The sequence below is a fragment of the Sulfurimonas sp. genome (assembly GCF_041563035.1).
In the GTDB taxonomy this organism is placed as follows: Bacteria; Campylobacterota; Campylobacteria; order Campylobacterales; family Sulfurimonadaceae; genus Sulfurimonas.
This window is the reverse complement of record NZ_JBFFNS010000002.1, coordinates 1-57,671: the sequence shown is the minus strand read 5'-3', so window position 1 is coordinate 57,671 and position 57,671 is coordinate 1. Positions and strand designations below refer to the sequence as shown.

The window sequence follows — 57,671 nt, the reverse complement described above, 5'->3', positions numbered from 1 at the left end:
TTACAGCTTCTGTAAATGCTTTAATTGCAGCTTCTGCTTCAACTTTAGTTTTGTACTCACCACTTGCTTGTACTAATTCAACGAATTGAGCTTTGTTCATATATTTACCCTTAGATTCATAAAGATTTCCGAAATTATTAAGCATAAGCACCAGAAAGCCTTGATGCAAAAATAATTCAGCTGCAGATACTTTATAGTTTATTTGCTTAAATTTTTCTTCTTTTTGCTGAAAAGTGTGATAAATTGCGATAATTTTGACTCTTTGAGTCCTATTTTAGCCATTTTCAAGAACTTTGATGTGTTTAAGCTAATGTTTTTAGACAAGATTAAAGGTGAAAATTCCTTTAATTTTGAGTACTTACTACTATTGTTTCCAATAGACAAAAATATCTCTTCTAAACCATCTCTCTCTTGTTTAGTCAATGCGCTCATTTACTATACCTCTTCAAGTTTATTGATTTTTCTAACAGCTCTAATAATCTCATCATCATCCAATTTACCTAACATTTTCATTACCACTGAAGCAGCTTGAGGTTTGGCCCTGCCTAACTTCCAGTCCTGATATGTACGCATAGAAATCCCAAGTGAATTAGCCATATCTTTTAGAGATACTTTTTTCCCATTGTTTTGAGACTCTAACGAGTTATGAAGAATATTAAACAGATCATCAATTTGCATAAAGAGAAGTATACGGATAATATACTTAAATATACATTTATTTTAGTTGTATATAGTATATAAATACATTAATATGTAATTAAAGATATGAAATACACAATTAATTATTCATTGTAATATTTAAAACTAATAGTATACACGGAAAACCGTATATTATATTTACTAAAATATCCTCTTGAATGAGGATATTTAAAAAAAATTATTTAATTTTGATTTTTATTATGAAAGAAAGATTGATTTTTTTACTGGTTGTAGGGTGATTTTTTCTTCAGATACTTCTAAATAAAAAGGTTCGTAGCTTTGAGCATCAGTTTTGTAAACCAACTCTTCATCATTATCAAGTGTGAAAATGATGCTGTTTAAACCTTTTAATGGTTTTTCTATACTGATAGTTGCTCTAGAAGCAGAATTTTTTATGCTGTCAATTTCACTTTTGAATTTTTTTATCTGTTCTTGAATCCTTTCTACTTCAGATTTGTTATGTCTATGCGCCTCTTCAAGTGAAAATCTCAACTCTTCTATATCTTCTTTTATCAGATCTACTTTAGAATTTAAAATAGGAATATCTTTATAGTTAATTTTAAAAATATTATCTTCTCCGCTTACGAGTCTTATAGTGATAGATTCAGAGGCATAAACTTTTAAGTTGCTTTTTACATGTCCGATTTTCACATTTTGAGCATATATTACTCCACCAAGACAAGATTCTATTTCAACATTAGTAGCGTGAACTGTGCCGCCCTCAAGCAAAGCTATCTTTGCATCATGGCATCTAAGTGTGCCTTTGTGTCTATTTATCTTTGCTACTCTTGCAAACTGCATGGAATCTTTGTGTGTTGCTCCATCTATTTGCATGTTAATCGCTTCTAGTATGCTGTTCGCTCCAATATGACCATTTACATGTATAGTCTCACTTGTTAACTCAACTCCTTCACCTATACTGTCTTTAGTAGTGTCATTTTGGGAGATGTGTACTTCTATATTGTTATCTTCTTCCTTGGCTAAAGAGCTCTCTACACGAGATATTTTTGCCATTTTCACTTTGTTGTCAACACTAAGTTTAGTTTCGCTGAAGTGAACAAAACCTTTAGCTTTGCTCTTATATAATTTTTTGTCATCACTCTCTTCAATATAGATGCTCTTCTCGTCTATAGGCGTTTGGAGGTCATCGGAATTATGAAGATAGTCTTTATCTAGCTGCTTGCCATGAGAGTTAAAACCGCTTTTTCCATATATTGGTTTCTTGTATTCAACTAGAACTTCATCTTTTTCAACCTCTGTAATTTGATGTTTTTGTTGGGATTCTTTATGTTTAAACCATAATATAAGTTTTCCGGCTTTAGTTATCTCTGGTTCTATCCCTTCAAAAAGTGGAATTCTGACTCTTTTTATGAATTTACCTTCATAGAGATATTTTGTAAAAGCTTTTAAATTCCTAATCATTTTTTCATCAAACAGATTTATTAAAATTCCATTTTTAGCTTTTATTTTATTTACCTCTTGAAGTAAAAGTCTGAAAGTCTCTTTAGGTTTATGTGTTTTATATAGTATATGTGAGTCAGGGTGCAAAACCAGTTTTGGATTACATTCAAATTCACCCATCTCTAGAGAATAGTTTAGTTTCATTTCCATTTCTATAGGTTGTATAGCCATGATTGTGTGTATCTGTTTGAATTCAACATGTTGGTTGATAATAGCTTGTTCTTCTTTGTAATGCTCATTTATATTTTCATTAAAGAGCCTAAATTCATCATCAAAACTTGTCTTAATATAGGTGGCTGTTTTTTGAATCTCAAAGTCACATTCATTAAGAGGTATGAAGTTATCAGATGCAAAGGTTGCCATTGATTTTTTAATATCTTTAGTTTTAATAATTGTATTTTTTATATCACTCATCTAGTTGCCCTATCTTATTAATACGAAAGTAAATCACTATAATCGTACTTTGAAAAGTCTAAATATAGTTTACCGTCTTTGTGAACTACTCTAACATCGTTGTCATATACAGATAAAAATCTTCGCTTAATTACTTTTCTCTGATAAGACTTTAGGTTTAATGTTTTAAGATGATCTTTTAACTCAACTATTCCAGGTTCAGTTACTGGTGTTATATCTAAGGTGTCAGCTTCTTCTAGGGTCTCAACTTCGTGAATAGTTTGTCCTTGATGCTCAAGCATCATCTTTGTGTTTACAAGTTCTAATATATTTTTTAATTGTTCATCTTTTTTACTATATAATTGTTCAATCTTATCACGTTCATCACGAAGCATCTGCTCTTTATCGTCTATGAGTTTGTCTATTTTACTCTCAAGCTGCATGATTTTTTCTTTTAGCTGAGTGTTTTCTCTTTGGTATAGTGCTATTACAGTTGCAACAGTTGTTTTAGGTTTCGCTATCGCTTTTTTCACTTGAAGAGTTTCAACTTTTTTCTCTTCTACTTCGGTAGGGATATCATCAACAAGTATATATGTCACTGAGTCGTCTATAATATAGTTTAATTTTTTTGCTCTTAGTTTTGAGCTTATCATCTCTTTTGACATTTTAAACTGTTTTGAATATTCGTCTATTGTTAGTTTCATTTTTTATCCCTTTTATCTTCTAAGCATTGAGTTAAAATTTGCATTTGGCGGATTTATTATACCAGCCTTTCGTAGCCATACCAGGCGGCCCTCTTTTTTATTCCCGTGTTTATCTTCAAATATGTATGGAGATGAATATTTAAATTCTCTCTCCATTAACAGAGCGTTGAAGTTTTTATATCTGTCTAAAAAAGCCTTTAAGCTTTCATAGGCGGTGTCTGAAACCATTATCGTAGATATTTTATAATCTTTTATTTCTAAATATCTGGAACAGTCATTTAACCCATCACCAATATAGTTTTTATTTCCAAGTATATCTATGAATTCATATATTTTACCTGTATGTACGGCAATTCTAAGGCCTTCAAAGTATGAATATTTTTTTGCAATATGCTCAGAAAAATAGTTAAAACTAAGTCCTAAAATAGTTCCATAGCCTTTTAGCTTAGGGTTTAATATGCAGTAAAAGCCATCACCTGTAGATATGTATCCAAGGATTAAGTTGTTTAGTGACATATTTGAAGTTTCTAGCATCTTCTCAATCATCATAGTATAACTTTTAGTCAAAAAGTTTATGATTTCTAACTGATGCTTTGCTTCTAACTTAGAAAAGTTTATGATATCAATCAGGACAATATCAGTAGTCCATTCGTTATTATTTTTTCCAAGCATACAAACTCTATATTTTTTTAACCATTTTAACATAAAAACTTTACAAAAAAGTTATTTCAAATAAAGCTTATAATATAATCACAAAATAATAAAATATTAGGAAGAATAATGAGCAAAGGCATATTAGATATTGTAAAACCAGGTGTCCTTTTTGGAGATGATGTACAAAAAGTTTACAACATGGCAAAGGAGATAGGATTCGCTATCCCTGCTGTGAATGTTGTGTCAACTGACTCTATCAATGCAGTATTAGAAGCAGCAGCAAAAGTAAAATCTCCTGTAATTATTCAGTTTAGTAATGGTGGAGCTTCGTACTATGCTGGTAAAGGGCTAAGTAATGAGAATGAAAAAGCTGCAATAATAGGTGCTATTGCAGGCGCTAAGCATGTTCACATGATGGCTGAAGCTTATGGCGTTCCTGTAATCCTTCATACTGATCACGCAGCTAAAAAATTACTTCCTTGGATAGACGCACTTCTAGATGCTGGTGAGAAACACTTTAAACACACTGGTAAAGCACTATATTCTTCACATATGTTAGATTTATCAGAAGAGTCTTTAGAAGAAAATATCTCTACTTGTAAATCATACCTAGAACGTATGTGTAAGATAGGCATGAGTATAGAGATAGAGCTTGGTGTAACTGGTGGAGAAGAAGATGGTGTTGATAACACGAACATAGATAATGCTCTTTTGTATACTCAACCAGAAGAAGTGGCATATGCATATGAAGAGTTAAGTCAAGTGTCACCTGATTTTACAATTGCTGCTTCATTTGGAAACGTTCATGGTGTATATAAACCAGGTAACGTAATGCTAACTCCAAAGATTCTAGATAACTCACAAAAATATATTCAAGAGAAGTTTGGCACATCTGAGAAACCTGTAAACTTCGTTTTTCACGGTGGTTCTGGCTCAGCTCCTGAGGAGATTACAGAAGCTATTGGTTATGGTGTTATTAAAATGAATATTGATACTGATACTCAGTGGGCTACTTGGATTGGTACAAAAGCATATATTGAAAAATATAGTGATTATCTACAAAGCCAAATCGGTAACCCGGAGGGTGAAGATAAGCCAAATAAAAAATATTACGATCCTAGAAAATGGTTAAGAGCAGGTCAAGTTACTTTAGTTGATCGTGTTGAAGAAGCATTCGCGGATTTAAATGCACTGGATAGAAACTAAATAAACTAAAATTTAAAGGCTTTTAAGCCTTTAAATCATGATAGATGTCTTTAATACAACTAGTATGACTATTTTCTAAATGATAGTAGTTTAATAGTTGGTTTAATCTATTTTGATTAAATCTCCAAAATCTTTTTTCATCGAAGTTTTCATCATCTTGTACTTTCATAAAAAGCTCACTGTGACTTAATTCTCCGTCACTTTCTTTTATTACCTTAAGAATTACCTTTAAAAGATCTTCTTGTGACTCTTTTGTAGTATCATCATCTGCTAATGGTTTGTTCGGTAAAAAAGCATATATCTTCCAGATGCTAACTACTAATAAAATGATAAAGAATATTAGCATCCATGTTGAAGTGTTCATTTTCATATTTTTCTCTCATTACTTATTTTTTGAATTGATAACATTTTAGCTAAAATACGATTATGAATGATAAAGTATTTACAAAACCAATAGAAAAACAATTTGAGTTTGATGAAGAAGTTGCAGCAGTATTTGACGATATGCTCGAACGTAGTGTGCCTTTTTATAAAGAGTCACAGAAGATTACAGAGTTCTTTGCGCTTAAGCACTTAAAAGAAAACTCAACTCTCTATGATTTAGGCTCATCAACAGCTTCTTTGCTTATAAGTATTAGCCGAAAATTAAAACACAACGCAACGCTTGTAGGACTAGATAACTCTGAAGCGATGCTTGAACAAGCTAGAAAAAAATCTGTTGCACTTGGCGCTAAGATAGAACTTCAAAATGCTGATATATTAGAATACTATTATAAAGAAGCAGATGTTTTTGTAAGTAACTATACGCTGCAGTTCATCAGACCTTTAGTTCGTGAAGAGCTCGTAAAGAAGATAGCTTCTTCTCTTAAAAAAGATGGCATTTTTATTTTTAGTGAAAAAGTAATAAGTCATCACTCAAAACTAAACAAGGATCTTATTGAGTGTTATTATGATTTTAAAAAAGAGCAGGGTTACTCAGAGTATGAGATCATGCAAAAAAGAGAAGCTTTAGAGAATGTTTTAGTTCCATATAGTGAAGAAGAGAATATTAAAATGGCGAAAAACTGTGGTTTTTCACACTGCGAAGTGGTTTTCCGCTGGGCTAACTTTGCTACATTTATCGCTGTTAAGTAGACCGATTTTCCTTAGTACGAGAGTACCTTTATCTATTTTTCAACTTCAGTGAACATTTTCTACGAAAATATTCCTTGCGTTGGAGATAAAGGCATTACCAAACATTACCCTTTGGTTGCTCTTTCTTTCCAGTCCAAACATCTATAACTTTTCCACCGGCTTCGCTAATCTCTTTATAAGTGACTATATCGTCTTCGCCACACTCTTTGTGGTAGTAACCTTGAAGGTCATAGTATTCTTTACAGTCGCTATAGTATTTTGCAGAAATACCGTGTTTATTTACACATCCGCTAAGTAAAAATATTGATAATATTAGTAAAGTTGTTTTAATCATAATTTAGATGCAAGCATTTGTTATACCAAAGTTACTTAAACTTTGAATGTCTCTTTTGTCTTGCAAAACTCAGTTAAAAAGCATTCATCACATTTTGGATTTTTGGCAGTACAAACATAACGACCAAAAAGAACCATTCCCTGATGAAGAGCATGAAGGTTGTTTTTAAACTTTTTAACAAGTGTAACTTCTGTTTTTAAAGCAGTCTTATCATCACTGAGACCTAGTCTGTGCGATACTCTAAACACATGCGTATCTACTGCCATAAGGTTGGCGCCTGTGTACTCTATCATTACAACATTCGCAGTTTTTTGTCCAACTCCGCCAAGAGTCATTAGCTCTTTTTCATCCATAGGAATCTCGCCATCATAGACTTCAACAACTCTTTGCGCCATCGCTATTATATTTTTAGCTTTATTGTTAAAAAATGAGCAACTATTGATGAGTGCTTTTACATCATCAACATTGGCTACCGCCAACTCTTTTGGACTGGGATATAGCTCAAACAATTTTGGAGTTAGTATGTTTACTCTTTTATCTGTACATTGTGCAGATAGTGCAACTGCTACAACAAGCTCATAAGCGTTTTTATACTCTAGCTCAGTTACAGCATCACTATATCTCTCTATAAATAGGGCGTGTATTTCTAAAATCTCTTTTTTTGTGGCTTTTTTCATAATGGCATTTTATCAAAGTTATATGATATAATCAAAATAATAATTTTCAGAGGCATGTTATATGGGTATATTTTCATTTTTTAAAAAATCGCAAAAAGATTCTCAAGAGCAGTATCATTATAGTGACTATTTTACAAAAGAGCTGATTTGGGATATTGTGGATTCAAACAGCTCGATGATGTTGTTTTTTACAAGAAAAGATGGCTGGATAGGGGCTAATAAGCTTTTTTTTAAAACTTTTGGTTTTAAAAATATAGAAGAATTCCGTCATAAATATGAGAGCGTAAGAGAACTTTTTTTAAATGAGAGTGAAGAAATATTTACAGAAGATGATAAAAGCTGGCTCGACTACATTAAAAAGTACAAGCATGACGGTTATCACATAACTGTCTCAGCGTATAATGATGAGATGCTGACAATAAATGCTAAGTGTCATTCAGTAGCTAGAATGAAGGGTTTTTACATCTTAGAGTTGGAAGATATTACTAAACTTCATAAAGCAGAATTAAAAATAAAAGAAGTTGAAAAACTAAAGTCAAAGTTTTTATCAAATATTGGACATGAATTTAGAACACCAATGAATGGAATACTGGGATTTGTCGAGCTTCTTCAACAAACAAACTTAGATAAAAATCAGAGTGAATACCTTCATATGATCAATCGTTCATCAAAAAATTTAATGTCAAATATAGAAACACTTCTAGACCTGTCACAGATGCAAGGTGGAAGACTCAAGCTTAGCCCATCTGTTTTTTCATTATCTCAGGAAATGGAAAAAATAGCTTATAACTACAGTATTGTTGGAAGAGATAAGGGTGTAAATATTTTTTCATTTATTGACCCTAAACTTCCAAGTGAGATAAACGCCGATTTTAGAAAAATTAAACAGGTTATGAACTCTCTTATTCAAAATGCTATAAAATTTACTCCAAGAGGTGGAAGAATAGTTGTTGAAGTTAAACTACTTAAAAAACAGCTAAATGGAGATTGCAGTATAAGCTTTAGTGTTAAAGATAACGGTAAAGGTATAGCAAACGAGCAAATTACTATGATTACCGAGCCGTTTATTGCAGGTAGTCAAGCAGATGAAAGGCTTGGTGTAGGACTTAGCCTTTCTCATGGACTCGTAAGTCTACTGGGCTCTCAACTAAAGATTCAGAGTGAAGAAGGTTATGGTAGTTACTTTAACTTTACTTTGAATTTTAAAGCCTCTAAAGGACAGTCATTTAAAATGATGCCTAAAAAGAGAGTAAAAGTTTTACTTCTTGATCCATCAAGAGTTGATGAAGCAAACTTCTTAACAATATATCTGCGCTCTTTTGCAATAGATGTTGTGAAATCAAATACTTTAGATGAAAATGTTTATAATGGAGTTGAGACTCTGTTTATTATAGCAAATCAAAAAGACTCATCTTGGATGCTGAAACTTGGTACCTATTCTAAAAAAGCACCTGTAATTCTTCTTCTTGGGGAGAGCGAAAAGCTTCAAACAAAACTTACCCATATAGTTGATGGTATATTTAGAAAACCTCTACTTCCTAGTTTGGTTGCTAAACAGTTGAATGAGATATATAATAAAGAAATAGAAATAACAAGTGAGTCTAAAAATGGACTTAAGGAGAATGTATCTGCACTGGTTGTTGAGGATAATCTAATCAATCAAAGACTAATCCAGATACTTCTTCAAGAGTACAGAATCATAGTTTCAACTGCTCTAAATGGAAATGAAGCTGTAAATATGTGTGAGAAAAACAAATATGACATTGTTTTTATGGATATAGATATGCCAGAGAAAAATGGGATAATTGCAACAAAAGAGATAAAAGAACAAATTGACTTAAATGGTAAAACACCTATTGTAGCATTGACTGCAATGGCAATGCAGGGTGATAAGGAGATGCTTCTAAGTGAAGGTCTTGATGACTATATTTCTAAACCCTTAACACGTGAAAAACTGGAAAATATACTAGATAAATATCTAAAAGTGACATCTGTTTAATAATGGTTAGTATAAAGCCACTAAAATTTTTTAACTAAAAGGAATATATATGATGAAAATGACTAAAATCGTTGCTACATTGCTATTAACGAGTACACTAGTAAGTGCTACGACACTGATTACGGTGAATGGAACACAAATTACTCAACAAGATGTTGATACTGCTCTTATGAATGCTACACAGGGCAGGTTTAATCAAGTTCCGGCTGATAAGCAAGCAGAGTTCAGAAAACAAGTTCTAGAACAGTTAATTGCTAAAGAGTTAGTTTTTGGAGATGCTAAAAATACTGGTGTATTAAAAACTAAAGAGTTTAAAGATGAGTTTGTAAAAGTACAAGATAGAGTTAAAAAAGAGTTAGCAATTCAAGTTTGGCAAAAACAGCAACTTGATAAAGTTAAAGTATCAAATAAAGAACTAAAAAACTATTATGATAAAAACAAAGAAGAGTTTAATGAAAAAGAGACTGTACATGCTCGTCATATTCTTGTAAAAACAGAAGCAGAAGCTAAAAATATTGTTAAAAATTTAAAATCTTCAAAAGGTGAAGCTCTTAAAGGTAAGTTTATTGAAGAGGCAAAAGCAAAATCTACAGGACCTAGTGGACCAAAAGGCGGTGACCTAGGTTATTTTGCTCAAGGTCAAATGGTGCCGGAGTTTAATGACAAAGTATTTAGTATGAAAGTTGGAACTCTGTCTGAGCCAGTTAAAACACAATTTGGTTACCATGTTATCTACTTAGAAGATAAAAAAGCTAAAAAAACATTGGCATTTACAGAAGTTAAATCTTTTATCGAGCAAAGACTTAAAATGGAAAAGTTTAAAGTTGTAATGCAAGATAAAATGTTAGAACTTAAAAACAAAGCAACTATTAAATAAATAAATATGAATAACTCTCCTATCTCTAAGATTTTATTAGAGAGGAGAGACTTTTATGTTAAAAGAGATGATTTAATAGATCCTTTTTTAGCCGGGAATAAGTACAGAAAACTCTACACTCTTTTAAAAACACCCTCAAATAAACTTAGTAAAATAATCTCGTACGGTGGAACTCAATCCAATGCGATGCTTGCAATTGCAGCTATGTGTAAAAATAAAGGATGGGATTTTGAATACTACACAAAACCTCTAAGCCAAACCCAGAAGACTCATTCTCATGGAAATTACTTTCACTCTATAAACCTTGGTATGAAACATGTAGAGATAGATGAAACATTTTATAAAGATTTTATAGCTTCACTTTCATTAACTATAGATGCTACTACTTTTATAATAGATCAGGGTGGAGCGGTTGAAGAAGCAAAAAAAGGGCTGGAAGTTTTAGCCGAGGAAATCAGAGAAGCATGTTTAGAACTAAGATCTCTTGCTACTCCATCAGGAACAGGAACAACAGCTCTATTTTTAGCTTTGGCACTTCCAGAGTTTAAAATATATACAACACCTTGTGTTGGAGATGTTAACTATCTAAAAGAACAGATGCAAGCTTTACACAAAATACCGAAAAATTTAATCATACTAGAGCCAACAAAAAAGCATCACTTTGCAAAGCCATATCCAGAGTTTTTAGAAATATATAAAAAGCTTTTAGCATCTGGGATAGAGTTTGATTTGCTATATGCACCTGGAATGTGGGAAGCTCTTTTGTCTCAAACTGATGAAGAAATTTTATATATTCATAGTGGTGGGGTGAGTGGTAACGAGAGTATGCTCAAGAGATATGAGCAAAAAGGGTATGTCAATTAAATAAAAGTGACATTGTCTTCTAAAGATACTCTTGAAGGTTGGTATGAATTTATCTTGGCACTTTCATCTGCATAACCGATAACGACACTATATAAAAGTGCTAGATTATCAGGAGTCTTTAAAACTCCTGCAACTACTTTGCCAAACTCAGTAGTTGAACCTTGAGGACAAGTGTCAAGTCCAAATTCTTTTGCCACCAACATCAGACTTTGCATATATGCGCCACAGTCTATTAAAGCACCTTGTGCATTATCTATTAAAGCTTCATCTGTAAAAACAAAGAACACAGTAGACGCACCAAACCATCTGAAGTTATCATGCCACATCTCAGTTCGTTTGGCTGTATCTTTTCTATCTACTTCCATAAGAGTATACAAGCCAACACCAGTTTCAATACGACGTTTTTTATATGGGTTTTTCCATTTTATTGGATAGTATTGAATGAACTGGTCATGCTCTACACCAGCATCCATCTTTTCAATGATGGCGTCACCAATATTTTTCAGTACATTTTTATCGCTGACTGCGTAAACTACCCAAGGTTGCATGTTAGCACCACTTGGAGTCATACTAGCAGCTTTTAAAATTTTTTCTTGAATCTCTTTTGATACAGGTTTTGGAAGGTAAGACCTTTTTGATGAGCGTTTTGTAATAGCTTCTAAGATAGTTGGCAATTTAAGTCCTTAGTGAAATGGTAGTGCTAAAGTTTTAGTGATTATATTATAAATTAACTAATTTAGATATAAATCACATTCTAATGACATATGACTAAGCTAACTTGACATAGTAGCACTCAACTTGCTATAATAACTATATAAATAAAAAGGAATTTAATATGAGTAACAATAATATTTTTGAAAAACTAACACATAATATGACGGAAGCAATAGAGTCTGCTGTTTCATTAGCGCTACACAATAAAAATCAAGAGGTGGGTAGTATACATTTTTTATGGGCACTACTTACAAATTCTAACTCTGTACTGAATCAGATGTTTAACAAAATGAACATAGATAAAATAGCAATTGAATTGGATGTTAAAAGTTTAAGTGAGAAATTGCCAAAGTCTTCAACTGTTTCAAAAGAGAATGTAAAATTATCAAGAGATTTTGTTCATACACTAGAAAACGGTGCTGGGCTTATGACAAAAAATGGGGATAATTTTTTAGCGGTTGACACTTATATATTGGCTAATTTAAAAGATGAGCCATATGCGAGCATACTAAAAAAGTATATAGATGTTTCAGAATTGACTAAAAATTTAGAAGCATCTAGAGGTGGAGCTAAGATAGACTCACAAAGTTCTGATGAGACTTTAGAGTCTCTTGCAAAATATGGAATAGATTTAACACACGAAGCCAGTGAAGGTAAACTCTCCCCGGTGATTGGGCGTGATGAAGAGATAACACGTATGATGCAGATACTTATCCGTAAAACAAAAAACAATCCTATGCTTTTAGGTGAACCTGGAGTTGGTAAAACAGCATTGGTTGAAGGCTTAGCACAACGTATAAGTGATAACAAAGTGCCTACCTCACTGCAAAATAAAAGACTGATTGCTCTAGATATGAGTGCACTTATTGCAGGTGCAAAATACAGAGGAGAGTTTGAAGATAGACTAAAAGCTGTAATTGATGAAGTAAAGCAGAGTGGGAATATTATTTTATTTATAGATGAGATTCATACTATTGTTGGAGCAGGAGCTAGTGAGGGCAGCATGGACGCTGCAAATATTTTAAAACCGGCACTGGCACGTGGTGAGCTTCATACGATAGGTGCAACTACTCTTAAAGAGTATAGAAAATACTTTGAAAAAGATATGGCACTGCAGAGAAGATTCTTACCTATTAACCTTGATGAGCCAACTGTAAACCAATCACTTCAGATTTTACGTGGAATAAAAGAGCGTTTAGAAACTCATCATAATGTTACGATTACAGATAGTGCGCTTGTTGCAGCGGCAAAATTATCAGACAGATATATTGCAGATAGATTCTTACCGGATAAAGCTATAGACCTTATTGATGAGGCAGCGGCAGAACTAAAGATGCAGATAGAGTCAGAACCAAATGTACTTGGAACAGCAAAAAGAAAAAGCTCTGAACTTCATGTTGAGCAAGAAGCTCTTAAGATGGAAAAAACTCCAGCAAATGAGAAAAGACTCGGTGAAATCGACAAAGAGTTAGCAGATGTTGAAGAAGAAGTTAGAGCTTTAGAAGCACAATTTGCTACAGAAAAAGAAGTGTTTGAGAAAATATCAGGTATTAAAAATGATATTGAGAAGAAAAGAAAAGAAGCACATGCTGCTAAGTCTAACTCTGAGTTTAACCGTGCGGCAGAAATAGAGTATGGGGAGATACCGGCTCTTTTAGAAGAAGAAAAAAGTATAAATGCCAACTGGGAAAAACTCCAACTTGCAGGAACACTTCTTAAAAATAGTGTTGATGAAGAAGCGATAGCTTCTATAGTATCTAGATGGACGAATATTCCTGTAAATAAAATGCTTCAAGGTGATAAAGATAAGATATTAAATGTAGAAGCTGAGCTTAACCGTGATGTGGTTGGACAAGCAAAAGCAACACATGCAGTATCTCGTGCTATAAAAAGAAACAAAGCAGGACTCTCAGAAGCCAATACTCCTATCGGTAGCTTTCTGTTTTTAGGGCCTACCGGTGTTGGTAAAACACAAACTGCTAAAACATTAGCCAAGTTTTTATTTGACAGTGAAGATTCTATGATTCGTATCGATATGAGTGAGTACATGGAAAAACACGCTGTGTCACGTTTAGTAGGCGCCGCTCCAGGATATGTTGGTTATGAAGAGGGTGGACAGCTTACAGAAGCAGTTAGAAGAAAACCATACAGTGTAATACTCTTTGATGAGGTGGAAAAAGCACATCCGGATGTTTTTAATATTCTCCTTCAAGTTTTAGATGATGGAAGACTAACGGATAACAAGGGTGTTACAGTTGATTTTAGTAATACTATTATTATCTTAACTTCAAATATAGCAAGTGATAAGATTATAAACAATCCTGCATCTGATGAGCTTGACAATATGGTACTTGGTGAGTTAAAGCAGGCATTTAAACCTGAGTTTTTAAATAGACTAGATGATATCGTGATATTTAATGCTCTTGGCCGTGAACAGATTATAGATATTGTGGATATCTTCTTTAGAGATATTAGCAGAAAAGTTGAGCAAAGAGACATAGAGCTTACTCTGAGTGATAGTGCTAAAGCTTATATAGCAGAGGCTGGATTTGATCCGGTTTATGGTGCTAGACCACTTAAACGTGCTCTGTATGAGATAGTTGAAGATAGACTAGCAGAGTTAATTCTAGAAGGTATAGTAGTCGAGGGTTCAAAAGTTACATTTGACATGGAAGATGGTGAGATAAAAGTTAGCGTGAAGTAAATAAAACAGAGGTTATAATTTTGTTATGAAATATATAATTTTAATACTGGTTTTCACATACTCACTTTATGCTTGTACGGGTGATTGTCTAACATGTCATCCAAAGCTGGTTCCTACAATAAATGAAGATTTAAGACATAAACCAATGCTCACTTGTATAAAGTGTCACTCTGCAGAGCCGAATAGTATGGCAGAGTGTGGTGATGACTGTTTTTCATGTCATCCAATGTCCAAGATTAATAAAGCGAATGTGAGGGAACATGATGTTATCCAAGCATGTCGCGATTGTCATGTTGGAGCAAATGAGAAAATTTTTGATAATTCTATAAAGCATAACCAATCACAAAGTGTATCGTTAAAAGATTTTTTAAGTAAGTAAATATGGGATATGTTGTTCTATCTCTTCAGGCTTACCAATATGGTAACCTTGAGCATAATCAACATTGAGTCTTTTTACAACATCTAATATCTCTTTGGATGAAACATACTCCGCGATTGTTTGTATATTCAGCTTATGAGCTAAACCTACAATAGTCTCAACCATTATCTGAGAGTTCATATCTCTGTCAATATTTGAGATCAATGAAGAATCTATTTTAATGTAGTCAATAGGAAGATTTAATGCGTGAGAGAAGTTTGAGTAACCGGCTCCAAAATCATCGAGAGCTACTTTAATCCCATAAGATTTAACTTTTAGACAAAAGTCATAAACTCGTTTATAATCTTTAAACTCTTCAGTCTCTAGAAGTTCAATAGTTAAATGATTGTTATATTCAAACTCATCAAATTTTGTATAAAGCATTTGAACTGTTCTGTCATTTTCTATATCTTCCATGGAAATATTTATAGAACATGGAATATCGTATTTTGATATCACCTCAAAAGTATTATTGATAATAGCTTGGGTGAGTTTATGATATACGCGGTTTTGTTTAGCAACATTTATAAATCTAAACGGAGCTATTATATTTCCATCATCTTCTCTTAATCTTATAAGGGATTCATATTTGATGTCAAGTGAACCATCTTGGATAGGAGCTATCGGCTGAAAGAAAGAGATAATATTGTTAGTGTCAATAGCATGCATTAGCTTTTTACTACACTCTATGTCTTCTTTATGTATCTTTTCTAATTCTTTATCGTCATTGAATATAGATATTTGAACATTTCTTTTTTTAGCATCTTTTAGTGCCATGTCTGCATAAGCTAACATTTTTCTAGATCCGCTAAATGCTAACCCGGCACTCATTATAAAACTAAATTTCTTATCTTCATAGATGAAGTTTTCTCTTCTATATTTTTTAAGTATATCTTCTATTTTTTCTATAAAGTAAGTGTTGTTTAGTTTTGTAGAGTCTTTAACTGCAAAAACAAACTCATCTCCACCTATGTGGTAGAGGAGGGTATTGTCATCATCAACCTCTGATGTGAGAAAATCAGCAGTTAATTTTAAGGCAATATTTCCAACTTCTTCTCCATATACATCATTGAATTTTTGGAATTTGTCTATATTTAAAAGAGCCATTTGTTTAAACTTATATATGTAAGAGTCTTCTAGAAGTTTATTTCTATTTGGTAGACCACTTAAAAAATGTGTATATATCTTTTGATGTAGCTCTGCTGATTTTTTAGATATCTCTTCTTCTAAGTCATCATTATATTTCAGTAGCTGAGATTGTAGTTTTTTCTGTTCTATCTCTGCTTTCTCACCTAACATAAGCTCTTTTTCAGTAGCTGAATGACGTTCAGACAGTTTATAAACAGCAAATACTATTAGTAAAACTGCTAAAACAAATGTATATAGTGTGTCTTTTTGAGTTTGCTCATTTGCATTTTTCAGCATCTCGATTTTTTGTTTTAATTTGTAATCAACGAGTCTTATTAGCTGATCAGTATCATGTGAAAACTCAAGCGTAATCGTTTGAAAGTTTATCAAGGAGTTATGAATAGTGTTATGCTCTTTAGCTTTAATCGCTTTAATAAGAGATTTTTCAGATTCTTTATACTTTATAATTCTGTTTTTAATAGTAATTATTGTTTCTTCAATTCCATCAATTCGTATGTTGTTTTTATTTATAAAACTCTCAAGATTCTCTAGTGATTGTTGAAGGCTGTCTAGCGAGGTGTGAATATTATCTATTAAATGTGTATCTTCTATTATGATTGATTGTAGTATATTAGATTGATGAAGAGCTACATTATGGTTAAATTTAAAAGTCATATTTGAGAGTTTAATCTGTTTTGTATCAATATAATCTATCATTGCACTAGTCGAACTGATGCTTCTTGAGTTAAGATACAGAGAATAAGATAGAAGAATAAAGCTGATGAGTATAGTAAAGTACAGCTTAGCTTTAAAGTTCATTCACACTTCCAATAGCAATATGTTATTTGAGTATATACTCTTATTCGTTGATTATAGGATTTTAAGTGTTAAATTATCGTTAAATCATTTCAGCGTGAACCTTAACCGCGCTTTAAGTAATTTTTCTGTAACATTGCGGACTTAATTTTAAATAAGGATATGTCGTGAAAAGAACATACCAGCCTCATAATACACCGAGAAAAAGAACTCACGGTTTTAGAGCTAGAATGGCTACTAAAAATGGTCGTAACGTAATAAATCGTCGTCGTGCTAAAGGTCGTAAAAGATTGACAGTTTAGGCGGTTTCTCCACGCTGAAACAACACAAAGAGTTTCAGTCCATATACAAAAAAGGAAAGAACATTCACACCCAAAGTGTGGTGCTTTTCTCTCTCCCAAAGCAAGCAATTCACAAAGTTGGTTTTACTGCTACTAAGAAAATTGGTAACGCTGTAAAAAGAAATAGAGCTAAAAGAAGACTTCGAGCTCTATTTTGTGAATACTCACATACACTACAAGACGGTACATATATTTTTGTTGCAAAACAATCAATCAATGAAGTGTCACACCAGCAACTAGAAGCAGACTTTAAAAAAATACTAAATAAGTCTAAAAGTTTTAAGGCGGATTCCCAGTGATAAGAAAGTTTTTACTTAAGCTTTTATGGTTATATCAGAAGTTTTTTACTCTTATAGGCTTTGGAAGTTGTAGATACTACCCAACGTGTAGCGAATTTGCACGAATAAATTTCGAAAATAACTCCATTTCAAGTGCTTTTTACCACACTTTGATTAGAATACTCCGTTGTAATCAATTATTTGATGGTGGTATAGAGTATCCATTGCTCGATAAACTGTCTGTAAAGCCCACAGAACTAAGGGTTGATTCTATAAAATATTGGTTGGTTCCAAATAAAAAAAACCGGTTTCATATAATAAAAAATTTTTCTTTTAAAGGGTAATTGTGTTAGATAAAATGACACCAAATCAGAGACTTATGCTAGCAGTAGCAATGTCAGTAATTTTTTTCGTAGCTTATACAGCTATTTTTCCACCAGCGGAGCCAGAGAATTTAGAGGCTAATAAAAAAATAGAACAAAGTATTGCACTAAAGCAAGATTCATCTACACAGGTAAAAGCATCATCTGGAGCTTCTTCAACTGTAGAACAAACAACAGGACATTCTATCTCTGAAGTAGAGAAGTATGGAACAAGTGATTCGAATACAATTTTAACTGTAACAAATAAAGATTTTATTTTAAAAATTGACACATTAGGTCGTATTAGTTCAAAAGAGTTGTTACAAGCAAAGTTTAACACTAAAGAGGGTGGACACGCTCAGCTGATTCCTTCGACAGGAATGAAACCATTATTTATTAGATTCTTAGATGAAGTTTTAAATAACGAGTCTAAAACAGTTGCATATACAGCAAATATAGAAAAAATTGCATTAGACGGTACTCCTCAAAAAGTAACTTTAACTCAAAAGCTATCTTCATTAGTTGTTACTAAAGAACTTACTTTTTATGATGATGGACACTATGATGCAAAGATCTCTCTTTCTCAAGATAAAAGATACTTCGTATATCTAGGTCAAAGACCAAAAGTTAATGAAACAGAGCAAATGATGACTGTTACAGGGGCCATGGTTTATACTGATGATGAGTTAGTAACTATTATAGAAGATGGAGATGCAGAAGGTAGAAAGAGTTTTACCGGGGTTGAACTTATCTCAGCATTTGATCAATATTCTGCTTCAATAATGTACGGATTTGCTAAAGATGCAAGTATTATTGTTGAAAGAGATAGAGATGATAATCCAGTTGTATATTTTGATGCATTACAGACTATGACATTTAACGGTTACGTTGGTCAAAAAGAGTATAGAGTACTAGAAAGCATAAATCCTGTACTTACAAATGCTATAGAATATGGATGGTTTACATTTGCTTCAAAACCACTTTTTCAATTACTTTCTTGGTTGCATGGAATCTTTGGTAACTGGGGTTGGTCTATTATTGCGCTTACTATTATGATTAGAGCAGTACTTTATCCTTTAACTTATAAAGGTATGGTCTCTATGCAGAAAATCAAAGAGATCTCTCCTAAGATTAAAGAACTTCAAGCAAAATACAAAAGTGATCCGCAACGTATGAATGCAGCAGTTATGGATATGTATAAAAAACATAATGCAAATCCACTTGGTGGATGTTTACCGATGTTATTGCAAATCCCGGTATTCTTTGCGATCTATCGTGTACTTCTGAATGCAGTTGAACTTCAAGGTGCTCCATGGATGCTATGGATAACAGACCTTTCTCGTATGGATGATTTTTATATATTACCTCTTTTAATGGGGGCTTCAATGTACTTCCAGCAGAGACTTACACCAAATAACTTTACAGATCCTATGCAAGAGAAAGTATTTAAATACTTACCGGTAATTTTTACATTTTTCTTTTTAACTTTCCCATCAGGTCTAGTTCTTTACTGGTTTGTAAATAATCTTTTCTCAATCGCTCAGCAATTTATTGTAAATCAGCAGTTTAAAAATGCTAAAGAAGCAGAGATAGCAGTGCACGATCATGCTAAAAAGATAGAGAAAAAAGAAAATATGGAAAAGAAAGATGATTAAGATAGAGTCCACAACGTTAGAAGGAGCATATCAAGATGCTGCTTCTTCGTTGGAGTGTTCTGTAACACAACTTAAAATAGAAGTTGTTCAATATCCAAGCAGTGGATTTTTAGGACTCTTTAAAAAGAGTGCAATCATTGTAGCTGTAATAGATTCTGACATAGACTCAGAGTCAAAAAAGGAAGAAGAACTAACAGAAATAAAAGTTAAAGAAAAATCAAAAGCTAAAACATATTCTAAACCTCAAAAACAAAAAAAACAAGATAAGCCTACTGTTAAATCAGAAATAAAAAAAGAATTAGAACAATCTCACACTATTTTAAACGATACTATCATGCCTCAATCATTTGTAAGCACACAAGATGAAGAAGATGAAGAAGATGATATTACTTCATATCTTGCTGATTATGATGACGAGTTTGATAACTTAGACGGTGAAGATTTAAAATCAACTGGAGAAATTGCTAAAGTTGTTCAAACAGATATTAATAAACTCTTTAGCTCAATCTGTTTTGAAATAGATAAAATAGATGTTAGCGTATATGACGAGAATACACTGCTTATAGAGTTTAAAGGTGAAGACGCAGCACTTCTTATAGGTAAAGAAGGTTATAGATATAAAGCACTTTCATATATGATCTTTAATTGGATAAACACAAAGTACCAATTACAACTTCGTCTTGAAATAGCAGAATTTTTGAAAAATCAAGAAGAATCAGTTTCTAGATACCTAAGTAGTGTTAAAGAGAGCGTCGATAGAGATGGAAGAGCACAAACTAAAGTCTTAGATGGTGTTCTTGTTCAAATCGCTTTAAGAGAACTACGTGAGATATACCCAGATAAGTATGTCGCAATCCGCTCAACTCGTGATGGGCTAAAATATATCATTATAAATGATTACCACTCGAATTAAATAAATGGATAATGACACAATAAGCGCCATTGCCACAGCAAATGGTATAGGCTCTATCGCTATAATACGCATAAGCGGAGATAGAGCTTTAGAAATTGCAAAAAAACTTACACAAAGACAAGAATTTTCTCCAAGATATGCAACACTTACTACAATACACAATCAAGAAAAAGAACTTATCGATGAATCCATTGTTATCTACTTTAAAGCTCCATATTCATTTACTGCTGAAGATGTTGTAGAGATTCAGTGTCATGGTGGTTTTATTGTTGCACAAAGCATTTTAAAAGCAACGCTTGCATATGGAGCAAGACTGGCAAATGCCGGTGAGTTTTCAAAACGAGCTTTTTTTAATGGTCGAATAGATTTAAGTGAAGCAGAAGCTATTGCTCAACTAATAGAAGCTAAAAGTGAAGATGCAGCTAAGATTCTGGCTCAACAGATGAAAGGTTCTTTAAAAGAGTATATAGAGCAAATCAGAGATGAAATAATCCATATACTTGCCTATTCTGAAGTCAGTATTGATTATGCGGAAGAAGATCTGCCAGAAGATTTAGTTAAGCAAATAGAAGAAAAATTAAGTGGGTTAAATAGTTCTCTACAATCAACTCTTATCGCTTCAAAGGCAAGAGAAGGTCTGATGCAAGGCTTTAAGGTTGCAATTATTGGGAAACCAAATGTTGGTAAAAGTTCTCTTCTTAACTCACTTCTTAATTATAATCGTGCAATAGTTAGTGATATAGCCGGAACAACTAGAGATACTATTGAAGAACAGGTGAAAATTGGAACGCATCTTATTAGGATCGTTGACACTGCCGGGATTAGAGAAGCTAATGATGAGATAGAGCGCATAGGAATCGAGCGTTCAGTAGAAGCAATCCAAGAGTCAGATATTGTCGTAGCACTATTTGACAGTTCTAGAGTTTTAGATTCTGAAGATGAACAAATTCTATCTCTTATAAAAGAACATACAAAAAATAAGCATGTCATATATGTAAAAAATAAAATAGACTTAGAAAAAAAGTTTGTAACAAAAGATATGAATTTCGACTTAGAACTCAACTCTAAAGAGAGCGTCATATCTCTTATAGAAGCTCTAAAAAATATAATGGATAGAAATAATAACTCTGATGAAATTATGCTGATATCTCAAAGACAGATAAATGCAGTTGAAAATACTCTAAATAACATTGAAGAATCACTGCTTCCTTTACAGGATCAAGAACTGGAAATATTTTCTTTTCATTTAAATGAGGCTGTAAAAGAGATGGCATCTATAACAAGACCGTTTGAAAATGATGAGATGCTAGACAAAATGTTTGGCTCATTTTGTCTAGGCAAATAAAAGAGGAACAATGAAGTATATTGCAATTGACTTAGGATTAAAGAGAATAGGCTTAGCCTATTCAGCACATAAAGATTTAGTCACTCCGTTACCTGCAATTATTAGAAAAAACAGAAATCAAGCCTCCCAAGAGGTGAAAAAAGTTTTAAAAGAGTGGGAAGTAGAGACGATAGTTATCGGCATTCCTCTTGGTGGTAGCTCAGAAGATGAGATGCGAAGACGTATCTCTCACTTCATGAATCTTGTAGACTTTCAAGGCGAGATCTTATACCAGGATGAAGCAGGATCATCACTTGAAGCAGAAAATATGATGAAGGGAGAGATTAAGTATGTTCGTGATGGACGAATTGACTCAATCTCAGCTATGATAATTCTGCAAAGATATTTACTATCTATTAAAAATAAATAGACTAGTTAATATTAAAAAATTGTGCAGCATCTTCCTCGTCATCTGTTAGCTCTTCTCTTTTAAAATGAGGATCATTCTTGATCATATCTTTTATTTTAGTCTGACAATAGTTAAATAGGACTTCTTTTGCGTTTTCATTATCGTGTAAAAAACCAAGACCGCTAAACTGATATGGGTCTTCTTGCTCTATGCATAGTATAGTACCTTCACAGTTTTCTTCTAAGATTTCAACTAAGGTTCTATAGTCAATATTAAATTCCGTCGCATGCCAGCCAATATCTTCAAGACCTTTATTTGAGAACTCTGCAACACCGTCTGCCGTAGTATCATCATAAGAAGCTCTTGGAGTATTTACCCCTATTAGCTCTTGCCAGTTTGAGAAAGCTTTTATTAAAACTCTGTTATCGTCTTCTACAAGTTGGTAGTTTTTACCTAAGACTTTTTCAAAGTTTTCTACGATTTCAGGTTTACCCTGATAGATTAGTATCTCTTTATCTTCAAACGGTTCATATTTAATATCTCCATCAGTATTGATTCCAAATACTTTTGAAGTGTTGATAGCTTGTAGTAGAGTAGGTTTATCTGTTATGATTATTTCATTAAAAAGATTGAATTTCTTCATTTTTCCCTCATTTATTTATAAATATTTGCCACATTATAAAAGTTTTTGCTTTATTTTAGTATAATGCGAAAAATTTTTTAAGCACTTAAGCTTAATATTATGCAAGGAAAAAATAATGGCATTAAACGTTTACTATGATAAAGATTGTAATATCGACTTAATCAAAAGCAAAAAAGTAGCAATGATTGGTTTTGGTTCTCAAGGACACGCACACGCAGAAAACTTAAGAGACAGCGGTGTTGAAGTTTGTATCGGTCTACGTAAAAATGGTTCTTCATGGGCTAAAGCTGAAGCAAAAAACTTTGAAGTTCTTACAGTTGCTGAAGCTTCTGCAGCTGCAGACGTTGTAATGATTCTTTTACCGGATGAAAATCAAGCTGAAATCTATGCAAATGAAATTGAGCCTAACTTAAAGAATGGTGCTACTATCGCTTTTGGTCACGGTTTTAACATTCACTATGGTCGTATTCACCCAAGAGCTGACATCAATGTTACTATGATCGCTCCAAAAGCTCCTGGTCATACTGTACGTTCTGAATTTGTTCGTGGTGGCGGTATTCCAGATTTGATCGCTGTTGGTCAAAATCCAAGTGGAGAGACTAAAGAGTTAGCTCTTTCTTATGCTTCTGCAATTGGTGGTGGTCGTACTGCGATTATTGAGACTACTTTCAAAGATGAAACAGAAACTGACCTTTTCGGAGAACAAGCTGTTCTTTGTGGTGGTGCTGCATCTCTGGTTCAAGCTGGTTTTGAAACTTTAACTGAAGCTGGTTATGCTCCAGAGCTTGCATACTTCGAGTGTTTACACGAACTTAAACTAATAGTTGACTTAATGTTCGAGGGTGGTATCGCTGATATGAGATATTCTATCTCTAATACTGCTGAGTACGGTGACTATGTTTCTGGCAAACGTGTTATCAATGCAGAGAGTAAACAAGCTATGAGAGACATCCTTACTGAGATTCAAGATGGTAGATTTGCAAAAGACTTTATCCTTGAAGGTCAAGCAGGTTACCCTCGTATGAATGCTGAGCGTAACAACGACAAAACGAAACTTATTACTGTAACTGGTAACAAACTTCGTGAAATGATGCCTTGGATATCAGCAGGTAAAATAGTAGACTTAGATAAAAACTAATATTTTCACTAATTGCACTCAATCTTTTGAAGATGAGTGCAATCAGCTACAAATGTAGCCTCCTTTACTCAAACTTCAAAATCTTAAGCACACTAAGCAAAAATATTTAGTTTTTCAATTTAGTAAAATTAAATATCTCCAAAATACAGTTCCAGATTAGCACGAAATATATAATTAGCATTGTAGTCATACTGTTGATCAAATTCTACAAGTGGCTGTAGTTCATAAAAGAGGTACTTTTTAAAGAATTGTTGCTTCCAAATAATACCAGTATTATAGTTGTAGATGCCTGCTGTTGGAGTTATATTATATTTTGTATTTGCAGGTTCCGTTGTTTGAGCTTGTGTCTGCCCTTGTAGTCCAGTGTATACTTGAATACCTACACCATGCTTAATGGTACTTAAGTATGATAGCTGTGAAGAGTAATGCATTCCATCAAGATAGGTTTTAGTATAGCGACTTAGAGAAAGACGTACTAACTCTTTTTTACTTTCTAAGCGGTGATCAAAATAGAGTTGTGTCTCTTCTTTAAATTCATCTTCATAAGCATATTCTACATATTGTACAGGTCTAAAGAGAAGATATTTAAAAGCAATAGGGTATTGAATACGTAATTTTATAAAAGGATTTGTTATACCTCTAAAACCTCCAAAAATACTTCCATTAAGTACATCTAGATTGTCAAGCATATATTTTACACCAACACTGGTAGTCTTGTCCTCATTGGTATTATTAAAAGTTTTTGTATCATCATCTTCATCATCACCTATAAAAAGGTATAGTGCTTCTTCCGTTTTAGGAAGTCTTAAATTCACACGAATATTATTTAAAAAATTAAAGCCTTCCTCTTGATTTAGTTGGGCACCCCATCTTATACGGATATAGCTATTGTTTGTAGTACTTAGAAATGTATCATCTTTAAAAAAGTTATCATAAAGGTTTACAATTGAGAAAAGTGAGTATGCTTCTTCTTCCTCTTTGATAGATTTTTCAACATCTTCTTTAGATGTATTTTCATCATCTTTTACCCACTCTTCAACTGTATGATCCAGATTACTTGAAAAAATAAGAATTTTTTTTGAGACATTTCTATGTATATAGTCTAAAGATAATAGTTTTTCATATATGGAAGGTTCTTTATTTAGAGCAGATTCTAGTGTGGCGGCTTTTTTACTACTAGTATTGTTGTCTTGAACACTTATGTCTGTAGTTTCTTCTGCAAAAAGACCTACAACAAGTATAAATACAATAATAAAAAAGATTTTCATAGTTTGGACTCCAGCTTTTTAATATTATCATAGCTACCATAACTCTATGCTAAACAATTATAAACAATTATATAAATAAGATATTTTTATATTTTAATGTGAATTATAAGCTATAAAAGTGTCTGAATTCTTATTAGAGTAGAAAGTAAGATTGCACCTTTATCAACACCCGAACTTTTCATCTTTAGTTCGCTTTCCAGAAGTAGTTCATGCATTTTATAGTAAGTATTTGGTTTAAACTTTAGAGATAGAGCAGCTTTTTCATCAACTACAAATTTTGGGGCAGGGTAACCTAGTATCTCTAACGCGTTAGGGGCTCCATTTACTCTTATGTAGATATTGAACATATAAAGTTGTGTTAGATATGCTGTTAGTGCTGTAGCTACTCTTATCTCATCTTCGCCATGTTCTAGTATGTTGTTTAAATCTTGAGTGAAGTCTTTTTTAGAAAGTATCTTTTTAATCAAGTCATCCATGCTTATTTCTGCAAGTCCAGAGACTAAATGTTCTATATCTTTTGTAGTTATTATTTTATCGTAAACTCTAAATTTTTCTATTTCGTTATAGGCAAGTGCTACGTCGCCATTATGAATGTTTAATAGGTGCGCAATAGAGTATTTATCCATATTTACATCTTTTTCCTTCACAACTTCGGCGATGATATTTATCGCTTCGTGATGATTCGGATTGAAAAATCTTACACTCATAGTGTTTTTTTTACTAAATGCTTTAGTGTAAGTTTTGTGATCACTTCCATAGTAAGCATAGATAAAAAAATTATTTTGATTTTTTTCACACAGGTCTATAAGGTCATCAAGTTCTTTTTTAGGGACTTTTTTTTCACTCTTTACAACTAAAACGTTTACTCCGCCAAAAAGAGAAGCTTGGGATAGATGTGCCTTCGCACTTTTAAAGTCATATTCATCATAGTAAAATGTAAGGGCTGAAGCATCTTCTATATTGCTGAGTTTTTTTGTGTAGCTATCTATAAGAAAACTACTCTCGCCAAAAAATACAAAACTGTTAGAGATGCTAGAGTTTTGTATATGTTTGTCTAACTCACCTTTATACATCATCTCCCTTTACAACATGAGCAAATATTTTAGCTTTAGCTATATCAACTTTATCGATGCAAACTATTACATCCTGAAAAAGTACAGCATTCTCTGCTGAAGTAATAAGAACCCTTGCACCCATTATCTCATCATGTATCTCAGCTTTGTACTCAGGTTCTGTTGTAGTTATTCTTGCTTTGAACTCTTTGTTTAAGTTCTTATCTGCCCAGCGAGCAAATTTTCTTTGTTGAAACTCAACCTCTACAGTGCTTGCTTCTCTCTCTTTTTCACTGATAGTCATACTTAATGCTTCTATGTTCCTAAGAACGTATGAGCCTTCTTCTGTATCATTATTATTAATAGCTTTTAAGAGTCTATGAACTATAAGGTCTGAATAACGTCTAATAGGTGAAGTAAAGTGCGTATAAGCTTCAAAACCAAGTCCAAAGTGTCCAGAATTTAGAGGAGCATACTTAGCTTGCATCTGAGAGCGAATGATTAGAGTATCTACTTCTGATTCTAAATCCATTTCTCTAGCTTGTCTTTGTATATCTGTAATAGTCTCTTTTATTGAGTTCTTGATATCGATAGACATCCCGATTCCAGCTAGTTCTTGATAAAGTAGTTGTAGTTTTGATTGGCTTGGCTCTTCATGAATCCTAAAAATCCCTCTACTGTACTGTGCTGCTGCCTCTTTATTTGCCAGTAGCATACAGTCTTCTATAAGAGCATGAGAAGGAGTTTCCTCAGCAAAAGAAGTAGAGACGATATTTGAGTTCTCATCAATTTCCATCTCCAACTCATTTGAGCGAAAGTCATAACCGATTTTTAATCTTTTTTCTTTCAGTGCATCTGTAATAGGACGAAGCTTTTTTATCCAAGCAAATATCTCTTTTTCTGAGTGATTCTTAGCATCTAGCGTACCCTCAAAAAATTGATCTATCTCTTCATAGTTAAATCTTCTTTGAGAATGAATAATTGCTTCATACACTTTAGATTTTGTTACTTCAAGAGAATCTAGATCAAGCTTCATCTCAAAAACATACGCTAATCTGTCTACGTGAGGCTGAAGAGAACATAGAGTTTCACTAAGTTGGCGAGGAAGCATAGGAATAGAGCGATGAGGAAGATATATAGAAAAACTTCTGTATATCGCTTCATTGTCTATTGTCCCAAAAGGAGTCACGTACTCACTTACATCAGCTATGGCTACAAATAGTGTAGTGTTTTTATCATCCCAATAAATTGCGTCATCGTAATCTTTTGCAGTTACGGGATCTATTGTGCAAAAGGCAAGGTTTCTTAAGTCTACTCTCTTAGGATACTTAGAAGCGTCTACAGCCTCAAACGAAGTGGCTATTTTTAGTACTTCTTCATCAAATTCATCGTGTTTATTAAACTGAGCCAGAACAATCTTTTCATCAACTAGAGGATCTTTTAAATTCCCAAGTTTTTCCATTATGGAATTTTCCTGATTGTTGATTTTGAAAACATCGTCTTCCTCGTAAGCATCAAGTTCTTCTTGTGTAAGTTCAACTCCGGCAGGGTAATCAGTCTTTAAATCAACTAAAGCCTTTCTTCCATCTTTTAAGATTATATAAGCAACACTGTAACTCTGTGCCCGACCTACGATCTCGGCAATTTTTGCACTAGGAGTTCCACGTTTACCAAGAAGTCTTTGAGCAATAATCAAGTCACCTTCTTTTGCATCTCCCAGATCACCTTCACCTATAAACAGATCACGAATATTTTCACCTATAACATTTAAATATGCGGTATCTTTTTGAACAAGACCAAGTGTACCGGCACGATATTTAGAGTTAAATTTATAAATATTGTCTTTTTTAGTAATATATTTTTTTGCTAGGAAGTTGTTTACGTGTTTAAGTTCATCTGAGGTTATATCTTGCTCACTCAAACCGAGAGTGAGCCGAATTAGTAAAGATTTCAAAGGAGTATTATCTAGCGTTTTCTAAGGCTTTATCGAAGCTTTCCATATCAAGACTATATTTGTTGATAAGTTCTTTAGCAGCTTCAACACTAGCATCTGTAATAATTCCGTTTATAGGAACAGCAGTACGCACTACATGTAAGATTTGTGCAGCTCTTTGATCTTCAGGTTCTGCATTCTCTGGATTTAGGCAGTTGGCGATTGTATCAACTAAACCTTCTTCAAATCTCCAGTGTTTAAAGATTGTAGAACTTACTTCAGGAGTATCAACCCCTACTACTTTTCTTTCCGCTGCTTCAACATCCTGAAGTTCTAGAAGAGCATCTCTAAAAGCTTCTTGAGATCCATCAGTCATGATTTGCTGAGAAATAAGAACTTTGCCGATTTCAACAAGAAACGCTGCAGGAGATAAAACACCAAGTAGTTTGTTCTCTTTTCTAATACACCATGCAGTCATAAGACCATGTTGCTTTTTAGACAGTGCTGAGAACATATCGTTATTGATCCCATAAGGAGACAGGTCTAGTGCAAAACTTTTCTTAACAATACTTGCTAATGCAAAACCACGAACGGTACCCATACCAAATAAACCAACAGCTTGAGAGATAGCGTTGATTTCACGAGAGAATCCGTAAAGTGGAGAATTTGCAGCTTTTAAAATATCTGCAGTTAAGAGAGGATCTTTTTCTAGAATTTTAACCATGTCGTTAAAACTGCTATCTGGATCCTGATAAACAGCTTCTATCTGCATCGCAGATTCTGGAAGCGGTGGAAGTTGTTTAATTTTTTTTAGTATTTCATCAGTCATAATGCTCTCTTTATATTGATATTAAGTTATTCGTACAATTATAGCGTATATGCAAATAAATTAATACTGAATATTTACAAAAAACTGTTATTATTTTCTAATAATATGAAAAAGGACTAATATGCACAGAGATGCAATGCTTACACAACTCGGTTATGCACCTAACAGTGCTCTTTTGAGCCAACTAGAGAGAATTGAGAAAAATACAACAGGATATGAGAAAATTCAGAAGCATATTATGGATTTGCATGATCATTTAAAAGTAGATGGTTCATATGTGGCTTTATCAAATACTAATGATTGTTTTAAAATAAAAGTAGAAGCTCCAAGTGTAGAAATCGCAGCAGAAGCACATGAGAAAATCAAACATTTCAGTGACAAGTTTAAAGTTACAGTAAATAAGTTAGAGAATAAAGAAACTTATTATATTGTCGGTTTTCACCATTAAGGTTGGTTCTTGAAAGAACCGATGACGCTAGAGGGTTACGACCTTCTAGTAGAAGAGTTTAAGTTTTTACTGGAAGTAGAAAAACCTAAGACTGCTGAAGAAAAGCTTGTTGCAGCTGCACAGGGCGATAGAAGTGAAAATGCTGACTATCATGCTGCTAAGGAAAAGCTTCGTTTTATAGATAAGAGACTTTTTTATCTTAACTCCATGATTCACAAATCTCAAATAATAGACCCATTATCTTATAATCATGATAAAGTTGGCTTTGGAAGTACAGTTAAAATATTAAATGTAGATACTGACGAAGAAGAGACATATACACTTTGTGGTGTTTTAGAGAGTGAGCCTGAAAATGGGCTGATATCTATTCATTCACCAATAGCTAAAGCTCTGATAGGAAAAAAAGTAGATGATGATTTTAAGATAAATCTTCCAAAGGGTAAAAAAGAGTATGAAATATTAGCAATTGAGTATAAAAATATTTTTACTTTGAAAAAAAACATTCGAACAAAAGAAGACTTTGCCTTCCATTAAAATTCTTATTAGAACAAATTAGATATAATCCCCCTTTAAAAACCAAAAATTAAATTTTTAGGATTCATCCGTGAGCCAACAACTAGAAAACATCGAAGAACAATTAGCTAACCATAAGCTTTCAGGGGAAGATTATATACATATTAAACAGATCTTAGATCGTGAGCCAAATTTGGTAGAACTAGGTATTTTTTCTGCAATGTGGAGTGAACACTGTTCTTATAAATCTTCAAAAGTACACTTAAAGGGTTTTCCAACAAAAGCTCCTTGGGTTATTCAAGGTCCAGGTGAAAATGCCGGTGTTATTGATATCGGTGACGGTTATGCCGCTGTATTTAAGATGGAGTCACATAATCATCCAAGTTTTATTGAGCCGTATCAAGGTGCTGCTACTGGTGTTGGTGGAATTATGCGTGATGTATTTACAATGGGTGCACGTCCTGTTGCGTCACTAAATGCTCTTAGATTTGGTAACATCTTAAACGATGACAAGACTTCCGCTCACCAACGTTACTTAGTTCGTGGTGTAACTGAGGGAATCGGTGGTTATGGTAACTGTATGGGTGTACCTACTATTGGTGGTGAAGTTAGTTTTGACGAGTGTTACAATGGAAACATTCTTGTAAATGCATTTAATCTTGGTATTGCAAAATCAGATGAGATTTTTCTAGGTCGTGCTGAAGGTATCGGTAACCCAGTAATGTATGTTGGTGCAAAAACTGGTCGTGATGGTCTTGGTGGTGCAGTAATGTCGTCTGACAGTTTTACAGAAGAGTCAAAATCTCTTCGTCCTACAGTTCAAGTTGGTGACCCGTTTACTGAAAAACTTCTACTTGAAGCCTGTATGGAGCTTTTTAAAACTGACCATGTTGTTGGTATTCAAGATATGGGTGCAGCAGGTCTTACATCTTCATCTTTTGAGATGGCTGGACGTACAGGTTCTGGAATGATTATGCATCTAGATAAAGTTCCTGCTCGTGAAGAAAATATGACTCCATATGATTTTATGCTTTCAGAGTCACAAGAGCGTATGCTTTTATGTGCTAAAAAAGGTTCAGAGCAAGCAGTTATCGATATTTTTGAAAAATGGGATCTTGATGCTGCTGTTATCGGTGAAGTTACAGCAACTGGAAATATGGAACTTTTCTGGCACGGTGAAAAATGTGCTGAAGTTCCTGTAGATCCTGTTAGTGAAGAAGCACCTGAACTTAATCGTCCTATGACAAAACCTGCTTACTTAGATGAAATCGCAAGTGTTACTATCAATGATTTTGACAAAGTATCTAACCAAGATGCATTTGAGACACTTACAAAATCTATGGAAGTAGTAGATAAATCATGGATCTATACTCAGTATGATTCTATGGTACAGACTAACACTATTAAAAATGGTGGTATGCTTGACGCTTCTGTTATTCGTGTAAAAGAAAATGGTAAAGCTCTAGCTATGTCTGCTGATTGTAATGTCCGTTTTTGTTATATTGACCCTCGTGGAGGTGGAGCTGCAGCGACTATGGAAGCTGGTAGAAATGTAGCTATGAGTGGTGCGAGACCTTTAGCTATTACAGATTGTCTTAACTTTGGTAACCCTGAAAATCCAGAAGTTATGTGGCAGTTTGGTCAGGCATGTGATGGTATAAAAGAAGCATGTGCTGAGCTTGCTACACCGGTAATTGGTGGAAATGTTTCACTTTATAACGAAACAAACGGTGTATCTGTTTTCCCAACTCCATCAATCGCAACAGTTGGTGTAAATGATGATCAAAACAATGTTTTAATGTCTAGTTTCCAAGGTGCTGGTAATTCACTTTACCTTGTAGGTGAGTCAAAATCAGAGTTTGGTGGATCACTTTATATGAAAGAGATCTGTCACACAGTTGCAGGAACTATTCCTGAGATTAACTATAAAAATGAGCTTGCTCTTTGGGAGTTAGTTATTGAAGGTAACAAGAAACACTTACTAGAATGTGCTAAAGATGCAAGTTCTGGCGGTGTTGCAATCGCACTTGCTAAAATGTCTGCTACTTCAGGTCTTGGCTGTGATGTTGAAATGAGTGTTGAAGATGAAAGAGATATTTTTGCAGAGTCTATGTCAAGAGCTATTATTGAGGTTAAACCTGAAAATCAAGAAGCTTTTGAAGCAATGCTTGATGAGTCAATGGCGTGTGAGAAAATCGGAACTGTAGGTGGAGATAGCATCAGAGTTAACGATGTAACTATGAGTATGGATGCGTTACAAGACAACTACTTCAATACATTCAAAAAAGTTATTGAGAGAGATTTATAAAGAGTTACACAACTCTTTGTAAATTGACATACCAGTCATCGTTAAAGTATCTTTGAGTGTTAGATAGTTTTATATCTACATAATTATCATATACTTTAAGTGACTCTATACAATCTTGTGGCACTTCTAAATCTTCTATAACATATTCTTCAATTAAATTTTGATTTAACTTATCATCGTAATCAAGATTTAGATAATCTGTGTGTATTTTGAATTCTCTAGTTTTCATTTATAAATATGTCCTTGTTTTTAATGATGTAATATTAATATTATTGTATAACAGAATGATTACAAAATATAATACTACTCAATGTATCTTTTTCTCTGTTGAAGCTTGATCTTTGAAATATCTACAAGTATAAGACTATCGATGCAATTTGAGAAATCAGGATCAATGTTGTACGCACAAAACCTAATTCCTCCATCATCACAAAGGTCACTATACTGCTTATAGAGAGTAGGGACACTTGTTCCCATAACTCCAAGTGCTTTTTTTAAGTTTTTGAAGTTTTCTTTGTACTCTAAATTACTAAATTCATTTCTCAGATTTCTAATCAAATCCGCATCTGTTTTAAAGTTGTAAGGTATCTTCGCACTTACAAGATTATCTTTATCTTTAAAATTGTTATCGTAGAAGTAAAGAATAGTATCTTTCGCTATTTTTGGATAAGTAGCACTAAGAGAAACTGGACCATAAAGATACTTTATCTCTGGATTATTTCTAATATATGCACCGATCCCGTACCATAGATAATCAAGTGCTCTGCTTCCCCAGTACTTAGGCTGTACAAAACTTCTACCCAGTTCTATCGAACTGTTAAGATGCTTGTCAAAATTTTTATTAAAATCAAAAAGTGTAGTTGTGTATAATGCTTCTTTACCATGTTCTTCTATGATCTTTTTGCATTCTGCTATCCTATATGCCCCAACAATTTCTAAATCTTCCTCATCCCAAAGTATGATATGTTTATAGTATCTATCATACTTGTCTATATCTCTTTTTTGGTTTATACCCTCACCAACTCTTCTAAAAGAGAGTTCTCTAAGTAGACCGATTTCATTTAGTAAAATCGAATTTGAATTAAGAGAGCTATAGAGATATATTTTTTTATTGTCTTTAGTTTTTCCAAGTAGCTGAGCACTCTTTAGCTCTTTTTTTATATCTCGTCTATCTTCCGGATGAGCAATTGCTTTTTGTGTTACGAAAAAGCTTTTAGATTTTTTCAGATTGTATACTTGTTTTTTATAAAGCTCTAAAACTCTGTCTTGTTTTAAACATTTTGGAATAATATTTTCATTTGGAATGATTTCGCCAATAGTTATATCAATAGTTTTGTTTTTTTGTTTAAACATCTCATTTGGCAGAAGCAGGGTAGATAGCTTTTTGTTGACTGTAGATATGGAGTAGAATGTTTTAGAGTTCTTTCCCCCTATAAATACTGGGAGTATCGGAGAATTACTTCTGTATGCAAACTTTAAAAAGCCCTTTTGCCATGTTTTGTCTTTTACACCTGTTGAGCTTGCCCGACTCACTTCCCCAGAAGGAAAGATTATAAGCGCCATATCTTTATCAAGTGAGTCATATACCTCTCGTACAGCTTCTTTTTTTTGTCTAGCTGTGAAAGTGTTTACATGTATAAAAAGAGAATCTAAAGCTTTAAATTCTTTTAAAAAATCATTTGCGATTATCTTTATATCTTTGCGAACTCTGCTTATGAGTTTAATGAGTGCAAAGGCATCTAAAGCACCAAGGGGATGATTAGCAATTATAACAACTCTACCAGAAGATGGAATATTTTCTATATCTTTGTCCGAGACTAAAAAGTTAAAGTCAAAGTACTCTAATACATTATCAATAAACTCAAAACTTCCAAGATGAGCATTCTTCTGTACAAATTCATTTATCTCATCTTGATGAACAATAGAGTCAGAAAATTTTGTAATAGTACTTTTTAAAATCTTACTGTTTTTAAATTTTGGATATTTGTCTGTAATCATTTTTTCAACATTTATCATTATACTCTCTGTATTATGGTTTACAAAAATTATAGTGCAGAGATATTTCAAGATGGTTACATAAAAAAATGGGACTTAAAAATCCACAAATATTTATTTATTCCAATTTAAAGATTTTAAAGTAAACTAGGGTATATGAAAAATTGTTTTATAACATAAGGGTTTGCGTATGTTTTTTTTAGTAAAAGAGGGTTTTAAAAAGATTTTTATTAAATTGCTACTCCTTTCAGTTGTATGTATAGTTAGTTCTTTAAACGCAGTTGATTATGGTGGCGAGAAGTCATATATGCTAAAGCTTCCTTATAAGGCTTGTACTGTCTCTCCGATTCCACGTGAAGCTTTAGAAGCTGGAATTATTCCTATAAATACTTCAAAAGCAAAAAAGTTTTTTATAGAAGGGGCGCTATTTTATGATGCCAGAAAAAAGAGTGACTATAATAAAGCACATATAAAAGATGCTAAACCAATCATATTTGATGATTCAAAAGCAAAACATACCGTTATCAGTCTTCCAAAATCTTTAGATAAAAATATGATCTTTTATTGTTACGGAGATAGCTGTGCGAGTTCTTATGAAGCAGCATTAGCAGTTCGTAAGCATGGTTATAAAAATGTTTTTTGGTATGTTAACGGATTTGATGATTGGAAGAAAAAAGGTTATCCTGTTGAATCAAAGTAAGTTAAACTATTAAAATTCTTCTATTTTAAAAACTTCATATGCTATTTCTTCATATGGATGTGTATCTTTTAGAATTTTTACAGCTTTTTCTATAAGATTGTCCTCGCAGATCATTTCTATTTTGTACTCTTGTACGATTTCGAGTTCGTTTAGCTTTCCAATATGCGGATTTGCGCTATCAATTGGTTTGAATTGACCATTCCCTAAAGTCTCAAACGAGCAACATTCATAATTTTGATATCTCCCAACTCCAACATCAAAAAGGGCTTGTTTAGTCCTCTCTTTAGCATCTGAGGGTACGAAATAATTTAGCTTATACATATTTATGGCTTATCTAAGTAAGATAGTAGTTCAGCATCCAGTTCTTTAGTTTTGCTTGTTACCTCTTCAATGCTATTAAATTCAAATCCGCTTTTTGTATAGCAGATAACACTTTCATCTCTGCCTGCCAGTAAACCATCAATAGCGTGAGTTATAAATTTGTAAGCCATAAGTCTGTCATATATAGTTGGGTTTCCACCTCTTTGAATATGACCTAATATACTTACTCTAGACTCCATGCCAATTTTGTTTTCAAACCACTCTGCTATCTCTAAAGAATCTTGTTTAATGCCCTCGGAAACAATAGCTATAAAATACTTTCGCCCATTTTTAATCTGCTTTTTAAAATCATCTTCGAAAGACTTTAAGTCATACTCTTTTTCGGGAATAAGACATAATTCAGAACCGGATGTTAGATGCGATACCAAAGCCAAGTAGCCACAGTCTCTACCCATAGTCTCAATAACAAAAGCTCTTTTAAATGATGAAGCTGTATCTCTTATGGCATCTATAGATGTCTTAATAATGTTAAGAGCTGTATCAACACCAAGCGAATAGTCAGTTGCATTTATATCGTTATCTATAGTCGCGGGGATTCCGCAAAACTTTATGCCAGTCTCTTTATAAAATATATCTAGTCCTCTAAATGAACCGTCACCGCCAAGAACAATCAGCATCTCAATACCTAGCGTGTCTAAGTTTTGTTTTGCTATATCTCTATACTTTTTTTGCATGAATCTTTGGCTTCTGGCACTTCCTATTTTTGTCCCGCCACGATTGATGATTCCAGATACATCACAGTAGCTTGCCTGCTCTATTTTATTGTCAATTAGACCTTCATATCCATCATAAACAAAGTATGGAATCAAGTTTTTTTGTAGTGTATATTCTACGAAGTGTTTAAGTGCGGGATTCATTCCTGAGACATCACCGCCAGAACATAAAATAGCAATTTTTTGCATAGGAGACCTTTTTTTGTTTGTACATTAAAAATAGAATATTGAAAAATCTCTTTAATAGAGTTTAATTTGATAAATCGTTTTTTAATATTCTTTGTAGTATTATTTTTTTAATTAAATAGTTAAAGGTTTCAGCTAAATGTTATATTGTGATAACTACGAGCAAGCTATTGAAAATTCCTCATATGAGATATTGATTGTAGAAGATTCTGAATTTGTTAATAATAGTATTAATAAAATATTGGTAGATATGGGTTATGTCTGCGAGCAGGCATTTGACTACGCAACAGCATCTCATAAATTAGTAAATGCCAAATATGATTTTGTGATTTTAGACCTGAATCTACCGGATGCTTATGGTGAAGAACTTGTTAGAGAAGTGAAACGTTTAACTAAAGCAAAAATTATTATACTTACAGCAGAAACAGATATACAAGCAAGAGAAGGACTATTTAAAAATGGCATCTTGGATTATCTTGTTAAAGATAAATACTTTAATAACTCAATAATTGCAATAGACCAAGTTATTCACTCCATAGAAAAAAACTATATCAGTAATGTTTTAGTTGTTGATGATTCTAAGTTAGTAAGAAAGCATATTGAGACAATATTAAAAGTAAGAAATTACAATGTTATAGAGGCTGAAAATGCTGAAGAAGCTTTGGAACTTTTAAAAACTAAAACAATAAACCTGATTATACTTGATATGGAGCTCCCAGATAAGCATGGTCTTGATGTTATTAGAGAAATAAAATCTATTCCAGATCTATGTCCACTTCCTATTATAGTTATATCCGGAAAAGGTGATCCTGAACTCGTACGTAGCTCACTGAAATTAGGATCTTCTGATTTTATTAAAAAACCATTCAATATAGAGGAATTCGTTCTTAAAGTTGATTCTGCAATTGAGTTAAACCGTAAGGATAGAGAGATACTTTGTAGACAACAACTTTTAAATGAATATAAAGATGCAGTAGATAGAAGTACTGTAGTATCTAAAACAGACCTAAAAGGTAATATTACATATGCTAATGATAAGTTTTGTGAACTATCTGGATTTACCAGAGAAGAACTAATTGGAAAGCCTCATAATATTATTCGTCACAAAGATATGCCATCAAAAATATTTAAGGAATTATGGGAAACTATTCAAAAGAAAGAATCTTGGCATGGAGTTGTTAAAAATATAACAAAAGATGGTCAAGCTTACTATGTAGATACAGTGATAAGTCCAATAGTTGATTATGATGGCAATATTGTAGAGTATATAGGTATAAGATCTGATATAACTGCTATAGAGATGATGAAAGAGCATTTAGAAAATGAACTGAACATTTCAGAAGATAATTTTCAAGTGATGTTAAAACGTTCTTCAGAATATGAAAAAGCAATAGATGTTAGTAATATCTTATCTCGCTCAGACGTTGATGGAACAATAACATATGTAAATGAGGCTTTCTGTGAAGTGTCAGGATATACAAAAGAAGAATTAATAGGTAAATCTCATGTTATGTTACGTCATCCTAAGAATTCACCAAGTCTATATAAAAATATTTGGAACACAATCCTAAATGGGAATAGTTGGACTGGAGAAATAAGGCACATAGCAAAAGACGGAAGTTCTTATTATGTTAACAGTACAATTGTTCCAATTATGGATTCTGATAATAATGTTATAGAGCATATGTTTATTAGCCATAATATGACAGAGTTTGTAAAACTTCATACTGAACTTGAAGATACACAAAAAGAGGTCATACATCGTATGGGTGAAGTTGGTGAAACTCGTTCTAAAGAGACAGGTTATCATGTTAAGAGAGTTGCTGAATATTCAAAACTACTTGCTCTTTTATCAGGGCTTGGAGATAAGAACTCAGAACTGCTCTATAGTGCTTCACCGATGCATGATATTGGAAAAGTTGGAATACCAGATAGCATATTGCTTAAACCTGGGAAGCTAGACGAGTATGAGTGGAATATCATGAAAACTCACTCTAAGCTCGGATACAATATTTTGAAAAAATCAAAAAGAAAAATATTAAAAGCAGCAGCAATAGTCGCATATACTCATCATGAAAAATGGGATGGCAATGGATATCCAAATAAGTTGGTAGGTGAAAAAATACATATTTTTGGAAGAATTACAGCAATTGCAGATGTATTTGATGCTCTTGGAAGTGACAGATGCTATAAAAAAGCTTGGGAGCTTGATAAAATTTTAGAATTTTTTAAAGAAGAGAGAGGTAAACATTTTGATCCTAAGCTTGTAAATCTCTTTTTAGAAAACCTAGATAAATTTTTAGAAATACGTGATAAATTTCAAGATAAAGTTTAATAAGGCAAAGCATTTTTAAACTTTACTCTTCTAGCTCTTAATCTTCATAAAACCATAATCTTATTTTAGATAAAATTCCATAATTTAAATTTTCTTTCATCAAAAGGATTTTCTTTGGCAAAAAGAGCATTGGTAAGTGTTAGCGATAAAGCAGGCGTAGTAGAGTTTTGTAACTCTTTAGTAAAAAATGGTTATGAGATTATCTCAACTGGTGGAACTTATAAAAAGTTAGTTGAATCTGGTATAAAAGCTATTGAAATCGATGAGGTAACAAAATTCCCAGAGTGTTTTGAAGGTAGAGTAAAAACTCTTAACCCTTATGTGCATGGTGGAATCCTACACCGTCGTGACAAGCAGTCACACTTAGATCAAGCAAAAGAATTAGGCGTTGAGTCTATTGATTTGGTTTGTGTAAATCTCTATCCTTTTAAAGAGACTATTGAGAAAACTGATGATTTCGATGATATTATAGAAAATATAGATATCGGCGGACCTGCTATGGTTCGCTCAGCTGCAAAAAACTTTGATAGTGTAATTATAGTTACAAACGTAGCAGATTACGATGAAGTTATAGATGCGATTGAAAATGAAAAAAATACAAAAGAGTTCCGTCGCGGCTATATGATAAAAGCGTATGAGCACACTGCTGCATATGACTCGATGATAGCTAACTACATGAACGAGCGTTTCAACGGAGGTTTCGGTGAGAAACAATTCATAGTTGGAAACAAAGTTATGGATACTCGTTATGGTGAAAATCCTCACCAAAAAGGTGCTTTATATGAATTTGATAAGCACTACTCAAACAACTTTACAACTTTAAAAGGTGAAGCAAGTTTCAATAACTTAAACGACCTTAGCGGTGCTGTTAAAATTGCATCAGCATTTGGTGAAGAGAATGCAGTATGTATTACTAAACATGGTAACCCATGTGGATTTGCTATTAAAGATACTCTTCTAGAAGCTTATGAAGAAGCTCTTAAGTGCGATCCTGTTTCTGCATTTGGTGGTGTAGTTTCAGTTAACGGTACTGTTGATAAAGCTCTGGCAGAGAAAATGAACGAAATTTTCTTAGAAGTAGTTATCGCTGGTCGTATAACCGAAGAAGCTCAAGAGGTGTTTGCTGCTAAGAAGCGTATCAAGTTATTTGAGATGGGTTCTGATAAGTTAGTTCTTGCGAATGACAAAAAAGACTTCAAACATATCGACGGTGGTTTTGTTTATCAAGATGCTGATAAAGTTGGCGAGGACGAAGTTAAAAATGCAAAACTTGTCTCACAAAATGCTGCCGAAGCACAAGATATGAAAGATTTAGAGATAGCATACAAAGTAGCATCTCTTACAAAATCTAACTGTGTAGTTTATGTTAAAAACTCTGCAATGGTAGCGGTTGGTATGGGTATGACATCTCGTGTAGATGCAAGCCAATGTGCACTTAAAAAAGCTAAAGAGATGGGTCTTGATGTTACTGGTGCAGCTCTTGCATCTGAAGCATTCTTCCCATTCCGTGACTCTATTGACGCAGCTGCTGCTGCCGGTGTTAAAAATGTAATCGAGCCTGGTGGTTCAATTCGTGATGAAGAGATTATAGATGCAGCCAACGAGTTTGGTATGTCTCTTTACTTTTCTGAGGTAAGACACTTTTTACATTAAAATTACTCTCATACTTTTTTTCTTCGTAAAAAAAGTAAGCAAAAAAGCTCACTAACAGTTTCGAGCCCAGCTTCGCTGGGTAAACTCAGATACATTTTAAATTTTACTAAAAACTCAAAACTCACTTCGTTCAGACAGTTGAGTTTTCTTTACGAAAAATTTAAAATGTATCTGAGCTCTGCAAGTGTTAGTAAATCTACCACGCCAATAGTGAGTGAAAGCTAACCTAAGCAAAACCCCTGCAGTGTGAGGGTCAAAATCTTTGATTTTGGGGTACCCCACATGAAGCCGTTTGGTGTGGTTAGCTTTTATGAACGAGCATCTTGATTGACATAGACTCAACCCTTATGATATAATCACACTTAATAAATAATTATATAAATTTTAGGAAAAGTAACAAATGGCTAAATCATTATACGAAACTCTCGAAGTATCAGAAAGTGCTAGTGAGAGCGAGATTAAAAAAGCATATAGAAAATTAGCAAGACAGTATCACCCGGATGTAAATAAAGATAAGGGTGCAGAAGATAAATTTAAAGAGATAAACTCTGCTTATGAAATTCTAAGTGATAAAAAGAAGAAACAACAGTACGATATGCATGGTGACAGTATGTTTGGCGGTCAAAACTTCCACGACTTTTCACGTTCACATGGAGGCGGTCAGGGTGATTTAGATGACATACTTCGTCAAATGTTCTCTGGTGGAGGTGGTTTCGGCGGAGGAGGTGGCTTTGGCGGCTTCGGTGGCGGTGGCAATCCTTTTGGCGGTGGAGGATTTAGTTCTCAACAGCAACAACCAAACTTAGACATAGAAACAAGTGTAACAATTCCATTTAGTGTATCTATCCTTGGTGGTTCGCACTCTGTATCCGTAAACGGTGAGAGATTTGACATCAAGATTCCTGCCGGTGTTAAGAGCGGTGAGAAGATGCGGGTTAAAGGAAAAGGTCATGCCCAGGGTGGAAGAGCAGGTGATCTGTTTTTAAAGATTACTGTTGCACCTAGCCCTGAATATATTAGAGAGGGTGATGATCTTATTAAGACTTTTGATGTTCCTCTCTATGCGGCACTTTTTAGTGAAAAGATTGCAATTAAGACTTTAGAAAAAGAGATAAAGTTAAAAGTTCCACAAAATACTAAAAACGGACAAAGATTTCGTGTGAAAGAGATGGGTGCAATGAACCGCAAGACTAAGGTTCGTGGAAACCTATATCTTGAGGCAAATATTGTTTTACCTAATGTTGATGAGTTAGATGCTGACTTAGTTGAGATGATGAAAGAAAAACTACCTAACGAGTAAAATGGAGACAAAATGATACACCAATACGATGAACCGGTTTATTTGATTAGTATAGTCGCAAAGATTTTGGAAATTCACCCTCAAACTCTTAGACAGTATGAGCGTGAAAATTTAATCTGTCCATCTCGCTCAAACGGTCGTATAAGACTATATTCTCAAAGAGATATAGACAAGATAAAACTTATTCTTAGACTAACTCGTGAACTTGGCGTAAATCTTGCAGGAGTTGATATTATTTTAAGACTTAAGGAAAATGTTGATGATATGGAGAGCGAGATTGCAGAACTTCGTCATCAAGTAGCCCGTGCACAAAATACTCACTCAGTATCTCCGGATAAAGCTTTAGTAACGAAAAAATCTATTTATGAGATGATAATATTTGAATAATGCCCTCAGCTTTAGCGTATGGAATATTTTTCAAAGAAAAATGTTCACGGAAGCTCAAATAAAGATGAGGGTACTACTCTTTTAATCTTTTAACATTCGCTCCAACAGCTTCGAGCTTTTTCTCTAAAGCGTCATAACCACGATCTAAATGATAAATCCTATGTACATCTGTTGTTCCGTTTGCAACAAGTCCAGCTAAAACAAGAGCACTTGAAGCTCTTAAGTCCGTTGCCATAACATCTGTTCCACTCAGTTGTGTTCCACCATTTATAGTTGCAACATTTCCGTTTAAGGAGATGTCAGCTCCCATTCTTTGTAACTCACTAACGTGCATAAATCTATTTTCAAATAGTCTCTCTTCAATGATAGAGGTCCCATTTGCCTGCGTAGCAAGAGCTAAAAATTGAGCTTGCATATCTGTTGGAAATGCCGGATACTCTTGTGTTACAATCTTTACAGGTTTTATAACTTCTGATGGGTGAATTGTAATACTCTCTTTTGTAGTTGTAAATGTACTTCCCATCTCTTCAAGTTTTGCAAGTACAGCACCTAAATGTTTTGGCTCTACATTTGTAAGAGTGAGCTCACATCTACTGATAGCTCCTGCACAAAGATATGTTCCAGCTTCTATACGATCAGGGATAACAGAAAACTCTTCAATATCAATAAGCTTGCCGTTTGTCCCATGTATTGTTAAAACTGCAGTTCCGATACCATCAATCTTTACTCCACTTGCATTAAGAATTTCACAAAGTTGAACTACTTCAGGCTCTCTAGCTGCATTGCTTAATGTTGTACTTCCAGATGCCAGGGCTGCCGCCATTACAATGTTTGCCGTTCCAGTCACTGTTATCTTGTCGAAGTTTATGTCACAACCCTTTAGTCCATCAGGAGCAGTTGCTTGAATATACCCTGCTTCTATATTTATCTTTGCACCCATCTGCTCTAGAGCTTTTAGATGCAAGTCTACAGGTCTTTGACCTATAGCACATCCACCGGGAAGAGATACTTCACAGTGACCAAATCTAGCTAAAATAGGTCCTAATACAAGGATAGAAGCTCTCATTGTTTTTACAATGTCATAGGTCGCTTTTGTCTGCGTAAGAGTTGATGTGTCAACTACAACTCTGTCATCATGAAAGTCGCACTGTGCACCAAGATTAGATAAAAGTTTTAAAAGAGTGTTTATGTCTGCTACGTGAGGCAAATTTTTAATATGAACACTATTGTTCGCAAGGATAGTCATTGCAATTAGTGGAAGGGATGCATTTTTTGCACCAGAGATTTTAATATTTCCATTTAGAGAATTAACTCTTTTTATCTGTAAGTAGTCCATCAGTATCTTTTATAGTTTAATAATGAAATTATATCTGAATATGTTACTTATTCGGCATATAATCTTTTATAAATTTTGTAAACTCATCTTTAGGTATAGGCTTTGAAAAATAGTATCCCTGAAGTTGGTCACAGTCCATGTTTTGAAGTAGTTCTACGTGTTCTAAAGTCTCTACTCCTTCGGCAACAGTATTAAATCCTAGAGAGTGCGCCATAGAAATAATTGTTTGAACTATTGTTTTATCTTCATCATTGTCCATTATATCAATAACAAATGATCTGTCTATTTTTAATGTATTTATAGGAAACTTCTTGAGATAAGCTAACGATGAGTGCCCGGTTCCAAAGTCATCTATGGCAATAGAAACCCCAATCGCTTTCAACTCAGTAAGAATTCTGAGAGTATTTGTCATATTTGTCATAGAGATAGTCTCTGTAATCTCAAACTCAACTTGTGATGGACTAACTTGGTAGCTATGTAACATAGATGAGATAAATGAGACCAAGTTAGGGTCCTGAAACTGTCTGGCGGAAAGATTTATTGCAATTTTTAATCCTACAAGACCTAGTTTATTCCACTCTTGAACTTGGAAAATAGATTCTTCAATAATAATATTTCCAAGTTCAATCATCAGACCTGTACTCTCAGCGATATGTATAAACTGATCTGGAAAGATTAGACCGTTAGTTGGATGTCGCCATCTTGCCAATGCCTCTGCTCCTGATATAAAGTTACTTATGGAGTCTATCTTTGCTTGATAAAATACTTCGATGCCAGTTTTGTTTTTTACAGCTTGAATCAGGTCTTGTTCTAGATGCAACTGCTGATCAATATAGTTACCCATAGATTGTGAGTAGATTCTATAGTTGTTCCTACCATTGTTTTTAGCTTCATACATCGCTGTATCTGCATTTCTAATCAGTTCTTCCGCGTTCTCACCATGTTCAGGATAAATAGAAACACCAATACTTGAAGTAATATAAAGTTGATGATCACCAATGTCGTGCTTACTTTGAAGAGTTTGTTGAATCTTAGAAGCAATATTCTCTGCATCAAAGTTTGATTTAACTGATGGAAGCAGGATAACAAACTCATCTCCTCCAAGTCTTGAGAGTGTGTCAGATTCTCTAATATGTACCTTTAATATCTCTGCTATATGCATTAAGAGATCATCTCCAACACTGTGACCAAGAGTGTCATTGATTAGTTTAAAGTGATCAAGGTCCAAAAACATTACGGCTAGCTTTGTTTTTTCTCTTTTTGAATGTTGAATGGCTTTATACATCCTATCTCTAAGAAGTGTTCTGTTGGCAAGACCGGTTAGAGAGTCATAATAAGCAAGTTTTTCAATGGTCTTTTTATTTTTAATGTCGTTAGTTATATCCATGCTGACAGCAGTTATTCTAATATTGCCGCCCGCTTTTTTACGAACTTTACCTCTTGTTTGCACAAAAATTTCATTTTTACTTTGAAGAGTCATGGAGTATTTTATATTGAACTTTGAACCATACTTTATGGCATCATCAATAGTTTTTATAACATTGTCATAATCATCTTTTGAGATAAAGTTTAAAAAATCCTTCCATTTTATTTGAGTGCCAAATTTTACTCCCAAGATACGGTAAACTTCATCACTTAGCAATAGATTCCCATCAACTACGTTGTATTCCCAACTTCCAACTTTAGCAATTCTTTGAGCCTCTTTCAGATGAGCTTCTTTTTGCAAGATAGTATCACTCAAGTCTTTTGTGTTGTTTATATATTTAGTAAGTTTTTTAACCATGATATTTGCTGATCTGTTGATAGTTCCAATCTCATCGTTTGTTTCAATATTGAAAAGAAAGTTATTTGGTCTGTTTGGGTTAAATTTTTCAAAGGCTGATGCCAATACAGTTAATCTTTTTAATGAGTTATATAAAAAAAAGCCAAGTATTGCTATCGCAAACCCAAATAGTGTAACCCCACCAAGAAACCATTTGTAGAAATTTTCTATGTAAGTTTTATATGATTCATTTGAGTATATTAGAATTATCTTGCCGAGTTTGTTTGAGGTAGCCGGGTCGTAAATAATCTTTGTTGATACAAAGTGACCTGCTTTTTCTAACTCTTCTATTGATTTATTTTTCTTGGAAAAGAGCATAGGTTTCTCAAGGCTTACGGAGTCTATCTTTAAAAGCAGAATTTTCTTATGTTTAAGTTGGTTTGTAGCTATTCTTTTAAGCTCTTTATTTAGTCCATAACTTAGATTCATAGCTATTTCAGGAGATATTTTTTCTTCTATAGAGCTAATGTCTTCTTGTATTAGATAGGTATAGCCTTGAGAAAAAGATTCTTTTGCAATAATTACAATAAAAATGATGAAAATAATAGATGATATAAAAAGCAGAGAAAGAGTTTTGAATGTCAAAGAAGTAAAAGATATTTTCATGCTGGATAACCTAAGTTAAATATGGGATTGTACTCTTTAATAGATAAAGGAATGCTTTTTTGATATACTTTTACAATTACTGAGACAATAGGAAGCACGATGAGTTCAGCTCTTGATAGACTAAAAAATCTAACAAATAAAATATCTTCTTATGAGACAGCAAGAAAAGATAATTTAAAAATATTAAAAAATTTATATAAAAAAATTGAAATTGATAAAAAAGTAGAAAACTTTTCAGATTTGTTTGATTTTAAGGCTATCAATCTCTCTGGAGCTTCTCTTTTGAGTGATAGTCTTGGAGAGATAAAAAAGGGAAAATACCTTCAAATACTTGCAATCAGTTATGATAAAACAGCAGTACAAAAGAGTAAAAATATATCACTTGCCTATTTTGGAAAAGTTGAAAATGTTGAGAGTGCTTTAAAGGATATGGTTGTAGAATTCATTATAAGATACAGGTTTGAGAAAAGTTTTATGACTCTGGAAAACTACTATGACATGATAGGAACTTTTAAAGTAAATGAGTAAGTTCTATTTTTTCTTATGGCTAAGATGGTCTACTAGATTGACACTTGGTAGCATCATATTGGCTTCTATCCTTTCACTCTTCATCACACTTTACATATACATAAGTCAGGGAATGGCAGCTTTAAGCAGCGAAGTGACAAGTGCACTTATGGATGTATTTGTGTTTTGGTTTCCAATCATCTGGAGTTTTACACTACTCTTAGCTCTTTTTCGTGGTTTAAAATATATTTTTAATGTTTGCATAGCCGGATATAAACTTCATCTTTACTCTTGTAATGGTAAAGAACTCTTGGAAGAAGTTGGCTATGGAGATCTAGTCAAAGTTTGGAGAAAGTGGTTTATGCTCATCATCTGGTTAGTCGGATCTTTTATGGTTCTATCTCTTATCTTCACATATATGTTTACCTCTTATAGCGGAGTCTTTGAGTGGTTTAATATTTACTGGCTATTCGCTTTTTTATTAGTAAGTGGTTACTTCTCATTTATGTTGATGACTACTAGATGCAAGAGAGTTAAAGTAGTGAAATGCTGATTTTTTTAGATGTTGAGACTACAGGTTTAGAAGAAATAGACAAGGTTTGCTCTGTTGGTATTATCGCTATAGAAGATGAAAATACTACAACTATATATGAGTTGGTAAATGAAGGTAAGAAAATCCTGCCTCAAGCATCTTGCATAAACCATATAACAAATGAGATGCTAAAAGGTCAGCTGAAATTTCAAGATAGCGAAGCATATAAATTTCTTGTAAAAAATAACAATGAAAATACTACTCTTGTAGGGCATAACATAAAGTTTGATCTCTCAATGTTAGAGAAATCAGGTTTTAGTTTTAAAGGTGAAGTGATTGATACGCTGAGAGTTACTAAGCATCTAGTCCCTGAGTGTGAACAATTTTCTCTGCAGTTTTTAAGATATGAGTTAAAACTCTATAGAAAAGAAAAAGAAGAACTTCAGGCTCATAATGCATTAAGTGACGCAACAATCGTAAAAAACCTTTATGAGTATCTTTTAGAAATGGCTCCAAAAGATAAACTTTCAGAACTTAGTTTCAAAAAAGTGCTCCTTACTAAGTTTGAGTTTGGAAAGCATAAAGGTAGTTATATAGAAGAAATCAGTATGATTGATAGAGGATATTTGGAGTGGATGCTTGGAAATATCCTGGATTTAGATGAAGATTTGCGCTATAGTATCGAATATTATTTAGAGGGAGTCTCATGAAGATAGCAGTTGAGTGTAAATCACCACTATTACAAAAATCATTAGAGATTTTTTTATCATCGCATCTAAGCTCTTTGAAGCAGTGTGATATTGTCGTTCGTGACTTTAAAGCTCTAAATGATGAGAGAACTTTCTACATTTCAAAAGACATCGACTCAGACTTGGTTAAACCTTTTTCAAAGTCAGCGCTTATCTTGGCACTTGAAAAAAGACACAAGAGAGTTTCTCCTAAAGCTGAAGAAATAGTGGAATCTTTTGATAATGAGACAGCTGACTTTAGCATCTTAGAGAAGAGAATAGATATTCTTACTCAAGAGTATAAAGAAAATATTTTAAAGGCAGTTAGAGCGTTTTATGAAAAATAGTGATAAAAATAGACAATTAACTAAAAAAATAATATCCGGAAAATTTAAAAACAAAGTTTTAAAACTCCCATCAAAAACAACTACGCGTTCATCTAAGTCAATAGTTTTAGAGTCTTTTTTCAACACTATTCAGTTTGATATCATAGATGCTACTTTTGTTGAGGTCTTCTCAGGAAGCGGTTCTATAGGTCTTGAAGCATTAAGCCGCGGAGCTAAGAACATACTTTTTATGGAACAAGACAGAGATGCAATAAAAGTACTAAAAGAAAACATCTCTATAACTGACCCGTCTGCATGTGAAGTATTTAGTGGAGACAGTTTTTCAAATATCAATGCGGTCATATCAACTCTAAAGAGAAATAACCAAAGAGCATACTTTTACATCGACCCTCCATTTAGCATCAGAGAAGGTATGGAAGATATCTACGACAAGATGATAGAGATGATAGCTTCTATCCCTCCAGAGCTTACAGAACTCATAATCATCGAGCATATGACAGGTCTGGAAATACCTGAGACTATAGGTGCATTCACAAAGAAAAAATCTAAAAAATTTGGGAATACTACATTAACCTATTTTGAAGAAATTGTGGAATAGTAGTTGCTGAGTAATAGCTAGTTAAAGGACTAGCTATGAAAACAATTATTTTACTCTTACTTACTCTTACTTCTATTTACGCTACAAAAATCAATGATGTCGCAAACATCGTCGGTGTTCGTGAGAATCAGATTATTGGTTATTCACTTGTGGTTGGTCTTAAAAAAACTGGTGATGGAACTACTTCAAAATTTACACTTCAATCAATCTCAAACATGTTAAAAGCCATGAATATAGATATGAATCCAATCGATATCAAATCAAAAAATGTTGCAGCAGTTGTTGTAACAGCAAACCTTCAGCCATTTGCCAGACAAGGTGATAAGTTTGATATTACGGTTTCATCTATTGGAGATGCTAAATCGCTTGAGGGCGGAACACTTCTTATGACACCTCTAAAAGGGGTTGATGGTAAGATATATGCACTTGCTCAGGGTCATATTAGTATCGGTGGTAAAAACTCTAGAGGTGCAGGAAGTGAATCTCATCCTACTGTAGGTATTGTTTTTGATGGTGGCTTTGTAGAGCGTGAGATAAGTATAGATCTTTACAATCAAGAGTACGCGACACTATCACTAAAAGAGTCAAACTTCAAAAACAGTGTTTCTATTCAAAAAGCAGTTAACAGTTTTTATAACACTCAAGTTGCAGTTGCCATGGACCCAAGAACTATACGTCTCAAACGTCCACAGAACAGAAGCATGATAGAATTTTTAGCTGAGGTTCAAGATATAGATATGAACTATAGACCTAAAAATAAAATCATCATCAATGAGAGAACGGGAACTATAATTGCTGGAGTAAATATAGAAGTTAAACCAATAGTTTTGACTCATGGAGACATAACGATAAAGATACTGTCTCAAGATTCTCCATCTCAACCTGAAGGTTCGATGACGGTAGACAAAGATTTGGTGATAGGACTAAATCAGAATGAGCTTTATACTACAAAGGGAACTACGACCGTGGCTAACATAGTCCGTTCTCTTCAAAAACTTGGGGCTTCTCCTAAAGATATTATATCTATATTAGAAGCCATGAAAAGTGCCGGTAGTATTTCAGCCGAGCTAAAAGTAATATAGTTTTCTTGTCGATAGACAAAGCTTTAGTGAGTGAATAAAATCTGGACTTGTTCAGCTTTTATGAGAAATAATAAAAGGAGACATTATGTACGGTTCTAACTCTATTAATATGCAAGCTCAAATGATGTCACAGAATCAAAGTGTTCCAAAAATTGATTCAAATTCAAATGAAGCTAAACTTAGAGAACAGACAGATGCTTTTGAATCTGTAATACTTAAGATGCTTATGGATAATGCTATGAAAGATGAGAAAAATCTTTTCTCACAGCAGAATGATCCTGGAGATAAAATATACAAATCAATGTATAGAGAGGAACTTGCAAAAGCGAGTGCAGGAGGCTTTGGATTTTCTCAGATGCTTTTTGATTATCTAAGTCAAAAAAGTTGAAGTTTTTTCTTTAATTGTCGATATAGCTGTATAATAAAAAGTCTATAGAGACAATCAAAGGATAAGTTATGATTTCGCAAGTAAATAGTTCTGCGGTTCGTGGTGCTTATGCTAGTAACTTTGGAGAATCCAAAGAAGCTGGTAAGGCCTCAACGAATGTTACAAAACAAGGTGATACAAGCAAGGTAGAGCGGATAAAAGAAGCTCTTGAATCTGGCGAGTATAAAATTAACCTAGAAGCTCTTTCGCAAAAGATTGCTGAAGAATTGTTGTAGGTTTAAATACAAGATAGGGGTTAAAGATGTTGTCTCATCATTTACAGGGTGCCTTAAGTGACTTAAGGGATTTAATAAAAATTACTGAGTCTGATATAGCAGATATTAAAGAAGCTAAAAATGATCCGCAATTTGATAGATTATCACTAAAAGAAGAGAAGCTTAAAAGTTTTGAAGCTAAGAAAGCTATGATTGATCATGAAATATCATCTTTAATGACTCAAAATCCTGATATGGATTTACCAGAACTCCTTAGTAAAGAACAGCATCTACAATTGGACGATTTAAAAGTAGAACTAAGCAACCTCAGAGATGTAAATAAACACTATGCAAGACTTGTCCTGATAGTTAGTAACCTTTACAATACTTTTTTAGAAAGAGTTGTACCTACAGAGATGCAAGGTTATGACAAAGTTGCTTCTAAAAACCCATCTATCTTGGAAGTGAGAGTGTAACATGGCTTCTATATTTAATGCACTTCATATTGGTTACTCAGGGCTTAATGTAGCTCAAAATGGTATCAGTACGACAGGTCATAATATTTCAAATGCTGAAACTGAAGGATACACTAGACAGAGAGTGGTTTCTGCTGCAGCTACTCCTCTTTTAACAGGACCTGGTAACGTTGGAAACGGTTCTCAGGTTCAAGATATTAAAAGAGTATTTGATAATTTTGTTTTTGACAGATATAACAGTGTTTCAGAAGATAAAGCATATAGCGATTTTGAGAGAAAAACATTAGAAACACTTTCAACATATTTTCCTGAAATCGATGGGGTAGGTATCAAAGCTGATTTGACTGAGTACTATAATATGTGGCAGACTTTCGCAGATAATCCAGATAATGACGCAATAAAATTGGCCTTAGCTACACAAACTAATACACTTTCAGAGCATATAGCTTATACACAAGATCAAGTAAAAAGTCTACAGTCTCAGCTAAATGAGCAACTTTCTGTTAATGTAAATGAAGTAAACAGTCTCGCAGCACAGTTAGCAGACTTAAATAACTCAATTGAGATTGCAGAAGCAGGAAGAACATATACTGCAAATGATTTAAGAGATAAAAGGAATGTAATTGAACGTACTTTATCTAAGCTTATTGGAGCTGAAGTAAATGCAGGGCAATTAGAGTCAAATATGCAAATAGATGATTCATCAAATACTAAAACAGGCAGTTACTCAGTTAATGTAAATGGTTTTAATATAGTTGACGGCAGTACATTTCACCCTCTTCATTTATCTAATGAGGATAACGAAAACGGATTTTATGATCTTTCATTTGAGAGACAAGATGGTGTACTGATTCCAATCTCTGATAAGCTCAGTGGTGGTGTAATCGGATCTATTTTAAATCTTCGCGGGTCTTCACTAGATTCTACAAGCGGGATGCCAACTGATGGTGTAATTCAAAATGTTATATCTCAACTTGATGCTTTTGCTAAAGGTCTAATAGAATCAACTAATAATGTTTATGCGAGAACTACTACAACAAAAATGGAATCAAATACCTTAGATTTGAACCCTACAAACTCTATTGTAAATTCATCATTAAATGTGAATGAGGGAGAGTTTGATTTAATAGTTTATGATGTTGATGGCAATATTACTGCAAGAAGAACTATTACCGTAAATGCAGCGACTGTTATGACAGGTGTAGCAGGATCAAATTCTATTCAAGGTCAAATTGAAGCACAAATTGATGATAATAATGATGGAAATGCTAATAATGATATAGATGATTTTCTGCAGTTTAACTGGGCTACATATGCCAGTGGAGATAATGCACTTGAAATAGATATGGATCCACTTTCCAAATCAAGAGGTTTTACTTTTTCTATGCAAGATGTGTTAAAAGATTCTACATATGAATCTGGAACTAACTTTGCCGGTGCCCTTGGTTTAAATAGATATCTTGATGGAGATAGTGCTCAGAGTATGAAGTTAAATTATACGCTAAGTAATAATCCAACTCTTATCTCAGCTGGTTCAACACCTTCAGCAGGTGATAATGTTGTAGCACTAAGTATGGTTCAGCATCAATATGAAAAGTTTGATTTTTATGTTGGAGGACAGTCATACAATACTACTACATATGCTATGTTTGATATTATTGCCACTGAAGTTGGTTCTCAAACAAATGCCGCAATCTTAAGAAATGAAACTATTACTACGCAGTTTAACGCAACTCAATTAGAATATGATTCAGTTTCAAAAGTGAGTATAGATGAAGAGATGACAAATCTGATTAAGTATCAAACGTCATATGGTGCTGCAGCAAAAGTAATAACTACTATTGATCAGATGATGGATACACTTCTTGGAATAAAACAGTAGAACAGATGCCAAAATTCAGTATAGCTGTTTTAGTCTCTGTTTTTATCTTCTCTTTCTTTGGCTCTTTTTTTTATGGGGTTGACGCATATAAGTTAGACAGTTCCTCAATTTTACTGCCTCCATCATTAGATAATTTTCTAGGAACAGATAGACTCGGAAGAGATATTTTAGCCAGACTTATCGAAGGTGGGAAAATATCTCTAATAATCGGTGTTGGAAGTGCTTTTATAGCATCTGTTATAGGACTGATCTTGGGTTCAATGGCTGGATACTTCAGGGGTAATGTTGATAAAGCATTTGTTATTATGGTTGATCTATTTTTAACATTTCCAACTTTCTTTTTGCTTTTAGCACTTGTTAGTTATGTAAATGCTTCAGCATGGGTTTTAATAGTAATCATATCTATAACGGGTTGGATGACAACAGCAAGATTGATTCGTTCGGAGAGTTTTAGAGTCACTTCACAGCCCTTTATAAAAATCTTAAACATTGCAAAAGTAAGTAAAGCAAAAATACTCTTTAAATACTATGCACCAATTTTAGCACCCATATACTTTGTAAGTTTTACTTTTGGTGTTGGTGGTGCTATACTTGCAGAATCTGGACTAAGTTTTTTAGGGCTTGGTATTGTTGCACCGCAAATGAGTTGGGGTACAATATTAAGCGGGGGAAAAGAAGTTATAGAAATTGCTTGGTGGGTTAGTTTCTTTCCTGGTCTGATGATATTTTTGGTTACATTTTCTCTTATTAATATATCAAATTATCTACAGCAATTAACAAATCAAAAACAGATCCAAAACTAAAAGGCTACCAGATGCAAGATAGAAATATAGGGTACTTTTTTATTGTTTGTGCGAGTGTTATTATTGTCTTGGCAGGGCTAAAGAGTGCAGCTTCAATAGTAATACCTTTCTTACTTGCGCTTTTCATAGCAATTATACTTTCTCCATCATATAACTATTTCAATAAAAAAGGTATACCTAATGGTTTGTCCTTAGCTATTGTTATAACTATTTTTGTGATTTTTTTAGTGTTTGTGGCAAGGCTTATTGGGACATCGGCTCAAGAATTTAGTTCAAACATAGGTATTTATGAACAACAGCTATCTGGCAGTTTTCATAAAATAACTGAGATGGCAATTAGTCTTGGAATAGAAGTACCTGAAGATGAAATAACTAGCATAATAAATCCTAAGCAGATTATGCAGCTATCTAGTGGGATAGTTCAAGGTATAGGCTCAATGTTTACGAATGGATTTGTAATATTACTTAGTGTAATATTTATGCTTTTAGAATCAGAACATTTTACAAGTAAGATAACATATGCAACAAATGATAATGGCGTTATTCATAATATAAAAGAGATACTTAGTAAAATAAAAAGATATATGGTTTTAAAAGCTCTAATATCACTCTTTACCGGTTTTGTTATATGGATATCTTTATTAGCTGTAGGTACTGACTATGCTTTTCTTTGGGCAGTTTTAGCCTTCATGTTGAATTTTATCCCAAATATTGGATCAATTATCGCAGCAGTTCCGGCTGTGCTTTTAACACTGATTCAACTAGGTTCAGTAAGTGCGCTAATCGTAGCTTCTATATATGTCGGTGTAAATATAATAATAGGATCAGTGTTAGAGCCAAAAATCATGGGTAGAGGACTTGGACTATCTACTTTAGTAGTATTCTTGTCATTACTATTTTGGGGATGGTTGCTAGGAATAGTAGGTATGTTACTTTCTATTCCTCTAACAATGATGGCTAAAATCGTTCTGGATGCAAATGAAAATACAAGATGGATAGCTGTACTCTTAGGTACAGGGGAGAATCTTAATAGTGCAGATGCTAAGTAAAATAAAAGAGCAATAAAGATATACTTGCCCTTTAAAATTCTTCAAGGTTTATGATGTCAAATAATAATATTAAAATTAATAAATGTCTTTTTCCGGCAGCTGGTTACGGTACAAGATTCTTACCGGCTACAAAAGCAATTCCAAAAGAGATGTTGCCAGTACTAACTAAACCACTACTTCAATACGGTGTGGAAGAAGCTGTAGAAGCAGGTATGGATACTATGGCAATTGTTACAGGAAGAGGTAAAAGAGCTATTGAAGATCACTTTGACAGATCTTACGAACTTGAACATCAAATTGACGGTACATCAAAAGAGAGCTTGATGAGTGAGATTAGAGCTATAGTAAATAACTATACGTTCAGTTACACGAGACAAGTTGAGATGAAAGGTTTAGGTCATGCAATCCTTACGGGGAAAACACTAATAGGCAATGAACCTTTTGCCGTTATACTTGCGGATGACTTGTGTGATAATGATGGAGAATCAGTACTATCTCAAATGACTAAACTATATGAAAAATATCCTGATTCTTGTATTGTTGCAATTGAAGAGATTCCCAAAGAACATACAAATAAATATGGTGTAATATCTGGTGTTGAAATAGAAGATAATCTTTTTAAAGTAGATAATATGGTAGAAAAACCAGAACCTAAAGATGCACCTTCTAATTTGGCTATCATAGGTAGATATATTTTAATTCCTGAAATCTTTGACATTATAAAAACTACTGAGCCTGGTAAAGGTGGAGAGATCCAAATAACAGATGCCCTTATGACTTTAGCAAAACAAGGAAAAGTTTTAGCATACAAGTTTAAAGGAAAAAGATTTGATTGTGGTAGTGTAGATGGTTTTGTAGAAGCGACAAATTACTTTTACAACAAACAGAAATAAAAACGGATAATTTTATGATATTAATGATTGATAACTATGACAGTTTTACTTACAATATTGTCCAGTATTGTAGAGAGTTGGGAGCTGATCTTAAGATAATTAGAAATGATGAAATGAGTGTGAGTGAGATTGAAAAGTTAGCCCCTGAGAAAATTATTATTTCTCCTGGTCCAGCATCTCCAGATGAAGCCGGTGTTACTTTAGAGGTTATAGACTATTTTAAAGATAAGTTACCAATTTTAGGAATTTGCTTAGGTCATCAGAGTATCGCCCAAGTATTTGGGGCAGATGTAGTTCGTGCAAAAAATATGATGCATGGTAAAACATCTACCATGAAAAGAGTAAGTGAGTGTGAAATATTTAAAGATCTCCCACAAGAATTCATAGCTACAAGATACCATTCACTGATAGTAGATAAAGAATCTCTCCCTAAGGATGTTGAACCAACAGCATTTAGTACAGACGATAATGAAATTATGGCTATTAAGATAAAAGATAGAGATATTTATGGAGTTCAATTTCATCCGGAGTCAATCATGAGTGAGTATGGACATGAAATTATTGGAAATTTTTTAAAATTATGAGTCATAGAGTCATCTTTTTCTTAATCTTAGGAATAGATGCCTTCATACTTTTATTTCAAACATCTTCACTTTCAATCTCTCATGCCGAATCAATGATTCTTTATGGGGATCTTTCTTTTTTACAGCTAATTATAAGAACATCAATATATTTTTTCGGTTCTAATGATTTTGCATTAAGACTTCCAATGATTATATTTCATCTATTGAGTGCAACATTACTATATAAAATATCTAAAAGGTATCTTCCAAATAGAAAAAATAGATTATGGCTTCTTCTCGTATTTGTACTTTTACCTGGTGTAATCAGCTCTGCAATCATAGTAGAGAGTGCAGGACTTGTAATATTTGGGTTGCTATTTTTTGTATATGTATATGAAAATTTTTCTAGAAAGTACATATATTTGATTCTTAGCATTTATGTATTGATAGGTGGAGAATTCGTATATCTGTTTTTGGCACTATCAATATTTTCTATATATACTAAACAACGAACTTTTTTTATATTTAATATGTTTGCTTTTTTTACATCTTTGTTATTGTATGGAGTAGATACTACAGGGTTGCCTCAGGGGCACTTTTTAGATACTATAGCTGTCTATACCGCAATTTTTACTCCGATTATATTTATATATATCTTCTACATATTATATAGAAGATATTTAACTAAACAAATTGATATTTTATGGTTTATTGCATCTGTCGCATTTGTATTCTCGTTACTTCTATCCTTCAGACAGAGAATAGAATTAGAAGATTTTGCACCATACTTAATCTTGGCTCTTCCTCTGGCAGCACAAACCTTCTATCATTCATATAGAGTTAGGTTGAAAATGTTCAGGACTAAGTACAGAGTTGCATTTGTCATATCGCTTGTATTGCTTGTGTTAAATTCTCTAGTTGTATTTTTCAATAAAGAGATATATGTTTTTATAGATAAACCCAAAAATCACTTCGCATACAATATGCATGTTGCTAAAGAACTGGCAAATGAATTAAAAAGTAGAGGTATAGAGTGTATTGATACTGATTACAAAATGGCTAGTAGGTTAAAGTTTTATGGTGTAACAAATTGCAACACTTACATCCTTACTGAAAAAAATCTAAAATACCAAAACAGAGAAAGTGTAACAATTAGTTACAAAAATAGAGCTGTTTACAAAGCAATTGTTACTAAAGTAAACACTAATTAAATCTATTGAGTTCTGACTCTTAACATATGAGATTAATTTAATAACATGTGATAAAATTGCTCTCAAATAATAAAACAGGGAGTTGCAAATGGCTCAAAAAGCGATTAGAGAATATGATGCAAAGTCGATTTTAGCAAAACATTGGGATAAGTATTTTCCAGACTTTACTTATGCTTATGAAACTGTAATGGTTCAAAATGGATCAGAATTAAAGAAAGCTTCAAAAGATAAAGCTTGGTTAAAAGAGAAAACCTTAGTTGCTAAACCGGATATGCTATTTGGAAAAAGAGGTAAGAATGATTTAGTACTTTTTAGAGATGCTAAACCAGGTGATGTTTCTTTAGCTAAAGCTGTATCTTGGATTGATGAGAAATCATCAACCGAACAATCAGTATACTTTTCATTTGATGGAGATACTCCTACAGGTGAAGCAAAAGTTGATATGTTGACTCACTTTGTTGTTGAGCCATTCACTCCACATAAACAAGAGGAAGAGTACTACATTTCTGCAACAGTAGTTGGTGATTATGATATGCTTTATATGTCTGCTGAAGGTGGAATGGAAGTAGAAGAAGGTTGGGATGAAAAAGTTACTGAAGTAGCATTTGCAATCACTGATACAGAAGAAGAAATAGCTAAGAAAATAAAAGCTAATATTCCTGCTGATGTTGCAAAAGCTGATAAAGCTGCATTTGCTGAATTCGCAATCGGTTTTTTCAAAGCATATAGAGAGTTAAACTTTGCATAT

At 33.4% G+C, this 57,671-nt stretch carries 60 protein-coding genes and 1 pseudogene (1 of these 61 running past the window's edge); 39 read left to right on the top strand and 22 right to left on the bottom strand.

Going from position 1 to position 57,671, the window contains the following annotated elements:
* The 6 genes from ABZC13_RS02600 to ABZC13_RS02575 all read right to left on the bottom strand — a co-directional run.
* Window positions 1-100, bottom strand: partial view of an HU family DNA-binding protein gene (locus ABZC13_RS02600; protein WP_372999622.1) — the start only. It extends 185 nt beyond the left edge of the window; the window shows 100 of its 285 coding nt (coding positions 1-100); its start codon is at window positions 98-100; its stop codon lies off the left edge, out of view.
* Between the two features lie 98 nt (window positions 101-198).
* Window positions 199-432 (bottom strand): hypothetical protein, encoded by a 234-nt coding sequence (locus tag ABZC13_RS02595; RefSeq protein WP_372999619.1) that lies wholly within the window; start codon window positions 430-432, stop codon window positions 199-201.
* 3 nt (window positions 433-435) lie between these two features.
* Window positions 436-678, bottom strand: a complete 243-nt coding sequence (locus ABZC13_RS02590) for an XRE family transcriptional regulator (RefSeq protein ID WP_372999617.1) — start codon at window positions 676-678, stop codon at window positions 436-438.
* 219 nt (window positions 679-897) lie between these two features.
* On the bottom strand, window positions 898-2,574 hold the full coding sequence (locus tag ABZC13_RS02585) for a flagellar assembly protein A (RefSeq protein WP_372999614.1): 1,677 nt from the start codon (window positions 2,572-2,574) through the stop codon (window positions 898-900).
* A gap of 17 nt (window positions 2,575-2,591) precedes the next feature.
* Complete coding sequence (locus tag ABZC13_RS02580) at window positions 2,592-3,257, bottom strand: hypothetical protein (protein WP_372999611.1); 666 nt, start codon at window positions 3,255-3,257, stop codon at window positions 2,592-2,594.
* Between the two features lie 12 nt (window positions 3,258-3,269).
* Complete coding sequence (locus ABZC13_RS02575; protein ID WP_372999608.1) at window positions 3,270-3,929, bottom strand: hypothetical protein; 660 nt, start codon at window positions 3,927-3,929, stop codon at window positions 3,270-3,272.
* Between the two features lie 108 nt (window positions 3,930-4,037).
* On the opposite strand from ABZC13_RS02575, the gene fbaA reads away from it, so the two are divergent.
* Entirely contained in the window at window positions 4,038-5,117 is a 1,080-nt protein-coding gene (gene fbaA / locus ABZC13_RS02570; protein ID WP_372999605.1) for a class II fructose-bisphosphate aldolase, read from the top strand.
* Between the two features lie 22 nt (window positions 5,118-5,139).
* Here fbaA and ABZC13_RS02565 read toward each other — a convergent pair whose 3' ends face one another.
* Complete coding sequence (locus ABZC13_RS02565; RefSeq protein ID WP_372999602.1) at window positions 5,140-5,487, bottom strand: hypothetical protein; 348 nt, start codon at window positions 5,485-5,487, stop codon at window positions 5,140-5,142.
* A gap of 56 nt (window positions 5,488-5,543) precedes the next feature.
* On the opposite strand from ABZC13_RS02565, the gene cmoA reads away from it, so the two are divergent.
* A complete protein-coding gene (gene cmoA / locus ABZC13_RS02560; RefSeq protein ID WP_372999599.1) occupies window positions 5,544-6,251 on the top strand; it encodes a carboxy-S-adenosyl-L-methionine synthase CmoA in 708 nt (235 codons plus the stop codon).
* Window positions 6,252-6,345: 94 nt separating this feature from the next.
* On the opposite strand, the gene ABZC13_RS02555 is transcribed toward cmoA, so the two are convergent.
* Both ABZC13_RS02555 and nth read right to left on the bottom strand, forming a co-directional pair.
* Window positions 6,346-6,585, bottom strand: a complete 240-nt coding sequence (locus ABZC13_RS02555) for a hypothetical protein (protein ID WP_372999597.1) — start codon at window positions 6,583-6,585, stop codon at window positions 6,346-6,348.
* 35 nt (window positions 6,586-6,620) lie between these two features.
* Window positions 6,621-7,262 (bottom strand): endonuclease III, encoded by a 642-nt coding sequence (gene nth, locus ABZC13_RS02550; protein ID WP_372999594.1) that lies wholly within the window; start codon window positions 7,260-7,262, stop codon window positions 6,621-6,623.
* A gap of 61 nt (window positions 7,263-7,323) precedes the next feature.
* Here nth and ABZC13_RS02545 point away from each other — a divergent pair, with 61 nt between their 5' ends.
* From ABZC13_RS02545 to ABZC13_RS02535, 3 genes are read left to right on the top strand one after another with little or no spacing between them, the layout of a single operon-like run.
* The gene (locus ABZC13_RS02545) at window positions 7,324-9,261 is read left to right on the top strand and encodes a response regulator (protein WP_372999591.1); all 1,938 of its coding nucleotides are present in this window, start codon (window positions 7,324-7,326) and stop codon (window positions 9,259-9,261) included.
* A gap of 49 nt (window positions 9,262-9,310) precedes the next feature.
* On the top strand, window positions 9,311-10,138 hold the full coding sequence (locus ABZC13_RS02540; RefSeq protein WP_372999588.1) for a peptidyl-prolyl cis-trans isomerase: 828 nt from the start codon (window positions 9,311-9,313) through the stop codon (window positions 10,136-10,138).
* A gap of 6 nt (window positions 10,139-10,144) precedes the next feature.
* A complete protein-coding gene (locus tag ABZC13_RS02535) occupies window positions 10,145-11,002 on the top strand; it encodes a 1-aminocyclopropane-1-carboxylate deaminase (protein ID WP_372999585.1) in 858 nt (285 codons plus the stop codon).
* Here the strand turns inward: ABZC13_RS02535 and ABZC13_RS02530 are convergent.
* Window positions 10,999-11,676 (bottom strand): nitroreductase, encoded by a 678-nt coding sequence (locus ABZC13_RS02530; protein ID WP_372999582.1) that lies wholly within the window; start codon window positions 11,674-11,676, stop codon window positions 10,999-11,001. The two genes, ABZC13_RS02535 and ABZC13_RS02530, sit on opposite strands and share 4 nt — an antisense overlap.
* Before the next feature lie 161 nt (window positions 11,677-11,837).
* Here ABZC13_RS02530 and ABZC13_RS02525 point away from each other — a divergent pair, with 161 nt between their 5' ends.
* Window positions 11,838-14,420: an ATP-dependent Clp protease ATP-binding subunit gene (locus tag ABZC13_RS02525; RefSeq protein ID WP_372999578.1), complete on the top strand. Its 2,583-nt coding sequence runs from the start codon at window positions 11,838-11,840 to the stop codon at window positions 14,418-14,420.
* A 25-nt stretch (window positions 14,421-14,445) separates the two neighbouring features.
* Entirely contained in the window at window positions 14,446-14,799 is a 354-nt protein-coding gene (locus ABZC13_RS02520) for a hypothetical protein (RefSeq protein WP_372999575.1), read from the top strand.
* Here ABZC13_RS02520 and ABZC13_RS02515 read toward each other — a convergent pair.
* Complete coding sequence (locus ABZC13_RS02515; RefSeq protein WP_372999572.1) at window positions 14,788-16,785, bottom strand: EAL domain-containing protein; 1,998 nt, start codon at window positions 16,783-16,785, stop codon at window positions 14,788-14,790. The genes ABZC13_RS02520 and ABZC13_RS02515 overlap by 12 nt on opposite strands.
* Before the next feature lie 164 nt (window positions 16,786-16,949).
* On the opposite strand from ABZC13_RS02515, the gene rpmH reads away from it, so the two are divergent.
* Genes rpmH through ruvX form a run of 7 tightly spaced genes read left to right on the top strand, consistent with a single transcriptional unit; the run spans window position 16,950 to window position 22,085 of the window.
* The gene (gene rpmH / locus ABZC13_RS02510) at window positions 16,950-17,084 is read left to right on the top strand and encodes a 50S ribosomal protein L34 (RefSeq protein ID WP_294960986.1); all 135 of its coding nucleotides are present in this window, start codon (window positions 16,950-16,952) and stop codon (window positions 17,082-17,084) included.
* Window positions 17,072-17,422, top strand: coding sequence for a ribonuclease P protein component (rnpA, locus tag ABZC13_RS02505; protein WP_373000071.1), 351 nt, complete (start codon window positions 17,072-17,074; stop codon window positions 17,420-17,422). Before rpmH ends, rnpA begins: the two co-directional genes overlap by 13 nt.
* Window positions 17,419-17,745: a membrane protein insertion efficiency factor YidD gene (gene yidD, locus ABZC13_RS02500; protein WP_372999568.1), complete on the top strand. Its 327-nt coding sequence runs from the start codon at window positions 17,419-17,421 to the stop codon at window positions 17,743-17,745. The genes rnpA and yidD overlap by 4 nt, the downstream gene beginning before the upstream one ends.
* 2 nt (window positions 17,746-17,747) lie before the next feature.
* Window positions 17,748-19,418 (top strand): membrane protein insertase YidC, encoded by a 1,671-nt coding sequence (yidC, locus tag ABZC13_RS02495; RefSeq protein WP_372999565.1) that lies wholly within the window; start codon window positions 17,748-17,750, stop codon window positions 19,416-19,418.
* Window positions 19,411-20,331 carry a Jag N-terminal domain-containing protein gene (locus ABZC13_RS02490; RefSeq protein ID WP_372999561.1) on the top strand — a complete coding sequence of 307 codons (921 nt, stop codon included), beginning with the start codon at window positions 19,411-19,413 and terminating at the stop codon, window positions 20,329-20,331. Before yidC ends, ABZC13_RS02490 begins: the two co-directional genes overlap by 8 nt.
* Window positions 20,332-20,335: 4 nt before the next feature.
* Entirely contained in the window at window positions 20,336-21,676 is a 1,341-nt protein-coding gene (mnmE, locus tag ABZC13_RS02485) for a tRNA uridine-5-carboxymethylaminomethyl(34) synthesis GTPase MnmE (RefSeq protein ID WP_372999558.1), read from the top strand.
* Window positions 21,677-21,686: 10 nt separating this feature from the next.
* On the top strand, window positions 21,687-22,085 hold the full coding sequence (ruvX, locus tag ABZC13_RS02480) for a Holliday junction resolvase RuvX (RefSeq protein WP_372999556.1): 399 nt from the start codon (window positions 21,687-21,689) through the stop codon (window positions 22,083-22,085).
* A 1-nt stretch (window position 22,086) separates the two neighbouring features.
* Here the strand turns inward: ruvX and ABZC13_RS02475 are convergent, their stop codons facing one another.
* A complete protein-coding gene (locus ABZC13_RS02475) occupies window positions 22,087-22,707 on the bottom strand; it encodes a hypothetical protein (RefSeq protein WP_372999553.1) in 621 nt (206 codons plus the stop codon).
* Between the two features lie 115 nt (window positions 22,708-22,822).
* Here ABZC13_RS02475 and ilvC point away from each other — a divergent pair, with 115 nt between their 5' ends.
* Window positions 22,823-23,845 carry a ketol-acid reductoisomerase gene (gene ilvC / locus ABZC13_RS02470; RefSeq protein WP_372999551.1) on the top strand — a complete coding sequence of 341 codons (1,023 nt, stop codon included), beginning with the start codon at window positions 22,823-22,825 and terminating at the stop codon, window positions 23,843-23,845.
* Between the two features lie 128 nt (window positions 23,846-23,973).
* On the opposite strand, the gene ABZC13_RS02465 is transcribed toward ilvC, so the two are convergent.
* From ABZC13_RS02465 to ABZC13_RS02450, 4 genes are all read right to left on the bottom strand, one after another.
* The gene (locus tag ABZC13_RS02465; RefSeq protein WP_372999548.1) at window positions 23,974-25,113 is read right to left on the bottom strand and encodes a hypothetical protein; all 1,140 of its coding nucleotides are present in this window, start codon (window positions 25,111-25,113) and stop codon (window positions 23,974-23,976) included.
* A gap of 110 nt (window positions 25,114-25,223) precedes the next feature.
* Window positions 25,224-26,186, bottom strand: a complete 963-nt coding sequence (holA, locus tag ABZC13_RS02460) for a DNA polymerase III subunit delta (protein WP_372999544.1) — start codon at window positions 26,184-26,186, stop codon at window positions 25,224-25,226.
* Window positions 26,179-28,119, bottom strand: coding sequence for an RNB domain-containing ribonuclease (locus ABZC13_RS02455; RefSeq protein ID WP_372999541.1), 1,941 nt, complete (start codon window positions 28,117-28,119; stop codon window positions 26,179-26,181). The genes holA and ABZC13_RS02455 overlap by 8 nt, the downstream gene beginning before the upstream one ends.
* Window positions 28,120-28,126: 7 nt before the next feature.
* Window positions 28,127-28,927 carry an HDOD domain-containing protein gene (locus ABZC13_RS02450; RefSeq protein ID WP_372999538.1) on the bottom strand — a complete coding sequence of 267 codons (801 nt, stop codon included), beginning with the start codon at window positions 28,925-28,927 and terminating at the stop codon, window positions 28,127-28,129.
* Between the two features lie 121 nt (window positions 28,928-29,048).
* Between ABZC13_RS02450 and ABZC13_RS02445 the strand changes: the two genes are divergently transcribed.
* The 3 genes from ABZC13_RS02445 (at window position 29,049) to purL (ending at window position 32,196) form a co-directional block, all read left to right on the top strand.
* A complete protein-coding gene (locus tag ABZC13_RS02445) occupies window positions 29,049-29,375 on the top strand; it encodes a hypothetical protein (protein ID WP_372999535.1) in 327 nt (108 codons plus the stop codon).
* Between the two features lie 9 nt (window positions 29,376-29,384).
* Window positions 29,385-29,909, top strand: a complete 525-nt coding sequence (greA, locus tag ABZC13_RS02440) for a transcription elongation factor GreA (protein ID WP_372999532.1) — start codon at window positions 29,385-29,387, stop codon at window positions 29,907-29,909.
* A 70-nt stretch (window positions 29,910-29,979) separates the two neighbouring features.
* Window positions 29,980-32,196, top strand: a complete 2,217-nt coding sequence (purL, locus tag ABZC13_RS02435; protein WP_372999529.1) for a phosphoribosylformylglycinamidine synthase subunit PurL — start codon at window positions 29,980-29,982, stop codon at window positions 32,194-32,196.
* A gap of 4 nt (window positions 32,197-32,200) precedes the next feature.
* Here the strand turns inward: purL and ABZC13_RS02430 are convergent, their stop codons facing one another.
* The gene (locus tag ABZC13_RS02430; protein ID WP_372999526.1) at window positions 32,201-32,425 is read right to left on the bottom strand and encodes a hypothetical protein; all 225 of its coding nucleotides are present in this window, start codon (window positions 32,423-32,425) and stop codon (window positions 32,201-32,203) included.
* A 74-nt stretch (window positions 32,426-32,499) separates the two neighbouring features.
* The gene (locus tag ABZC13_RS02425) at window positions 32,500-34,212 is read right to left on the bottom strand and encodes a lysophospholipid acyltransferase family protein (RefSeq protein WP_372999523.1); all 1,713 of its coding nucleotides are present in this window, start codon (window positions 34,210-34,212) and stop codon (window positions 32,500-32,502) included.
* A gap of 169 nt (window positions 34,213-34,381) precedes the next feature.
* Between ABZC13_RS02425 and ABZC13_RS02420 the strand changes: the two genes are divergently transcribed.
* A complete protein-coding gene (locus tag ABZC13_RS02420; protein ID WP_372999520.1) occupies window positions 34,382-34,891 on the top strand; it encodes a rhodanese-like domain-containing protein in 510 nt (169 codons plus the stop codon).
* 9 nt (window positions 34,892-34,900) lie between these two features.
* Here the strand turns inward: ABZC13_RS02420 and ABZC13_RS02415 are convergent, their stop codons facing one another.
* The gene (locus ABZC13_RS02415; RefSeq protein ID WP_372999517.1) at window positions 34,901-35,212 is read right to left on the bottom strand and encodes an NGG1p interacting factor NIF3; all 312 of its coding nucleotides are present in this window, start codon (window positions 35,210-35,212) and stop codon (window positions 34,901-34,903) included.
* A 2-nt stretch (window positions 35,213-35,214) separates the two neighbouring features.
* Window positions 35,215-36,174, bottom strand: coding sequence for a 6-phosphofructokinase (locus ABZC13_RS02410; protein ID WP_372999514.1), 960 nt, complete (start codon window positions 36,172-36,174; stop codon window positions 35,215-35,217).
* Window positions 36,175-36,310: 136 nt separating this feature from the next.
* Between ABZC13_RS02410 and ABZC13_RS02405 the strand changes: the two genes are divergently transcribed.
* The 4 genes from ABZC13_RS02405 to ABZC13_RS02390 all read left to right on the top strand — a co-directional run bounded on the left by ABZC13_RS02405 (window position 36,311) and on the right by ABZC13_RS02390 (window position 41,846).
* Window positions 36,311-38,506 carry a response regulator gene (locus tag ABZC13_RS02405; RefSeq protein ID WP_372999511.1) on the top strand — a complete coding sequence of 732 codons (2,196 nt, stop codon included), beginning with the start codon at window positions 36,311-36,313 and terminating at the stop codon, window positions 38,504-38,506.
* A 114-nt stretch (window positions 38,507-38,620) separates the two neighbouring features.
* Window positions 38,621-40,159 carry a bifunctional phosphoribosylaminoimidazolecarboxamide formyltransferase/IMP cyclohydrolase gene (gene purH, locus ABZC13_RS02400; RefSeq protein WP_372999507.1) on the top strand — a complete coding sequence of 513 codons (1,539 nt, stop codon included), beginning with the start codon at window positions 38,621-38,623 and terminating at the stop codon, window positions 40,157-40,159.
* 400 nt (window positions 40,160-40,559) lie between these two features.
* Complete coding sequence (locus tag ABZC13_RS02395) at window positions 40,560-41,459, top strand: DnaJ C-terminal domain-containing protein (RefSeq protein ID WP_372999504.1); 900 nt, start codon at window positions 40,560-40,562, stop codon at window positions 41,457-41,459.
* 12 nt (window positions 41,460-41,471) lie between these two features.
* The gene (locus tag ABZC13_RS02390; protein ID WP_372999501.1) at window positions 41,472-41,846 is read left to right on the top strand and encodes a heat shock protein transcriptional repressor HspR; all 375 of its coding nucleotides are present in this window, start codon (window positions 41,472-41,474) and stop codon (window positions 41,844-41,846) included.
* 73 nt (window positions 41,847-41,919) lie between these two features.
* Here ABZC13_RS02390 and murA read toward each other — a convergent pair whose 3' ends face one another.
* Together murA and ABZC13_RS02380 are read right to left on the bottom strand one after the other, a co-directional pair.
* On the bottom strand, window positions 41,920-43,182 hold the full coding sequence (gene murA / locus ABZC13_RS02385; protein WP_372999499.1) for a UDP-N-acetylglucosamine 1-carboxyvinyltransferase: 1,263 nt from the start codon (window positions 43,180-43,182) through the stop codon (window positions 41,920-41,922).
* A gap of 43 nt (window positions 43,183-43,225) precedes the next feature.
* Entirely contained in the window at window positions 43,226-45,610 is a 2,385-nt protein-coding gene (locus tag ABZC13_RS02380; RefSeq protein ID WP_372999496.1) for an EAL domain-containing protein, read from the bottom strand.
* 99 nt (window positions 45,611-45,709) lie between these two features.
* On the opposite strand from ABZC13_RS02380, the gene ABZC13_RS02375 reads away from it, so the two are divergent.
* The 16 genes and pseudogenes from ABZC13_RS02375 to ABZC13_RS02300 form a co-directional block, all read left to right on the top strand.
* Window positions 45,710-46,138: a hypothetical protein gene (locus ABZC13_RS02375; protein WP_372999493.1), complete on the top strand. Its 429-nt coding sequence runs from the start codon at window positions 45,710-45,712 to the stop codon at window positions 46,136-46,138.
* Window positions 46,131-46,670 carry a hypothetical protein gene (locus tag ABZC13_RS02370; RefSeq protein WP_372999490.1) on the top strand — a complete coding sequence of 180 codons (540 nt, stop codon included), beginning with the start codon at window positions 46,131-46,133 and terminating at the stop codon, window positions 46,668-46,670. The genes ABZC13_RS02375 and ABZC13_RS02370 overlap by 8 nt, the downstream gene beginning before the upstream one ends.
* Window positions 46,664-47,359, top strand: a complete 696-nt coding sequence (locus ABZC13_RS02365; protein WP_372999487.1) for an exonuclease domain-containing protein — start codon at window positions 46,664-46,666, stop codon at window positions 47,357-47,359. Before ABZC13_RS02370 ends, ABZC13_RS02365 begins: the two co-directional genes overlap by 7 nt.
* Complete coding sequence (locus ABZC13_RS02360; RefSeq protein WP_372999484.1) at window positions 47,356-47,724, top strand: hypothetical protein; 369 nt, start codon at window positions 47,356-47,358, stop codon at window positions 47,722-47,724. Before ABZC13_RS02365 ends, ABZC13_RS02360 begins: the two co-directional genes overlap by 4 nt.
* Window positions 47,714-48,322: a 16S rRNA (guanine(966)-N(2))-methyltransferase RsmD gene (gene rsmD / locus ABZC13_RS02355; protein ID WP_372999481.1), complete on the top strand. Its 609-nt coding sequence runs from the start codon at window positions 47,714-47,716 to the stop codon at window positions 48,320-48,322. The genes ABZC13_RS02360 and rsmD overlap by 11 nt, the downstream gene beginning before the upstream one ends.
* Window positions 48,323-48,357: 35 nt before the next feature.
* Window positions 48,358-49,404 carry a flagellar basal body P-ring protein FlgI gene (locus ABZC13_RS02350; RefSeq protein WP_372999478.1) on the top strand — a complete coding sequence of 349 codons (1,047 nt, stop codon included), beginning with the start codon at window positions 48,358-48,360 and terminating at the stop codon, window positions 49,402-49,404.
* A gap of 85 nt (window positions 49,405-49,489) precedes the next feature.
* Window positions 49,490-49,792 (top strand): rod-binding protein, encoded by a 303-nt coding sequence (locus ABZC13_RS02345; protein ID WP_372999475.1) that lies wholly within the window; start codon window positions 49,490-49,492, stop codon window positions 49,790-49,792.
* 68 nt (window positions 49,793-49,860) lie between these two features.
* Complete coding sequence (locus tag ABZC13_RS02340) at window positions 49,861-50,067, top strand: flagellar biosynthesis anti-sigma factor FlgM (protein ID WP_372999472.1); 207 nt, start codon at window positions 49,861-49,863, stop codon at window positions 50,065-50,067.
* A gap of 26 nt (window positions 50,068-50,093) precedes the next feature.
* The gene (locus ABZC13_RS02335) at window positions 50,094-50,522 is read left to right on the top strand and encodes a hypothetical protein (protein ID WP_372999469.1); all 429 of its coding nucleotides are present in this window, start codon (window positions 50,094-50,096) and stop codon (window positions 50,520-50,522) included.
* Between the two features lies 1 nt (window position 50,523).
* Window positions 50,524-52,404 (top strand): flagellar hook-associated protein FlgK, encoded by a 1,881-nt coding sequence (gene flgK / locus ABZC13_RS02330; protein WP_372999466.1) that lies wholly within the window; start codon window positions 50,524-50,526, stop codon window positions 52,402-52,404.
* Window positions 52,405-52,409: 5 nt separating this feature from the next.
* On the top strand, window positions 52,410-53,207 hold the full coding sequence (locus ABZC13_RS02325) for an ABC transporter permease (RefSeq protein ID WP_372999463.1): 798 nt from the start codon (window positions 52,410-52,412) through the stop codon (window positions 53,205-53,207).
* Window positions 53,208-53,218: 11 nt separating this feature from the next.
* Window positions 53,219-54,256, top strand: coding sequence for an AI-2E family transporter (locus tag ABZC13_RS02320; protein WP_372999460.1), 1,038 nt, complete (start codon window positions 53,219-53,221; stop codon window positions 54,254-54,256).
* Between the two features lie 53 nt (window positions 54,257-54,309).
* Complete coding sequence (gene galU, locus ABZC13_RS02315; protein WP_372999457.1) at window positions 54,310-55,149, top strand: UTP--glucose-1-phosphate uridylyltransferase GalU; 840 nt, start codon at window positions 54,310-54,312, stop codon at window positions 55,147-55,149.
* 14 nt (window positions 55,150-55,163) lie between these two features.
* Window positions 55,164-55,733 carry an aminodeoxychorismate/anthranilate synthase component II gene (locus ABZC13_RS02310; RefSeq protein WP_372999453.1) on the top strand — a complete coding sequence of 190 codons (570 nt, stop codon included), beginning with the start codon at window positions 55,164-55,166 and terminating at the stop codon, window positions 55,731-55,733.
* Complete coding sequence (locus ABZC13_RS02305; protein WP_372999449.1) at window positions 55,730-56,923, top strand: hypothetical protein; 1,194 nt, start codon at window positions 55,730-55,732, stop codon at window positions 56,921-56,923. Before ABZC13_RS02310 ends, ABZC13_RS02305 begins: the two co-directional genes overlap by 4 nt.
* An 88-nt stretch (window positions 56,924-57,011) precedes the next feature.
* Window positions 57,012-57,671: pseudogene (locus tag ABZC13_RS02300) on the top strand (ATPase); the annotation flags it as partial.

Excerpts from the sequence above, each read along its gene's own strand:
- ABZC13_RS02595 (WP_372999619.1), bottom strand. The coding sequence starts at position 432 with ATGAGCGCATTGACTAAACAAGAGAGAGATGGTTTAGAAGAGATATTT.
- ABZC13_RS02590 (WP_372999617.1), bottom strand. The coding sequence starts at position 678 with ATGCAAATTGATGATCTGTTTAATATTCTTCATAACTCGTTAGAGTCT.
- ABZC13_RS02585 (WP_372999614.1), bottom strand. The coding sequence starts at position 2,574 with ATGAGTGATATAAAAAATACAATTATTAAAACTAAAGATATTAAAAAA.
- ABZC13_RS02580 (WP_372999611.1), bottom strand. The coding sequence starts at position 3,257 with ATGAAACTAACAATAGACGAATATTCAAAACAGTTTAAAATGTCAAAA.
- ABZC13_RS02575 (WP_372999608.1), bottom strand. The coding sequence starts at position 3,929 with ATGCTTGGAAAAAATAATAACGAATGGACTACTGATATTGTCCTGATT.
- fbaA (WP_372999605.1), top strand. The coding sequence starts at position 4,038 with ATGAGCAAAGGCATATTAGATATTGTAAAACCAGGTGTCCTTTTTGGA.
- ABZC13_RS02565 (WP_372999602.1), bottom strand. The coding sequence starts at position 5,487 with ATGAAAATGAACACTTCAACATGGATGCTAATATTCTTTATCATTTTA.
- cmoA (WP_372999599.1), top strand. The coding sequence starts at position 5,544 with ATGAATGATAAAGTATTTACAAAACCAATAGAAAAACAATTTGAGTTT.
- ABZC13_RS02555 (WP_372999597.1), bottom strand. The coding sequence starts at position 6,585 with ATGATTAAAACAACTTTACTAATATTATCAATATTTTTACTTAGCGGA.
- nth (WP_372999594.1), bottom strand. The coding sequence starts at position 7,262 with ATGAAAAAAGCCACAAAAAAAGAGATTTTAGAAATACACGCCCTATTT.
- ABZC13_RS02545 (WP_372999591.1), top strand. The coding sequence starts at position 7,324 with ATGGGTATATTTTCATTTTTTAAAAAATCGCAAAAAGATTCTCAAGAG.
- ABZC13_RS02540 (WP_372999588.1), top strand. The coding sequence starts at position 9,311 with ATGATGAAAATGACTAAAATCGTTGCTACATTGCTATTAACGAGTACA.
- ABZC13_RS02535 (WP_372999585.1), top strand. The coding sequence starts at position 10,145 with ATGAATAACTCTCCTATCTCTAAGATTTTATTAGAGAGGAGAGACTTT.
- ABZC13_RS02525 (WP_372999578.1), top strand. The coding sequence starts at position 11,838 with ATGAGTAACAATAATATTTTTGAAAAACTAACACATAATATGACGGAA.
- ABZC13_RS02520 (WP_372999575.1), top strand. The coding sequence starts at position 14,446 with ATGAAATATATAATTTTAATACTGGTTTTCACATACTCACTTTATGCT.
- ABZC13_RS02515 (WP_372999572.1), bottom strand. The coding sequence starts at position 16,785 with ATGAACTTTAAAGCTAAGCTGTACTTTACTATACTCATCAGCTTTATT.
- ABZC13_RS02490 (WP_372999561.1), top strand. The coding sequence starts at position 19,411 with ATGATTAAGATAGAGTCCACAACGTTAGAAGGAGCATATCAAGATGCT.
- mnmE (WP_372999558.1), top strand. The coding sequence starts at position 20,336 with ATGGATAATGACACAATAAGCGCCATTGCCACAGCAAATGGTATAGGC.
- ruvX (WP_372999556.1), top strand. The coding sequence starts at position 21,687 with ATGAAGTATATTGCAATTGACTTAGGATTAAAGAGAATAGGCTTAGCC.
- ABZC13_RS02475 (WP_372999553.1), bottom strand. The coding sequence starts at position 22,707 with ATGAAGAAATTCAATCTTTTTAATGAAATAATCATAACAGATAAACCT.
- ilvC (WP_372999551.1), top strand. The coding sequence starts at position 22,823 with ATGGCATTAAACGTTTACTATGATAAAGATTGTAATATCGACTTAATC.
- ABZC13_RS02465 (WP_372999548.1), bottom strand. The coding sequence starts at position 25,113 with ATGAAAATCTTTTTTATTATTGTATTTATACTTGTTGTAGGTCTTTTT.
- holA (WP_372999544.1), bottom strand. The coding sequence starts at position 26,186 with ATGTATAAAGGTGAGTTAGACAAACATATACAAAACTCTAGCATCTCT.
- ABZC13_RS02450 (WP_372999538.1), bottom strand. The coding sequence starts at position 28,927 with ATGACTGATGAAATACTAAAAAAAATTAAACAACTTCCACCGCTTCCA.
- ABZC13_RS02445 (WP_372999535.1), top strand. The coding sequence starts at position 29,049 with ATGCACAGAGATGCAATGCTTACACAACTCGGTTATGCACCTAACAGT.
- ABZC13_RS02430 (WP_372999526.1), bottom strand. The coding sequence starts at position 32,425 with ATGAAAACTAGAGAATTCAAAATACACACAGATTATCTAAATCTTGAT.
- ABZC13_RS02425 (WP_372999523.1), bottom strand. The coding sequence starts at position 34,212 with ATGATAAATGTTGAAAAAATGATTACAGACAAATATCCAAAATTTAAA.
- ABZC13_RS02420 (WP_372999520.1), top strand. The coding sequence starts at position 34,382 with ATGTTTTTTTTAGTAAAAGAGGGTTTTAAAAAGATTTTTATTAAATTG.
- ABZC13_RS02415 (WP_372999517.1), bottom strand. The coding sequence starts at position 35,212 with ATGTATAAGCTAAATTATTTCGTACCCTCAGATGCTAAAGAGAGGACT.
- ABZC13_RS02410 (WP_372999514.1), bottom strand. The coding sequence starts at position 36,174 with ATGCAAAAAATTGCTATTTTATGTTCTGGCGGTGATGTCTCAGGAATG.
- ABZC13_RS02405 (WP_372999511.1), top strand. The coding sequence starts at position 36,311 with ATGTTATATTGTGATAACTACGAGCAAGCTATTGAAAATTCCTCATAT.
- ABZC13_RS02395 (WP_372999504.1), top strand. The coding sequence starts at position 40,560 with ATGGCTAAATCATTATACGAAACTCTCGAAGTATCAGAAAGTGCTAGT.
- ABZC13_RS02390 (WP_372999501.1), top strand. The coding sequence starts at position 41,472 with ATGATACACCAATACGATGAACCGGTTTATTTGATTAGTATAGTCGCA.
- murA (WP_372999499.1), bottom strand. The coding sequence starts at position 43,182 with ATGGACTACTTACAGATAAAAAGAGTTAATTCTCTAAATGGAAATATT.
- ABZC13_RS02380 (WP_372999496.1), bottom strand. The coding sequence starts at position 45,610 with ATGAAAATATCTTTTACTTCTTTGACATTCAAAACTCTTTCTCTGCTT.
- ABZC13_RS02375 (WP_372999493.1), top strand. The coding sequence starts at position 45,710 with ATGAGTTCAGCTCTTGATAGACTAAAAAATCTAACAAATAAAATATCT.
- ABZC13_RS02370 (WP_372999490.1), top strand. The coding sequence starts at position 46,131 with ATGAGTAAGTTCTATTTTTTCTTATGGCTAAGATGGTCTACTAGATTG.
- ABZC13_RS02365 (WP_372999487.1), top strand. The coding sequence starts at position 46,664 with ATGCTGATTTTTTTAGATGTTGAGACTACAGGTTTAGAAGAAATAGAC.
- ABZC13_RS02360 (WP_372999484.1), top strand. The coding sequence starts at position 47,356 with ATGAAGATAGCAGTTGAGTGTAAATCACCACTATTACAAAAATCATTA.
- rsmD (WP_372999481.1), top strand. The coding sequence starts at position 47,714 with ATGAAAAATAGTGATAAAAATAGACAATTAACTAAAAAAATAATATCC.
- ABZC13_RS02350 (WP_372999478.1), top strand. The coding sequence starts at position 48,358 with ATGAAAACAATTATTTTACTCTTACTTACTCTTACTTCTATTTACGCT.
- ABZC13_RS02345 (WP_372999475.1), top strand. The coding sequence starts at position 49,490 with ATGTACGGTTCTAACTCTATTAATATGCAAGCTCAAATGATGTCACAG.
- ABZC13_RS02340 (WP_372999472.1), top strand. The coding sequence starts at position 49,861 with ATGATTTCGCAAGTAAATAGTTCTGCGGTTCGTGGTGCTTATGCTAGT.
- ABZC13_RS02335 (WP_372999469.1), top strand. The coding sequence starts at position 50,094 with ATGTTGTCTCATCATTTACAGGGTGCCTTAAGTGACTTAAGGGATTTA.
- flgK (WP_372999466.1), top strand. The coding sequence starts at position 50,524 with ATGGCTTCTATATTTAATGCACTTCATATTGGTTACTCAGGGCTTAAT.
- ABZC13_RS02325 (WP_372999463.1), top strand. The coding sequence starts at position 52,410 with ATGCCAAAATTCAGTATAGCTGTTTTAGTCTCTGTTTTTATCTTCTCT.
- ABZC13_RS02320 (WP_372999460.1), top strand. The coding sequence starts at position 53,219 with ATGCAAGATAGAAATATAGGGTACTTTTTTATTGTTTGTGCGAGTGTT.
- galU (WP_372999457.1), top strand. The coding sequence starts at position 54,310 with ATGTCAAATAATAATATTAAAATTAATAAATGTCTTTTTCCGGCAGCT.
- ABZC13_RS02310 (WP_372999453.1), top strand. The coding sequence starts at position 55,164 with ATGATATTAATGATTGATAACTATGACAGTTTTACTTACAATATTGTC.
- ABZC13_RS02305 (WP_372999449.1), top strand. The coding sequence starts at position 55,730 with ATGAGTCATAGAGTCATCTTTTTCTTAATCTTAGGAATAGATGCCTTC.